The sequence below is a fragment of the Chitinophaga filiformis genome, from assembly GCF_900102545.1.
Lineage (GTDB): Bacteria > Bacteroidota > Bacteroidia > Chitinophagales > Chitinophagaceae > Chitinophaga > Chitinophaga filiformis.
The window spans coordinates 1,294,860-1,352,530 of record NZ_FNBN01000003.1; the positions used below are offsets into that span (position 1 = coordinate 1,294,860).

The 57,671-nt window shown below is 44.4% G+C and carries 46 protein-coding genes (2 of these 46 cut by a window edge); 20 read left to right on the plus strand and 26 right to left on the minus strand.

All coding sequences use genetic code 11. The features are described from left to right. A protein-coding gene (locus BLR32_RS17415) for a TlpA family protein disulfide reductase (protein WP_089834016.1) crosses the window boundary here: on the plus strand, window positions 1-154 show its 3' portion. Its footprint begins 1,262 nt before the window's first position; 154 of the gene's 1,416 nt are visible here — the last part of the coding sequence; its start codon lies off the left edge, out of view; its stop codon occupies window positions 152-154. A gap of 190 nt (window positions 155-344) precedes the next feature. On the opposite strand, the gene BLR32_RS17420 is transcribed toward BLR32_RS17415, so the two are convergent. After that, window positions 345-1,145, minus strand: a complete 801-nt coding sequence (locus BLR32_RS17420) for a CPBP family intramembrane glutamic endopeptidase (protein ID WP_176842321.1) — start codon at window positions 1,143-1,145, stop codon at window positions 345-347. 518 nt (window positions 1,146-1,663) lie between these two features. Further along, window positions 1,664-1,822: a hypothetical protein gene (locus tag BLR32_RS34085; protein ID WP_176842322.1), complete on the minus strand. Its 159-nt coding sequence runs from the start codon at window positions 1,820-1,822 to the stop codon at window positions 1,664-1,666. 199 nt (window positions 1,823-2,021) lie between these two features. Between BLR32_RS34085 and BLR32_RS17425 the strand changes: the two genes are divergently transcribed. Next, window positions 2,022-2,258, plus strand: a complete 237-nt coding sequence (locus tag BLR32_RS17425) for a GlsB/YeaQ/YmgE family stress response membrane protein (protein WP_089834020.1) — start codon at window positions 2,022-2,024, stop codon at window positions 2,256-2,258. 214 nt (window positions 2,259-2,472) lie between these two features. On the opposite strand, the gene BLR32_RS17430 is transcribed toward BLR32_RS17425, so the two are convergent. Both BLR32_RS17430 and BLR32_RS17435 read right to left on the minus strand, forming a co-directional pair. Continuing rightward, complete coding sequence (locus BLR32_RS17430; protein ID WP_089834023.1) at window positions 2,473-2,910, minus strand: SMI1/KNR4 family protein; 438 nt, start codon at window positions 2,908-2,910, stop codon at window positions 2,473-2,475. Between the two features lie 117 nt (window positions 2,911-3,027). Beyond that, on the minus strand, window positions 3,028-5,748 hold the full coding sequence (locus BLR32_RS17435; RefSeq protein ID WP_218124204.1) for an alpha/beta hydrolase family protein: 2,721 nt from the start codon (window positions 5,746-5,748) through the stop codon (window positions 3,028-3,030). A gap of 483 nt (window positions 5,749-6,231) precedes the next feature. Here BLR32_RS17435 and BLR32_RS17440 point away from each other — a divergent pair, with 483 nt between their 5' ends. The 4 genes from BLR32_RS17440 (at window position 6,232) to BLR32_RS17455 (ending at window position 9,701) form a co-directional block, all read left to right on the plus strand. Further along, complete coding sequence (locus BLR32_RS17440) at window positions 6,232-6,912, plus strand: DUF2306 domain-containing protein (protein ID WP_089834027.1); 681 nt, start codon at window positions 6,232-6,234, stop codon at window positions 6,910-6,912. A 137-nt stretch (window positions 6,913-7,049) separates the two neighbouring features. After that, window positions 7,050-7,286, plus strand: coding sequence for a hypothetical protein (locus tag BLR32_RS17445; RefSeq protein ID WP_089834029.1), 237 nt, complete (start codon window positions 7,050-7,052; stop codon window positions 7,284-7,286). A 604-nt stretch (window positions 7,287-7,890) separates the two neighbouring features. Then, window positions 7,891-8,430, plus strand: a complete 540-nt coding sequence (locus BLR32_RS17450) for a hypothetical protein (RefSeq protein WP_089834031.1) — start codon at window positions 7,891-7,893, stop codon at window positions 8,428-8,430. 113 nt (window positions 8,431-8,543) lie between these two features. After that, on the plus strand, window positions 8,544-9,701 hold the full coding sequence (locus BLR32_RS17455) for a hypothetical protein (RefSeq protein ID WP_143011502.1): 1,158 nt from the start codon (window positions 8,544-8,546) through the stop codon (window positions 9,699-9,701). Window positions 9,702-9,787: 86 nt separating this feature from the next. Here BLR32_RS17455 and BLR32_RS17460 read toward each other — a convergent pair whose 3' ends face one another. The 3 genes from BLR32_RS17460 to BLR32_RS17470 form a co-directional block, all read right to left on the minus strand. After that, window positions 9,788-10,615, minus strand: a complete 828-nt coding sequence (locus tag BLR32_RS17460; protein WP_089834035.1) for an SIR2 family NAD-dependent protein deacylase — start codon at window positions 10,613-10,615, stop codon at window positions 9,788-9,790. Window positions 10,616-10,700: 85 nt separating this feature from the next. Beyond that, window positions 10,701-11,129 (minus strand): EthD family reductase, encoded by a 429-nt coding sequence (locus BLR32_RS17465; protein WP_089834038.1) that lies wholly within the window; start codon window positions 11,127-11,129, stop codon window positions 10,701-10,703. Between the two features lie 296 nt (window positions 11,130-11,425). After that, the gene (locus tag BLR32_RS17470) at window positions 11,426-13,252 is read right to left on the minus strand and encodes a T9SS type A sorting domain-containing protein (RefSeq protein WP_176842323.1); all 1,827 of its coding nucleotides are present in this window, start codon (window positions 13,250-13,252) and stop codon (window positions 11,426-11,428) included. Between the two features lie 284 nt (window positions 13,253-13,536). Here BLR32_RS17470 and BLR32_RS17475 point away from each other — a divergent pair, with 284 nt between their 5' ends. Both BLR32_RS17475 and BLR32_RS17480 read left to right on the plus strand, forming a co-directional pair. Then, window positions 13,537-14,004, plus strand: coding sequence for a hypothetical protein (locus BLR32_RS17475; protein ID WP_089834043.1), 468 nt, complete (start codon window positions 13,537-13,539; stop codon window positions 14,002-14,004). A 10-nt stretch (window positions 14,005-14,014) separates the two neighbouring features. Beyond that, complete coding sequence (locus BLR32_RS17480) at window positions 14,015-14,503, plus strand: hypothetical protein (RefSeq protein WP_089834045.1); 489 nt, start codon at window positions 14,015-14,017, stop codon at window positions 14,501-14,503. A gap of 103 nt (window positions 14,504-14,606) precedes the next feature. On the opposite strand, the gene BLR32_RS17485 is transcribed toward BLR32_RS17480, so the two are convergent. The 4 genes from BLR32_RS17485 to BLR32_RS17500 form a co-directional block, all read right to left on the minus strand. Then, window positions 14,607-15,893, minus strand: coding sequence for an MFS transporter (locus BLR32_RS17485; RefSeq protein WP_089834046.1), 1,287 nt, complete (start codon window positions 15,891-15,893; stop codon window positions 14,607-14,609). Between the two features lie 157 nt (window positions 15,894-16,050). After that, window positions 16,051-16,314 (minus strand): DUF6520 family protein, encoded by a 264-nt coding sequence (locus tag BLR32_RS17490; protein ID WP_089834048.1) that lies wholly within the window; start codon window positions 16,312-16,314, stop codon window positions 16,051-16,053. 83 nt (window positions 16,315-16,397) lie between these two features. Then, complete coding sequence (locus tag BLR32_RS17495) at window positions 16,398-17,450, minus strand: hypothetical protein (RefSeq protein ID WP_143011503.1); 1,053 nt, start codon at window positions 17,448-17,450, stop codon at window positions 16,398-16,400. An 11-nt stretch (window positions 17,451-17,461) separates the two neighbouring features. Further along, entirely contained in the window at window positions 17,462-17,908 is a 447-nt protein-coding gene (locus BLR32_RS17500) for a MauE/DoxX family redox-associated membrane protein (protein ID WP_089834052.1), read from the minus strand. Window positions 17,909-18,402: 494 nt separating this feature from the next. On the opposite strand from BLR32_RS17500, the gene BLR32_RS17505 reads away from it, so the two are divergent. Beyond that, the gene (locus tag BLR32_RS17505; RefSeq protein WP_089834054.1) at window positions 18,403-18,804 is read left to right on the plus strand and encodes a response regulator; all 402 of its coding nucleotides are present in this window, start codon (window positions 18,403-18,405) and stop codon (window positions 18,802-18,804) included. Here BLR32_RS17505 and BLR32_RS17510 read toward each other — a convergent pair. The 8 genes from BLR32_RS17510 to BLR32_RS17545 form a co-directional block, all read right to left on the minus strand. Continuing rightward, the gene (locus tag BLR32_RS17510; protein ID WP_089834056.1) at window positions 18,801-21,242 is read right to left on the minus strand and encodes a PAS domain-containing sensor histidine kinase; all 2,442 of its coding nucleotides are present in this window, start codon (window positions 21,240-21,242) and stop codon (window positions 18,801-18,803) included. The two genes, BLR32_RS17505 and BLR32_RS17510, sit on opposite strands and share 4 nt — an antisense overlap. Before the next feature lie 364 nt (window positions 21,243-21,606). Further along, on the minus strand, window positions 21,607-27,054 hold the full coding sequence (locus BLR32_RS17515) for an Ig-like domain-containing protein (RefSeq protein ID WP_089834058.1): 5,448 nt from the start codon (window positions 27,052-27,054) through the stop codon (window positions 21,607-21,609). Window positions 27,055-27,270: 216 nt separating this feature from the next. Next, window positions 27,271-28,872, minus strand: coding sequence for a RagB/SusD family nutrient uptake outer membrane protein (locus tag BLR32_RS17520; RefSeq protein ID WP_089834060.1), 1,602 nt, complete (start codon window positions 28,870-28,872; stop codon window positions 27,271-27,273). A gap of 17 nt (window positions 28,873-28,889) precedes the next feature. Further along, on the minus strand, window positions 28,890-32,045 hold the full coding sequence (locus BLR32_RS17525) for a SusC/RagA family TonB-linked outer membrane protein (protein WP_089834062.1): 3,156 nt from the start codon (window positions 32,043-32,045) through the stop codon (window positions 28,890-28,892). An 86-nt stretch (window positions 32,046-32,131) separates the two neighbouring features. Beyond that, complete coding sequence (locus BLR32_RS17530; RefSeq protein ID WP_089834064.1) at window positions 32,132-33,181, minus strand: FecR family protein; 1,050 nt, start codon at window positions 33,179-33,181, stop codon at window positions 32,132-32,134. Window positions 33,182-33,252: 71 nt separating this feature from the next. Then, window positions 33,253-33,807, minus strand: coding sequence for a sigma-70 family RNA polymerase sigma factor (locus tag BLR32_RS17535; protein ID WP_176842324.1), 555 nt, complete (start codon window positions 33,805-33,807; stop codon window positions 33,253-33,255). 126 nt (window positions 33,808-33,933) lie between these two features. Beyond that, the gene (locus BLR32_RS17540; protein WP_089834068.1) at window positions 33,934-34,443 is read right to left on the minus strand and encodes a VOC family protein; all 510 of its coding nucleotides are present in this window, start codon (window positions 34,441-34,443) and stop codon (window positions 33,934-33,936) included. Window positions 34,444-34,598: 155 nt separating this feature from the next. Further along, window positions 34,599-35,198 (minus strand): hypothetical protein, encoded by a 600-nt coding sequence (locus tag BLR32_RS17545; protein ID WP_089834070.1) that lies wholly within the window; start codon window positions 35,196-35,198, stop codon window positions 34,599-34,601. Between the two features lie 156 nt (window positions 35,199-35,354). On the opposite strand from BLR32_RS17545, the gene BLR32_RS17550 reads away from it, so the two are divergent. Next, window positions 35,355-35,867, plus strand: a complete 513-nt coding sequence (locus BLR32_RS17550; protein WP_089834071.1) for a nuclear transport factor 2 family protein — start codon at window positions 35,355-35,357, stop codon at window positions 35,865-35,867. A gap of 64 nt (window positions 35,868-35,931) precedes the next feature. Here BLR32_RS17550 and BLR32_RS17555 read toward each other — a convergent pair whose 3' ends face one another. Next, window positions 35,932-36,291 carry a winged helix-turn-helix transcriptional regulator gene (locus BLR32_RS17555; RefSeq protein WP_089834072.1) on the minus strand — a complete coding sequence of 120 codons (360 nt, stop codon included), beginning with the start codon at window positions 36,289-36,291 and terminating at the stop codon, window positions 35,932-35,934. 106 nt (window positions 36,292-36,397) lie between these two features. Here BLR32_RS17555 and BLR32_RS17560 point away from each other — a divergent pair, with 106 nt between their 5' ends. Continuing rightward, window positions 36,398-36,997 carry a short chain dehydrogenase gene (locus tag BLR32_RS17560; RefSeq protein WP_089834074.1) on the plus strand — a complete coding sequence of 200 codons (600 nt, stop codon included), beginning with the start codon at window positions 36,398-36,400 and terminating at the stop codon, window positions 36,995-36,997. Between the two features lie 292 nt (window positions 36,998-37,289). On the opposite strand, the gene BLR32_RS17565 is transcribed toward BLR32_RS17560, so the two are convergent. Continuing rightward, window positions 37,290-37,976 (minus strand): hypothetical protein, encoded by a 687-nt coding sequence (locus BLR32_RS17565; protein WP_089834076.1) that lies wholly within the window; start codon window positions 37,974-37,976, stop codon window positions 37,290-37,292. A 250-nt stretch (window positions 37,977-38,226) separates the two neighbouring features. On the opposite strand from BLR32_RS17565, the gene BLR32_RS17570 reads away from it, so the two are divergent. After that, entirely contained in the window at window positions 38,227-38,907 is a 681-nt protein-coding gene (locus BLR32_RS17570; RefSeq protein WP_089834078.1) for a hypothetical protein, read from the plus strand. A gap of 75 nt (window positions 38,908-38,982) precedes the next feature. Further along, entirely contained in the window at window positions 38,983-39,438 is a 456-nt protein-coding gene (locus tag BLR32_RS17575) for a macro domain-containing protein (protein WP_089834079.1), read from the plus strand. A 30-nt stretch (window positions 39,439-39,468) separates the two neighbouring features. On the opposite strand, the gene BLR32_RS17580 is transcribed toward BLR32_RS17575, so the two are convergent. Continuing rightward, entirely contained in the window at window positions 39,469-41,721 is a 2,253-nt protein-coding gene (locus tag BLR32_RS17580; RefSeq protein WP_089834081.1) for an ATP-binding cassette domain-containing protein, read from the minus strand. Window positions 41,722-41,975: 254 nt separating this feature from the next. Here BLR32_RS17580 and BLR32_RS17585 point away from each other — a divergent pair, with 254 nt between their 5' ends. Further along, window positions 41,976-43,760: a PQQ-dependent sugar dehydrogenase gene (locus BLR32_RS17585; RefSeq protein WP_089834083.1), complete on the plus strand. Its 1,785-nt coding sequence runs from the start codon at window positions 41,976-41,978 to the stop codon at window positions 43,758-43,760. Between the two features lie 3 nt (window positions 43,761-43,763). Here the strand turns inward: BLR32_RS17585 and BLR32_RS17590 are convergent, their stop codons facing one another. Further along, window positions 43,764-45,932, minus strand: coding sequence for a xanthine dehydrogenase family protein molybdopterin-binding subunit (locus BLR32_RS17590; protein WP_089834085.1), 2,169 nt, complete (start codon window positions 45,930-45,932; stop codon window positions 43,764-43,766). A 171-nt stretch (window positions 45,933-46,103) separates the two neighbouring features. On the opposite strand from BLR32_RS17590, the gene BLR32_RS17595 reads away from it, so the two are divergent. From BLR32_RS17595 to BLR32_RS17615, 5 genes are all read left to right on the plus strand, one after another. Then, complete coding sequence (locus BLR32_RS17595) at window positions 46,104-46,700, plus strand: RNA polymerase sigma factor (protein WP_089834087.1); 597 nt, start codon at window positions 46,104-46,106, stop codon at window positions 46,698-46,700. A gap of 78 nt (window positions 46,701-46,778) precedes the next feature. After that, a complete protein-coding gene (locus tag BLR32_RS17600; RefSeq protein ID WP_089834090.1) occupies window positions 46,779-47,978 on the plus strand; it encodes a FecR family protein in 1,200 nt (399 codons plus the stop codon). Window positions 47,979-48,279: 301 nt separating this feature from the next. After that, window positions 48,280-51,516, plus strand: coding sequence for a SusC/RagA family TonB-linked outer membrane protein (locus BLR32_RS17605; protein WP_218124205.1), 3,237 nt, complete (start codon window positions 48,280-48,282; stop codon window positions 51,514-51,516). Between the two features lie 11 nt (window positions 51,517-51,527). Continuing rightward, window positions 51,528-52,928: a RagB/SusD family nutrient uptake outer membrane protein gene (locus BLR32_RS17610; protein WP_176842326.1), complete on the plus strand. Its 1,401-nt coding sequence runs from the start codon at window positions 51,528-51,530 to the stop codon at window positions 52,926-52,928. 69 nt (window positions 52,929-52,997) lie between these two features. Continuing rightward, window positions 52,998-54,098 carry a TlpA disulfide reductase family protein gene (locus BLR32_RS17615; protein WP_089834096.1) on the plus strand — a complete coding sequence of 367 codons (1,101 nt, stop codon included), beginning with the start codon at window positions 52,998-53,000 and terminating at the stop codon, window positions 54,096-54,098. 54 nt (window positions 54,099-54,152) lie between these two features. Here the strand turns inward: BLR32_RS17615 and BLR32_RS17620 are convergent, their stop codons facing one another. The 3 genes from BLR32_RS17620 to BLR32_RS17630 form a co-directional block, all read right to left on the minus strand. After that, window positions 54,153-54,875 carry an AAA family ATPase gene (locus BLR32_RS17620; RefSeq protein WP_089834097.1) on the minus strand — a complete coding sequence of 241 codons (723 nt, stop codon included), beginning with the start codon at window positions 54,873-54,875 and terminating at the stop codon, window positions 54,153-54,155. 237 nt (window positions 54,876-55,112) lie between these two features. Continuing rightward, a complete protein-coding gene (locus BLR32_RS17625; protein WP_089834197.1) occupies window positions 55,113-56,135 on the minus strand; it encodes an endo alpha-1,4 polygalactosaminidase in 1,023 nt (340 codons plus the stop codon). A gap of 337 nt (window positions 56,136-56,472) precedes the next feature. Then, entirely contained in the window at window positions 56,473-57,201 is a 729-nt protein-coding gene (locus BLR32_RS17630; protein ID WP_089834099.1) for a DUF1963 domain-containing protein, read from the minus strand. 280 nt (window positions 57,202-57,481) lie between these two features. Between BLR32_RS17630 and BLR32_RS17635 the strand changes: the two genes are divergently transcribed. After that, window positions 57,482-57,671 carry the 5' portion of a DUF2905 domain-containing protein gene (locus BLR32_RS17635; RefSeq protein WP_245705454.1) on the plus strand. 11 nt of this gene lie beyond the right edge of the window, so 190 of the gene's 201 nt are visible here — the first part of the coding sequence; the start codon lies at window positions 57,482-57,484; the stop codon falls past the right edge of the window.

The following is a 57,671-nucleotide window of genomic DNA, read 5'->3' on the forward strand; positions in this document are numbered from 1 at the left end:
CAAGGAGCAGCTGTTGACCAGCTACCAGATCAAGGGTTATCCTCATTACGTGCTCATACGGCCAGACGGGAAGATTGAGCAAAACGCGGCAAGCGGTCCTTCACAGGTTATTGATCACCTTCGGAAAAGCGCATTACTGTCTGCTAAAGACTAAGTGTTATAATTGTTCAATAGATCAGCAAAAAGGAAATTCGTCTGGATGCCTAAACAGGAGAAATGTGTTCTCATTGGAATTTCCGTATTGTCTCTTATTTATATCGTCTTCGCAATTTGCAATTCATAGATAGCGAAAGATCATCAGAGATAAGTTGCAATAGCTAATACTTCATCTGTCAGATCAAATATTATTTTCCTATTGACTCTATATCTTCCTGATATGCTATTTCAGCAACCGGTTTAGGTATTCTTTTCCTGAAATACCACACTAAACCAATGGTTACTATCAGGCATATTAATGCTGTGTACCAGTGCGTAGCTGATGGACGAAGAGGATCTTCCGTTGTCCATCCGAGCTGGCGGGAGTATGATTCCACCAGGTTTACGGACCCGAAAATAAAATCACCCAGAATAGCCAGCTTGAGGTTGCCTGTGAGGTAATAGATTGTTCCCAACTGGATACCAACGAAAATTACGGGCACAAACCACTGCCATTGAACATACGATGCACCGAAAATCACAGAAGTAATAACAATGGCCAGCCAGGGGGCTTTAGGCATCATCTTTATAAACACCTGTTGCAGTACGCCCCTGAAAAAACATTCTCTCGCTATTGCAGGCACCAACCCAAATACTAACAGATTTATGAGAAAAAAAGCAAAATTATCGGCTTTCGTGATGGCTTCTGAAATGGCTGCCGTATCTTCTACTTTTTGTACAGAAGATTGAGCCATCCCCCAGGTGTAATTCCAGTCGTATAAAATGCCCGCAATGGGTTGCCCGAGCACCATTATAAGTATAATGAATAGAGCAGGCCATAGCTGAATGGACTTGTTGAGCTTTAACCATTCCACCGGTTGCGGGGATGTGATACGGACAAACAGTATCGCTGGTATCAGGTACATACTGACAGGGTCCAGAAATGCAAATATTTTCCAGGTAAGGCTTACTGCCGGAAGAGAGAGGTCTGCATTTTGCAGGTCAGTCAAACTGTAACCTGAAAATAAAGGGCACAGAATAAAGGATAGGAGTGCCCCCAGTATTAGAAACCCCACATAAAAGCTTGTTATAAGTACCAACTGCAAGGCAGGGGAGTATTGTTTAGTGGATTTTGACATTCGTATAAGGGTAAGGAATTGTTAGAAGCGTAATATTAAGAAATTTTCCTGGCTTAAGATGATGGTGCAACTGGCTAAGAATTAAAGCTCCAGGGATGCCTGAGATTGGCGGGGTAGGGCTTCACTTTAACTATTTGTGAAACGACAGAGACCCACCCTTGTAGGCTGCCGTCTTGCATTGTGAATTTCTTGTGAGATTAAAACACCCATCGAATATATTCTTGCCCTAGTTTAAGTTCAATAACCTGGAGCGTTTCTATTTCTGTGAATTTGTGATATTGTTTTTGTGTTATTAATAAACTCCGCTCTTATAACTCGATGGGATCGTCATTTTGAACGACGATCCCATCTGCCATTTAGCTAATACCTCGATGTCCACGCAGCTTCGCCTATACGATGACGTTTTCTGTGATCGTCATAGGATCACAAACAGCACAGGTAGGCCCTTCAGTGGGATTTATTACTACCCCTTTACTTAGCTTGGTGTTGTTTAGTTTAGCGATTTTAATTTTGTTCAGGGTCAATTTTTTTCTGTTTTCCTTTTTCATGAGCAATTAGGGTTTAGGTGAAGAAATATGTACTTAGGAAGATAATAAAATCAGTTCATATTTAAAAGATAAACCGAATGATTTATGTCAAAGGGGGCAGCGACTCCGCTTTTGCAATAGGCTACTAATAATCATATAAATTATTTATGTAATACCAGTATTATGCAGTAAATTGAAACTTAAATGTAAACATCACTTTATGATTTGGACTATTATTATCGGCGGCATAGCGGGCTGGCTTGCCGGAAGACTGATGCAAGGTAAAGGGTTTGGAATAATTATAGATATTATTGTGGGGGTGATAGGCGGCTGGTTGGGTGGCTGGCTTTTCGGCAAGCTTGGAATCCATATTGGAAGCGGTCTGTTGGGCTCACTGATCGTGGCACTGGTGGGAGCTATCATACTAATCTGGCTTACACGGTTAGTGAAACGATGAGAAGAGCCTTTTGCTGGGAAAGATAGCCAGTTGAAATGCTGTATTGTAAGAATCGCTGAAATTGGACAAAGCTCGCGCGTAAATGTGAGCTTTGTTTTTTATTTGACGGTGTTTACCGCGGTTGTCGTGTCCCTTTTAGTATCATGATATTAGGCCATCGAAGTTACCTCGCGAGCGAGGGAGTGGTCTTGTTCGTTTAGGTGTTAAGGCGGGATTATTCTTTTTCAAGTTTATTAATGAACTCCTCAAAGGTATCTGCAATTTTTCGCACTGGCGTATCTGCAACTAAGCCGAAAACATCGTAATATACACAGCCCTTATCGCTTTCACCTGTTGAAACATAAAACGGCCTACCACCGGGATCAGTTGCAAATGGTATAAGATCATTTCGGCCGACACCTTCTTCTTCGTCCCTCACTACAGGTAATATCATTTCAATTGAGGCATTCCTGTTTTCCAGCAATGGTAAAAAATTACTCACCGTATATTGGGTAAGATATTTATTTTCCTCAACTCTCGTTCCGCCATATATCAACAGAAACGCTTTCAAATAGTCAGGAAAAATAACATGGTATTTCCTTTCGAACAGCGATATCTCATTTGTAGAAGTATCAACGCCGTCGAATTTAAATTTAATTGTGAGTTTCTTCATCGCTGCTATCACCTTATTTGATGTAGCAAGTTACGATAGATTTTATAAGGAATTATCAGTAAATGGTTTCAATGCAGCCAACAACGGGAGTGGAGGTCTTCCCATTCCATTCCGCCGTTATCGTGTCTTTACATCGATAACAGGAGGGGTAGGAATAGTGTCAAGCTTTAACCCAGCTGGAAGCGACTCACCTGTACTATCATATTCAAATCCGGCATGAATTCCCTGCTCATCCGCCAAAATACCTTTTGTCATCCATTTTGGAGGAGGTCCGGCTTTCAGATAATAGTCAAAAAATTGGGCCATTCTTATATATAGATCTCTTTGATCATCCAGATTATGTATCCCGTGATCTATTGAAGCATTTTGATATCTTAACATCCAGCAAGTTTTCCCTTCTCTGCGCAACGATGTAAACAACTCATAACTCTGCTGAACATTGACATTGTAATCTTCAGTATTAGTTACTATTAACAAAGGAGTAGTGACATCTTTGGCAAAAGCAACAGGTGAGTTTTTCAGATATTTAACGGGATCAGTTGAAAGGCTAACTCCCATTCTTCCCTGTCTGAATTCAAACTGTTCATCTCTGAGACCAGGGTAATTACCATAAACGCTGATAAAATCTGAAATGCCCGAAATAGTGACCAGTGCTTTAAATTTATGGCTGAAGGCTGCTAAACAATTAATCCCATACCCTCCAAAGCTGCCCCCGGCAGCACCATATCGTGAACTATCCACGTAAGAGAATTGTGCCAGGTGATCTGCTGCTCCTTCGAGGGCATCTACGATGCTATGTGCTGTTTCTCCAATTTTGAAATAAATATCCGGTACGCAAATTATGTATCCTTTGCTCAACATCATTGGATAGTTGAAATAATAGTTATCAGTATATGCTGGGAATTTATATGAGTTTAATAGATGTGTCTCTTTCCCATAGAAACTAAATAGTACGGGGTATTTCTTTGTGGAATCAAAATTCTCCGGTTTATATAATATGGCTTGCGTTTTGACACCATCTTTTGTCGTGAAATCTATCAGTTCTGTAGTATACCAGTAATATTTTTTTTCAGGATATACATCACTGATTGGAGAGAACTTTTTGAAATCACTTGTCAAAAAATAGTTAGGAGAGGCTGTAGCGCATGCTCTTTTTAAAAGCCAGCTTTTACCATCCTTCGATTTTATGAACGGCCCTAATCCCATTGCTCCACTGTACATATAGTTCCCCATTGATAAATATGTAAGGTTATTTTTTCCCCTGGAGATATCTAACTCATAAAAGCCACTTTCCTTTGTGAGTTCATTAAAAGCAGTTAGAATTCTCTTCCTGCGCTGGTCGCTCAAGTCCCTTTCTGCAAATCTAAAGACAATTCTATTTTTTCTTCCCACGCCGTTAGTTAGATTGTAAGGTTTATATTTCCCTTTTACATCAATCAACCAGATATCATATCTGTCCCATGTAACTATAAATTTTTCTTCGTCAAACCATTGGTAATCGAAAAAATGTCTACTCTTAGCAAGAATGGGCAATTGTTCATCGTCATCATGTAGTGGAATTGGTAAGTCAATCGTTAAATTCCTGACGCATCCGGAATCTAAATCATATAGATATAAGTCTCCTCCATAATTATCCTGACCGACTACATATTTACCGGAGGGAGACATTCTTCCACCAAGAATATTTTCAATATTAAATCTGGTGCCTTCTCTCCATGACAAAACATAATCGTGACGGCGGCTTTTTTTATTCCAATAAAATTCTTCTCTACTACCCTCAATGTGATTGATATAGATTTTCCTTTCGTCCAGTGAGATGCCTCCATACTTTTCGAACTCGTTCTCAATGCGGGTTAATTTATTATTCTTTATATCGAATATCCCTAAGTAATAAGGCTCTTCTGGTCTTGTACTTAAATTGAACTCACCATCGGCATAGCTGTAGAGCATTACTGGTTTAATGTGCGTTTTCTGTTTGTGAGGAATAGATGGCTTGATTGAGATGAAAAGGAGATTACCACTTTCACTAAAAAATTGTGGTACATCTAAAATAAGGTTCCTGAACTCCGGCCAATTTTGGGGCGTGATCTCGGTGGCTTCAGTCTGCCCTATTCCATTCTCAAAGAATAATATTGATGAATCTACTTTAAAGGCTATTTGACTTCCTTTTTTATACGTAACCAAATTCGACGGAGCGAAATTTCCCGACCAGATTTTTCTTTCTGAGCCAGATGAAAGATCAATTCTTTTAATCTGATAATTACCTGCATCTTCAAAAACAATAAATATGACATCACCACCATCTGGCAAATGGTATTCCTTCACTTTATCATACTGTATAATTGGTTTTGCGTTTAGACTGGTTACTAAAAGCACGTTAGGTCTGCTCTTTTTATTTAATAGTAAGTATTGCTCATTCTTCTTGCTATTAACAATCAACCTATAATTGCCAACGTCTGGTAAAAATAGCGTCGTTTCAGTTCCCAGACGAATTAGATATAAAGTATCAGACTTTTTGTAGATGCCGAATTGGCTATTTGCAGTGAAAGACGGATTCCCTTCCGTATTATCAATTTCGAATTTCCAATTCTTATTGGCAGATTTAAAAATCGTTCTGCATGGTATAAAAAATGGAATATTTGACTTTGCGGTAGCGTAAGCAACAAAAAGCCCATTATCTGTAAAGATGCCATTGTCTTCTATTATGTTTTCCCATGAATACAGGCAGGATGTATCTAATGTCTGTTTAAATTGTATACCATCTTTGTATGTTGGAGAGATGGTTTGTTGCGCGTAAGTATTACAGACTGAAAGTATCTGTAATAGCGTAGAGATCACTAATCCGGTTTTTTTTATGGCTCGACAGTTTCTACAATTATGTATACAGTACTTCATGAGATAAGCTATTTATAAGGGACTAGGGTGTCAATTCTGATATTCGGGTCAGCTTCCAGGGCATTACATTTAATAATGGAGGTTCCATTTTTTTGAGATGTCAACATATGCCTGCATCTGCAATAAAAAGAACGAATAAGTTATCAAACTATTGGTCTAGCGGAATAGATTTTTCTGGGTTCAAGGTATCGCGATGATAGTTCAGCGATTTTGGACAAACAGCATCTTTCCTGATAATAATTCTAAGCTAATAATTATTTACCTGATCTACTAAGCTCAAATCGTGATGAGGTCACTATATTTGTTAGACATGACCTTCGCATTAACTTGCCATCATGCCGGGTGAATTCAGATGCGGCAGTTCGTGAGGATGTGATGAAAGAATGTGATTTCTACTCTTGAAGTTATACCACTTAAAAGTCTATTATGAAAGCTTCACTTAGAGATATAGTGGTTTCTCTGCTCTACGTGCTATTAGCAATAGTAGTTACATTATTTGTAATCGAATTTGTTTTGCCCTATCTGTCATTCAAATCAGATACCGGTTTTCTAAAATTGAAACAACAATATTACCCAAACCTTATTTGGCGTGTTTGTTTTTATATACATGTTTTTTCGGCCTTTTTATTACTCGCGGCAGGGCTGACGCAATTCTCAAATGCTTTGTTAAGCACCTATCCAAAACTGCATCGTATAATAGGGAGATTCTACGCGTGGGAATTATTCTTAATCAATTTTCCAACAGGTATGGTGTTGTCTGTCACAGCAATTGGCCCCTGGATAGCCAAGCTGGGATTCGTCGTATTGGACTGCCTGTGGTTTTGGTATACCTACAAAGGCGTAGTAGCAATAAAGAACAATAATGTACTTCTTCACAAGCACTTTATGATGCGCAGCTATGCGTTAACTCTTTCTGCAATAACGCTGAGAGTCATCAACGTGATTACAATGAATTACCTGCACTACGATCCAATTGTAGTGTATACAATAGTTGCCTGGATGGGATGGTTACCCAATTTGCTATTTGTTGAACTACTAATCAGAAGGCAAGCCAAAAAAGCCCTTGCAGTGGTTCAACGTGACAAAATAGTTGCGTCATACAACTAAGAACAATTTTGTTCGATTGGTAGAAACGTGACTTTAAAGACGCATAGAATAAAACCTGCTGTTCTGTGTATCATCATTTATTGAGCAGAAATATTCACCTGTTAAGTTAGCTTTTAACTAAAAAAGCAAAAAAAATTATGAACAAAGCTAAAGTATTGTTGTCTGCAATCGGACTTCTGGCAGTGATCGGTGGTACGATTGCATTTAAAGCAGAAAAAGGATTCAATGGAAGCTTATTTTGCACTTATACAAGAGGCGCTATTGCCACCACAATTACGCGATGGAGCACTTCACCTTTTGGAGTTGCCAGATATTGCACAACTATTGCGGGAGTGCAGGCAACTGTGACTTATACAGTAACTATAAATCCGTAATAGGAGTAATGCCGATTTCCCAGTTGAATTAGCTAATGCATAATACTGGAGAGTGGCATAAATCAGATGGGTTAATGTATTTATACCCGTTCAGTGGACTTACACCTGGCATTCAGGATGAAGAAAATACAAGGTCGGAGAACTTTTCTCTGACCTTTCTGATTTTCAGCTAATCGAAACTCTTCCAGATATAGGACCTGCGTTATTGATGATTCCAAAACTGTAAGCATATCCTTTAGTCTGAGCTGCGGTCACTCTAACCAGGAAATTTATATCCTGTCCCTCGCATTGTATTCCTTACCCGAATGCTTTGATTCTGAACTAGCAAGCACATCAAAACGATAAACCTATAGGGGGATAGATAACCTCTCCGCAGCGTTCGGATAGCTTACTATCGGCTTACTGTTAGCTTACCATCGGCTTGAACTCGGCTTTCCATTAGGTTAGCAGAATGATATTAATAGGGTATTTAAAGGGTACTTGTATATCAATTGGATATTGAAGTGACCTCTAAATACTATTGTGATGGCCAGTTGTATAACTATTTGTATATTAGTGGCACTAAGACAGCAAGCTTTTGTATTTATAACCTCAAAACCATTTTATGGCCATTGTTAAAGACAATATTCTCATGCAGCTTGTACGGGGTACTCTCGGCAAACATTACATCATCTACGAACGGAATGGGCAGATCATTATGGCGGTGAAGCGCGGCCCTTCCAGGAAAAAGCCTACACAAAAACAGTTGGAAGCAAGGCATAAGATGACCATTGCTTCGGCGCGTGCTCAGGTTATGATGGCCGATCCGGAGATAAAGGCCTACTATCAGTCGATGGCCGGGCCGGGACAGAATGCCTACAATATGGCGGTGAAGGATGCTTACCGCAGTCCGGAGATCCAGAACATCAGGTTAGAAAATGAGGAGGTTGTAGTGACTGCCAAAAATGAGTTCCGGGTAGCAGAAGTGGAAGTTAAGGTAGTAGACGCTGAGGGTGTTCTCATAGAAAGCGGTCAGGCAGTGCTAGGCCGCAACAGAGTAGATTGGTATTACAAAGCAACTGCGTTGCCTGCAGGCGGTAAAGTGATCGTAGTAGCGGAAAACTTACCGGGGTGTCAGACGGTAAAGGAGTTGCTGCTTACATAAAACCGTATTCACTGTTTAGGAATGGCTTCCTGCTGGTTGAGGAGCTTTGTATTAATGAAGCTGAAGTAAAATAATAAGTTCATTTATTACTTTTGCTCCATAAAAGGCAAGTTATGCACTCCCCAAGTATGGCAGATATCCGTAGGATAGCCCTGATTAATAATCCTGTACTACGCAATGTACTGATCACACAATCTTATTACGAGCTCTCGGAGATTATCATGTCCCGTACAGGGGCGGTGGCGAATTGGTGTACCTTCGCTACGTGGGCGTCCAGGCAGGCCGGGCAGAGTATCCGGAAAGAGGATCTTCAACGGACACTCGAGGCACGGGTGGACATTAAGCTGTTGAAGGAATTTCAGGCACTTATTGCAATTGCTTCGGAAATGGGTATTGGCTCCTCCATTAGCGTCAGGCTCCACGCCCTGGTAAAGAATAGTCTGTTCACCAGCGTAGTTGATCGGATAGGCGAAGCGGTTGCAAAGGGAAATAAAAAGGTATTTGAAGAAATAGGTTTTCAATTTGCCCGGTTTATTGCTGAATGTTTCGACAATACAGAACCTGATCTACAACGTTGTGAATTGTTTTGCCGGGAAATGCTTGACGGCGATCCGCCTGACGGGCAGCAATATTTAAAAAGAGCTTTCACAAATTACTATATGGCTTTTTTTGAACGCGATGAACAACTGCGCCTGGAAAGATTGCTGCTGGCTAACCTTCAGATCGGATTCCATGAGCAAACCAGATTACAGCCTGAAATTCTGGAATCCCTTAACGCTGCTTTTACAGGAAAAGACATTTTTCGCAAAGAGGTCATTGACTTCTTATTCCCTCCCGGAAGCTGGCTTTCTCAGGTACGTTTTCTCTATCTGAAAGCTACCGGAAAGACATCCCGCCTGGAAGCTGCTATTGATAGACTGATAATGGAGTTGCAGCACCTGGTAAGGAAGCAGATCACCGCCTATCTGATGACACTAAACCTGCCACATGAGAGCCTGCTATTATCCAAAGATCTGCAGCGTACCTACCCAAAGGTGTTAAGCTGCCTTTCGTATAAAGACCTGGTTGAATTAATGGCAAAAATTGATACAACTCCTGAAAGCTTAAAAGAAAGCGGGGCGGAGGATTGGGCTGACCTCACCGATCGTATGCATTTTATTACGGAACTTTTCCGTTGTTATCAGTTCGATGAACAACTGTATGAGCCAGCTTTCAAACCGGAGCAAGTAGAGGCGATGAAAAGGGGAGAGGTACCAATGGGACGGTTATAAAATTAAGATATCGAGGGATGAGGCAGGACTCATCCCAATATACTATTGGAGAAAATAAAATAGCGACAAAAATAAAAAGCGAAGCTTTAAAGACCTTTAAAAAAATCAACAAATTCAGGAAGTATATCGCTGCTATTTCCCTTTAGCCAGTAGCCGTTCTTTTTCTTCTGAGCAAGTTCAGAAAAATAATTTTCGTTAGGATTTATATCTATGATTATCCCCTGTTTGCTTAGTACACTCTCCACGATCCTCCGTGGTAACGTTGTAGCACCAGATGTTCCTACGATCAATAATAGACCTGTTTCTTTTGCTACCCGTAATGAACTGTCTAATTTATAATGTTTCTCATTATATCTTTCGTCAAACCAAAGCACATGCGGTCTTAAATAATTCCCACATTTCGGACACTTTAATAATTCGGTTTGTTCGGAAGTTAATTCCTGTCCTTTTTCAAGAGGGATTTGTGGATAAGGATAAAGCTCACTGCTGCATTCACTACCACAACGGGCCTTTTCCAGCGTACCATGAATTAGAAATGTTCTTTCTCTTGACGATTGCGCTTTGAAGTGCAATCCATCTACGTTTTGAGTAATTAATCTGAATCTGTCGGTAAAAGTATCCTCAAGTTCTTTGATGGCAAAATGTCCTTTATTAGGAAGGGCTTTTATACAAATGTTGAATCGATATAGGAACCATTTCCAAACTTCCAGCGGTTTGTCGAGAAACATTTCGTAGGTCCCCATTTCTTCGGGCATATAATTTACTGAACCAATTGTCCAGAACCCTTCTTTGCCGCGAAACGTAGGAATTCCACTGTCTGCTGATAAACCGGCGCCGGTGAGTATAGTCAGTCGCCGTGATTTTTGGTAAAACTCAGTAAGCCGCTCTTGCAGTGTGTTATCGAGGTATATCATCAGGATAATTATACGCAACTTTTAGCAGAAAACAAAACGGGAACCGTGGCTAGGCTCCCGGAAACTATTTTTATAAAAGTGCTATTTATTTTACGACTTCACTCACCAGAATGATAGGACTCGCATTAGTATAGTTCACAAAATCTGCACGAATCGCATCTCGATTCGGAGCAATAGATGCCTGATATTCACTTAAGCTTTTTACATAGAATGTACCGATAGCCATATAAGGTAAAGGTTGGTTAGGAATACCACTGGAGAGCCCTTTTTCAATAGTATATTTAACCAGATTTGATCCTAGAAAACCCGCTACCATGGGCATGTGCTTAGTCTCATAGTGTTCCATATTGAAGGTCTTGCCTTCGGCATAAGGATACATGATGGATATCTTAATTAATCCTTTTTCAGTCGCAGTAATGTCCTGTTTTTTAGATTTTCCGGATTGCTTTTCCTGACTAAATGCAATAGCACAATTAGTTAAAAGGAGAAACGCGAGCATTAGTTTAAGCTTCATGATCAGTTAACTTTAGGTGAAAGAAGTGCGTTCATTTGACAGTTGGACTAATTTAATCAACCCTTTAAACTGTCAGTAGTATAGTACTAAAGTTAATCAAAAACAAAGCACGCCCGCTAAAATTGGCAGAAGAAAGACTACTAGGATTTTACAAGATAAAAAAACAGGGCGTATCAAAAGAATGATACACCCTGTTTTCGTTCGTATACCTGATGGGGCCAGATAGTCATTTAGACAACTCTCAACGCCCGATTTTACTTTTGAGTCTTCGTCATTTTACTATGATCAGGTGATCTTTAGTTTTTCAATATCTTAAAGGTTTCGTTTTTGCTATTATCGCCTACCTGTACGAAATACATGCCGGATGGCAAGCCATCGAGTGACAACATTTTTCTGTTGTTGTCAATGATTTCCATCGTTTTCAGCAAGCGCATATCTGCACCAAACACTTTCACCACTACTTTAGAAGTGATAGGTTTGCCGTATTGGATAAAGACATAGTTGCTGGCCGGGTTAGGATAGATACTCACGGTCTCCAGTTTAGTTGATGGCACCATTTTGTCGGTTGTCAGAGTTGGTGCGGCTGTCCGTTGTTCTATTATACCGCTGTTGAGAGCATCGTATGCGTTGATGTTGAACTGACCACAGAGCAGTTTTGGAAATACTTTCTGGTACAGGATATATTTCTCTGCATAAGGTTTGAAAGAGAGTGCTATCGGTGATACAGAGAGTTGTTTAGGACTGAAGTTAATAACGCTTACCGGTGGCTGGTGTAATTTGATACACTGCTGGTTGGTGGTGGTGCGATCGCGGAGAAGTACGTTGGTAAACGTACTGGTGTTGCTGGCGCTACTGATGATGTAATTGGCGTTGGCCAGTATCGCGAACTTTTCTTTGCCGGCAGCTTTTATTTCGAGGCCATACCTTTCCGTGTAGTGGGCCGTTTGCGGGAAGGTGCTGAACTCCACGAGACCCAGGGAACCGGGTTGGTAGCGCAGTTGCAGGTAGAATACCTCTTTACTCACGGCTGTGTAATAGCTGGTGGTAAAGCCTGTGAGATACAGATAGTAGCTTTCGTTGCCGAGGTTGCGGATAACGAGGTCGTTGGATTCTTCTGTGCCGCCATCGCCAATATGGAAAGAGCCTACGATGGCGCCGCTTTCTCTTACATCCATTACCAGTACCTGTCTGTTAGGTGCGCCAGTGGCAGCCGTAACATCGGTGAAGCCGGAGATGAAGAAGGCGTCGTTGCCGGCAATGTTGGTACGTTTCACGATCTTGGTGCCGGCAGATTCAGTGGTGGCGCCAAGGTAAGCGAAGCCTGTAACAGGAATACCGGTAGACTGGAGACGGAGGAAGAGTACCTGACGTGGGCCACTAAAGCCGCTGGTACACAGCTCTACATAACCTGTCAGGATAATGTTGTTGTCGGTGGCTTCTGTCAGAGCCAGGGCATTGGCGTTACAGGTGAAGCTGGTGGAGTATTGGTAGTTCCATACGATGGCGCCGGCACTGGTGAGGCGGGTTGCCAGTACATTGATCTGCTGACCAGCTGGTGCGGGACTGTAGCGCCCTGCAATGATCACGTCACCGTTAACAGCTTCGATAAGATCATTGTATTCAATGAGCGCATTGGCATTGGCAGTGCTGACCGCAGAGAAGTGCAGCTTCTGTACCCAGACAGGGTTCAGTAGCTGATCCAGACGGATGACTACAGGTGTGGAGTACACAGGGATGCCATTGATCAGGTTAAGAGACTGGATCACGTAGCCCAGGAGATAGTAACCTTTACCGCTTTTCATGCGAAGGATTTTCTTGGGCAGCAGGGAAGGTAACAGCTTACCGGGTTGTGGTACCACATGCTCGGAGAGAAAGTTGCCATTGGCATCAAACTGATCGAGTGATAAAGAACTTTTCGTGGAATCCTGATACACATTGGCACTCCATAACAGAAAGGCTTGTGGTGCAGTAGATACAAACGGGGTGTCTACGACGAAACTTGTTGCTTTGTAATGGAATTGCAATGCGAAGGTGTTGTAGTACTGTTGATCCGCATTTTGTGCCTGTGTAGTGCTCAAACCAATAAGCCAGGCAATAATAGCCAGGTATAAATGTTTGTTCATGGGGGATAGTTTAAAGTTAACAAAAGGGTTATTGTAAAAGGGTGACAGATTATCAGTGAAAAGATAAGCAGACAGGCCTGTAACAGACATGCAGTCGGCTGCGAATAGTGATGTTGGGGCAAATTTAGTCCATGTAGACATATTGTAGACGCTATTGAAACGCAGGTAGACGCATTGTAGGGTATGAATGTTTGGCAGAAGTTGAGTTTTAGCTGCAAATTTGTAATTAACCTTGTTTAAAATAATAATCAATTCAAGTATCAGGAAAAACCGTCTTTTTAGCTATGCAATCATTCAAATACTTTACTAAAGAAGGCAATGTGTACATTAAAACACCTCCAAAAGCATTATATTATACCTTAGCGTTGTTAATACTTGCTATTGCCTTACTTTCATTTATTTATGGCGAAAGCCGGAACGTTAAACTTCTTGCCGGTATGATAGGGCTACTGGGGCTTATCATTTTGCTACGCACAACGGCTACGTCCAGATTCGATACTGTAGCCCGCACCATTACTGCACAATCGATGTTCTTTCTCCCGGCACGGGTTTTCAGTTTCGACGATTTTGATCATTTTCTCGTAAATAAACAATCGTACTTAGGCTTGTTAACTATTAATTCAACAGCAAGTATTATTATAAATAAAAACGGAAAAAAGCGAACCCTGATGCTGCATCAAGTCATGTTTGTTACAAAGCCATTGCAAAAGGTGATTGATGAAGCAGCACAAATTATTGGCGTAGAACAATAGTACATTTGTCATGATAAATTATAACCTGCAACAAATAGAAGGTAAGCTGAGCTTCCAGCCCAACAGGCGATACAGGCAAAAGATAATTTGCTGTTTACTAATAGCCGTAATAGCTTTTACACTGCCATTGTTCCTTTCCATCAGTTACGACATCATATGCACTATACAGATCATAGGCGTTATTTGCGCAGCCTATGCCGTGTACGATTTTTTATTCAAAATGAACCTGACCTATATTTTTGATCAAACTAACAGACAGGTATACCAGAAAGTACCGGGCATCTATACGAGAAAGCTGATGTCTCTGGAAGAGGTGTATATTTTGCTGGAAACCGAAAACTGCGAACTACATTATGTGTTGTCGAACAAGAAAGACAGGTATGGCAAAGGATACAGTATCAGCGATTATTTTTTAAGTACGAAAAGAGGCAAAGAAGAACAGGAACGGTACGAAACAGAAGTGTTGGGCGCTATTGAAAAAATGATAGCGCATAAATAAGTATCGAAAACATTGAACATACAATTGGCCGGGTTAAAAAAGCCATTAAACATAGCAATAACTACGTTTAATGGCTTTTCTAATGTGTAATCAATCAGTCTGGTCAGATAGTCTGGGTCTGGGTAGCTGCGATCTCCCTGGATTTTCTGGATCTCATGTAAACTACCAGGCAGGTAAAGGCGACAATGAGGATAACAGGCAGCACTAATGTAACCTGTAACACCTCAGGACCTGCAAGGTTCTTCGCTTCGTTCAACGCGGCAGCTTCAGGGGTGCCCTCAGCTGCGGCCGTATAAGTACCCAGGCGGGCGCCTGCAGGAAGATGTTTGATAATCAAACCATCATAAAATCCTCCCATGAACATTGTGTATATGGATACAGCGAACATTCCGGCACCGCCCAGCAGGTTAAGCCCCAGTGCACCGGACTGCGGGATATTCTCGGCAACAAAACCGATCATGGTTGGCCAGAAGTAACATACACCGATACCGAAGACCAGGGCGGCGAAAAACACGGAGCTTCCTGTAAATGTGCTCAGCATATAAAGTCCTGCTGCAGCGAAAACGGCGGAAAACAGGAGCACCCCTTGTGGTGCCAGCTTTTTAACGATTGGCTTGGCGAAGGCCCGGCCAACAACCATAATACCAGTCGTTAGTGTCAGCAGCAGCAGTGCATTATCTGTCACGTTTTTCAGCAGCAGGCCTATCCACTGACCAGTGAAAAGTTCCGTGATCGCAGTCATTAACATACAAACGAACATGAAGATGAACAGTGGCGAAAGTACAGCCCTGTACATGTCAGCCTCGGAATAACCAGATGAAACCCTTTCAGTAAGCGGAAAATCAAGCCGTGAAAAAAGATAGCCATAGATCAGGGTAGGAATCAACATCGTAGCCACCTGCAATTGCCAGCCCAGGTGTAGCTTGACGAACAAGGTAACTATCAGGGTACCGATCACGATACCTCCCGGAAACCAAAGATGGAAATAATTCAGCCTGGTCGTTTTTTCCTTAGGGTAAAGTGTGGCCACCAGCGGATTACAGGCTGCTTCTACAGTACCATTGGCAATACCGATCAGCAGTGTGGAGAAAAACAGCGTCCAGTAGCCCTGCGCGAAAATGGTGAGTGCAATGCCGGTCAGGTGAAAAAGAAAAGCGGCGACCAGCAGGCGTTTCATGCCGATGATGTCGACTACAACACCGCCGATGACCATGGCCAGTGGAAAACCCCAGAAAGCGGTAGCCGTAATGCTGGCCAGCTGAGTGGCGCTAAGGTGGAAATCTGTTCCTAACTGGTTCATCATTCCGGCGCGGATACCGAAGGATAGTGATGTTACTAACAATGCGAGGCAGCTTGCCCAGAATAACTTATTCGTTTGAATGTGTTGCATGTATATGATTTTGGTCGTAAAAAATTTAAGGTTTGGCATTCGGTTCTTTTATTGTCCACGTTTGTCCCTGCCCCATAAGGTTTGATGTATGCAGTAACCGGAAAAGGCCCGGAAAGATTACCTTTCCCGGGCCGGCAACTTCACAATATCATTTCTGTCAGGGCTGAGAAAGTACAAAGCTGCTGCATGTTCCGTTAGACTCCAGGTTTAAAAGCTGTACTGGCTGCCCTCCGATCAGTACATAGCAGGTGGTGAATCCACCCGCACAGTAACCCCGGTACACACATGGTGAACCCTGGCTGGGCACCTGTTGCAGATTCGTGTACCCGCTTCCTGGTGACCTGCCGCCATTGGTAGCGAATGCACCTGCAATGGCAAGCGCAAATACAGTTACTGATAATCCGATTTTTTTAAAATTCATACAGTAAAACTTTGAATTCAGATACATGCCTACTATTTTCTACAGGTGTTCGGCTCCGCCTGTCTATTGCAATAGAAATAATGTTATTGTCCTGCGATAGTGTATGCATTCAATGTATGATCACACAAAGCCAGCAGCTGATCTCCTTTTACAATGAAGTCAGTAATACGTTCTTTCCCCTGAAGCGGAATGTGGAGTGTATAGATGTATGCACCATTATCCAGCGAATACACGTCGATGATCTCGGTATCCCGTCTGGCCTGCCACGGCTCATTGTCCGCCACCAGGGTAGAAAGTATATAGATCCTGTTGTCTGCCACCTTTGCCCGGCTGTTTACATAAGCAGGCGGCGCGGAGAACTTACTGCCGCCGGAAGATAGCCTCGCCACCTGTATTTTAGCCATGGTATTGGTGTCCAGGGTATGACCTGTATAGAGTGTGTGCAGGTTGGTATCCAGTGCGACAAACTCATTCCGGTAGTGGTATACATAGACCAGCTTACCCGTCTGTTTATCATAGTCCAATGTGCCGTCTGTACAGAAGATACCATCCACCTGCTTTTTGATGATATCCTTTCCCAGGGTTACATAAGGAGAATCTGTTTTTATCTTTGTCAGTATGTTGCGGCTGTTGCCCAGGGAATCCTGATGAATACTGCGTGATATGAAGGAAGTTGCAGAGACATTTTGCAGCATGTTAAAGAAGCAGCTTTGCTGCAGGAACCGGCTCATACGCAGATCATCCAGTCTTCCCCTGTAGAGCGTAGGCGTGCTTCCCTCTGCCATATATATCGCGGGAGAATCTACCATTATCCTTGCCAGCTTCCAGGCATAACGTTCACCTGGTGTGAGTTTCAACGTTAAAGACTGTGTATCCTTTAAGTGCTGATCTGCTACAAACAAATGCTGCGAAGCAGAATAGTTGCCCAGGTAAATATGTTCATCGGTATGCCCCGCAATATAATAGGCGGGATACTTTAACTCCAGCGAACCTGTCAATGTTGCCGCCGGCAGTACCTTACGGCTAAAGCCGTTCTTCCTGTCATTAGGCTTATCTGCAAACGCATACAGGATCAGCACGAGAGCAATACAAACCACCACACAGAGTGCGGCAAATCGAAAGGGTTGTTGCATCATTGTTGGTTCAGTTAAACGTGGATCAGTTCAGACGAAGACGGATGCTCATCCGGTTGCTTTGTATAAAGCCACATGCCCAGCAGTGCAAGGAGCATAAAAACAATATTAAAATAGAGATGCTGTGTCCAGCTCATTTGGGAGATAACGCCTCCGCAGGAGCAGGGAATTTTTTCAGATAAAGTGAGCAGCACTACAATGTAGACGGTAAAAAGTGTCATGATGGCGAAAGATGCATAGAGCCCGGCACGCCGGTAACGAGGCATAACAAGCAGCAAAGCGATCACTATTTCGGCTATGGGAACCACGACTGCCAGTACTGGCGCGAAGCGTGTAATAAGAGGAGATTGACCTATAACGGCCCGGAAATTTTCATAGTCAATGAATTTACTCGCAGCTGTATACACGAATAATAGAATGAATGAGAGGCGTATCGTCTCCATAACGACTTTTCTTAACATGGAATACTAATTTACAAATGGAGTGACGGAACAAATTTCAGGATAGTCTTCGGGTTCACACTGGCATTCATTGGCTATTTGTCCATTCTAATCTAAGAAAATATTCTGAATATTGCATGCCCTCCGGGGATTTTTTTTGTCAGTTTGACACATTTGATATTGCCACAGCATTAGGGTTTTAAATACCATCAGCATTTCACAGGATTACTCAAACAAAAGACAGACATCACATCCAATGAGTACAGGCATTTGAATTAGATGAAATCGGATAGAAAGTTTTATTCATAATTAAATAACTTTTAATATTTTGACAATGTGCCCTGCCCAAGCCGTTTTCAAACTAAACTAAAATGGATTAATTGGTCGGGCATCAGTGTAGCTCCCTGACTGGCACAAGCCCCGGCAGATTGTTGTATCATTGTCTCCGTTAAAAAGATATCTTTGTGTAGCTTAAAGTTGCCAGTCACAATTAACCTAAAGAATAATATTGGAGCATGGGCTATAAAATCCTGATTGCGGATGATGATCTCGAAGACCTGGAACTAATTGAGGAAGCTATTATTGCGGTGGAACCGGAAGCCGAGCTGCACAAATTCACCAACGGATTTGCGGCTATGGAATATTTAAATTCCCGCCGGGACAATGAGCTTCCCTGCCTTATCATTCTGGATTATAATATGCCGGAATTGAACGGCTCGCAGTGGCTCTCTTCAGTAAAGAATCAGACCCGGTATGATCAGATTCCCAAGATTATACTTAGCACTTCCGATGCACCGGTTCATGTAAAGGAATGTATTGATAGCGGTGCTGCGGAATATATTGTAAAACCAGATACCTTAATGGGCCTTCAAAGCGTCGCAAAGAGGCTGGTAGGTATGTGCAGAAAGCCTACCTAATCTTTGGGCAGATATATTGTAAAACAGGCACCTTCATCAGGCGTCCCCGTTGCATAGATGTATCCTTTATGATTCTGAACAATTTTTTTACATATAGCCAGTCCAACGCCAGAGCCTTTTGCATCAGGAAGGTTATTCAGGCGTTGAAAAATTTCAAAGATCCTTTGTGAATAGGCAGGGTTAAAGCCTATGCCGTTGTCCTGCACTGTTATCCTATAATATTTTTTGAAGGTCTCTATCGCGTGAAAATCGGTTATTTCATACCCGTGTAGCAGTACGTGGGTTATTTTAATGATAGGTATTCTTTCAGGATGCCTGTATTTGATGGAATTATTGATCAGATTAAAGAAAAGTTGTCTGATCTGAAAGGGAACGGCCCTGACAACAGGCAGAGTGTCTGTTTCTATATGTGCACCTTTTTGTTCAAATTCTTCTTTATGCTGCATTACTATCTCAGCAAACAACTTGTTCAGATCTACTTCTTCATAGCCGTCACTGCCAGATGTGGTCCTGGAATAAGTCAACAGATCGTCGATCAGCTGTTTCATCCTTTTTGCCGCCAGAACTGAACGATTGAGGTAATCTTTTGATCTTTCATCCAGCTCGTTATTAGCATTATTAAATATGAAATCATTATAGAAATTGATCTTACGCAAAGGTTCCTTCATATCATGCGACGCGGCGTAGCTAAACTGCTCAAGTTCTTTATTCTGGAATTCCAGCTGAGACAAATATTCCCTCATTTTATCTTCCGCCAGTTTTTTTTCTGTAAGATCCCGCGTTACTTTTGAAAACCCTATAATATTATTTTCTTTATCATGTAAAGCGGTCAGCACAACGCTGGCCCAAAAAAGGTTGCCGTTTTTCCGGCGCCTCCAGCCTTCGTGAAGCTTTTTCCCCTTTACAGCGGCTTCTCTAAGCAGTATACCTGGAAGGCCCCGGTCCCGATCATGGTCCAGGTAGAAAATGTCGAAGTTCTGGCCTATGATTTCCTGCTCCGTATATCCCTTTATTTTTTCCGCTCCCTTATTCCAGTTCTGTACAATACCATTCCTGTCAAGTAAAATGATGGCGTAGTCTTCCACTTCCTCCACCATTTTATGATAACGCTCTTCACTCTTTCTGAGCTCCTCTGTTTTCTGCTGCAGATCCATTGTTTTTGCGGCGACCATTTCTTCAAGAGAAGCATTCAGCGTACGGTATCTCGCCTCGCTTTCCCGCAGCGCATTTTCTGTTCTTTTTATCTCTGTGATATCAAGTAAAAGATTAATGGCTCCGGTTATTTCCCCCGAATTATCAAAGATGGGTTGAGGATGCGGCGCTACATGACGCATAGCTCCGTCAGGCCTGATTACCAGTATCTGTTCTCCATATACGGGACGTTGTTCCTTTAAACATACAGCCATTGGGCAACTATCGAGCGGAAGCGGAGAACCATCAGTTTTCAGGATTTTATAAGATCCACACCAGAGCGTTTTACCTACCTCCGGTTCCTGTCCCCATAGCTTTGAAGCAGCCTCGTTGTACAACTGAATCCGTCCGTCAGCATCTGTAGTATATAATGGAGCCTGTAAGCGCTGTACTAATTCCCGGTAACGCATCTCGCTTTTTTCCAACGCCGTATAAAGCTGCTTTTGAGCTGTAATGTCCACTGTAAAACAACGGGTGTGTATGAACTTACCATCCTCCCGATAAACACTGGAATTAATATACACCGTTTTGATACTCCCATCCTTACAAATCAACTCGGATTCATATTGACATAGCGTTTCATTACAGCTTAGCCGGTTGAGAATATCCTCGATCTTTTCCTGGTACAGGTGAAACTTTGAAATATGCTGACCTATATATTCTTCCGCAGTGTAACCGAGCATCTCCAGCTCTGCTTTATTCGCCCACTTTATGATCCCGTTGGCATCAACCCAATGCAGTCCAATGACGGCATTGTCCACGTAATCCTGCAGCTCTATTGTTTTTCTGTTTAATGCTTTTTCTGTTTCCTTTTGCTCCGTAATATTATAAAAACAATTGATCGTACCGGTCTGAATACCACTTTCGTTCATGATCGGGACAATATTCGCTCTCACATAGATCCTTGACTGGTCCGGACGTTCTATGATCAACTCCTGGTCCTTTCTCGGAAGACCATCTTTCAGGCATGCTGCGACCGGAGTCTGATCATGGAGCAGCGGGCTGCCATCAGCGAGGTATAACTTGTAAGATCCACAGAAACGTTCATTTTTATCACCTGGAACGGGCCGCCTTCCCCACAATTCAGCAGCCTGTTCATTATACTTCCTGATAACACCCGACATATCGCATACATAAACTGCTGCCGGTAAAAGGTTGAGGATCTGGGCTTCTTCCGGCATCTGGCTGGGCAATGTTTCCCGCATTGACGGCATTAAATTACTGGGTTCTTCCGGTTGCTGCTGCATATATCAAACACAATTATGATGTAAAGGTAAATAAATTAGGGCTGTCAGCAGACTTATTTAAATAGCACGGACCCTGCTACCGTTGTTCCTATTGCAGCGGCCCGGGGTTTCAGGCCCTCATGAAAGATACTATCAGATAACGATCTATCACCGGAATCATCCAGGATAGGAGGGACTCCCGATCTCCAAGGAGCATAGTCTGGCTATTGGAAAACTTCGATTCGGTAGCTGCTTTGATCAAATTAAAACTAAACGGCTTGAGTCCAGTTAAATACCGAACTCAAGCCGCTTAATATTCTTAATCTTGTCTAAGATTTGGGTGCACTCCAGAAATGAGGCTGCCCTTCTTTTCCAGTTTCAACTTTTAGCGTTTCACAACTTTCATTGTCTTGCTTTGATCACCTTGTCTGATATTGATATAATAAATACCAGGTTTCAGATTTTGGCCAAGCTGATAGTATGTACCGGCAATTATTCTTGTAGAATAAATGATGTTGCCGGCGTTATTAACAATGATAAGCAATGCTGGTGCTTTCGAAGAAGAAGTCATTTTTACATTAAACACGTTACCGGAAGGATTAGGATATACATCCGTTGTAAAGTCCAGGTTAACGTGAGTGTCCGGTTTGTTGTTGACCGCTGCGATGATATTTTGATTTGCAGCCGCATTTTGCAGTGTGTCACCGGGCTGTAATGTCCGTACTTCAATAGCTGCTATCGAGCCGCTATAAGGATCATACAATCCCTTTTTAGGATAGAAAAATACCTGTATCAGACCGGCGTTATCTGCTTTTGCCCTGATGGTTTTTATAACAGCGGTGTTCAACTTGTTACCTGCTGCCTGATAGACGTTGAAGTCAATAAGGCTGTCGAGGCCATTGCTAGCCCTTATGCTGAATATCCTCTTATTTTTCTCTGTATCCTGTGGCTCAACAAAGTGCAGGCGGATAGCATAAACGGTATTAGGCGTAAGCCCACGCAGGTAGTAACGCATCTGGGTGATATTGTCTTTGAATATGCGCATATACTCATATACCTGCGGAGGAGCGGGATCAATTACATGAGATACATCTACAGGGGAATTGACCTTTTGTACCCAGGTGTAACCTGCATGCCACAGTTTATCTGTGCCGGTAGGGCCTTCAGGAACATATTGTGCGAAGGTTGTATTGGCATATGGACCAGGAGGCGTTTGCGTTGTACCTGCGTTGATGCCATACAGGGCTGATTGATTTGTCTTTAACACTTCTATACAATAATCATCCACCCATAGGGTGCCGAATCCTACTTTAGACACCCAGTAAGTAAGCCCTGTTGCACTGTCGGGTACGTTGATGGTATCTCTTATCTGAGCCCAGTTGTCCCGGTATGCGATCACAGTATCTACCTGTTTTGAATAGGATGCATTGCCCGTAGACGCGCCAAGGCTGTCTATGAAACCAACGCCATAACCTGCCCACCAGGGATAACCGGTGGCGTCTTTATCTACTTTAACCCATTGGGTAAACACGATAAGGCTACCGCCCCTTACTGGTATGGAACCTTGTATGTTTAAAGAGGTATGCGCCGTAGTGAAACCTAAAGTAGCAGCTTTATCGCCGGAGTGGCCTTTTCCGCTAACGGTGTACACTGCGCCTACAGTGGGGATGGTGTCTTTATAAGCTACCCAGTTAATAAGGCCGCTTTCAAAACCATAATTTGGTATTCCTCCACATGAGTCAAACGGCGCGACCGTTACCTGTAGGGTTGCTGAAACGCCGGAGCCGTCCTGCGTATTGGCGGTGACAGTCAGGCTACCTTGTTTAATGGCAGTGATAAGTCCTGTACTGTCAATCGTCGCTAATGTTGTATTGGAACTGCTCCAGGTTACTCTTTTAATAGAAGTGTTAGCGGGCAGGAAGTTGACTGCTACCCGCAGCGTATCTCTTTCTCCGACAACGGCAGTAGATGGCTGGAACGCAAGGCCGGTGGCCAGTACATTGGCTACGTGGATATTGGCCTGTGCCGCAATAGCCGGATTGTCTGCCGAGGTGGCTGTTATTATTACATCCCCTTGTTTGATGCCGCTGATAGTGCCATTGCTGCTTACTTTAGCTACGGTTGTATCTGAAGATGTCCATACCACCCCTTTATTGCTGGCTTTCACAGGGCTGATGGTAGCGTTGAGCTGAAGCGCGGAGCCTACAAATACATTGGCTGAAGTGCTGTCCAGCGTTATGGCAGTAGCAGGTATATAGATAACCGTATAGGTTTTGGTAGCGGTAAAATTGCTTTCTACAGAGGTGGCGGTGATGGTGACCGTGCCCGCTGCTTTTCCTGTTACCACTCCGTTCAGGTCTACAGTAGCGATCGCATTGTCGGAGGACTTGTATACCAGGTTCCGGTTGGTGGCATTTGCAGGTGTAGTGCTCAGTTTCAGCGTGTCTTTATAGCTTACATAGAGGTTACTGCTATCAGAATAGATACTGATCCCCTGGAGCGGAATGATATTCGCTTCGAGGGCGGCTATAGAAGCGCTGTAGGGACCATTGGTAACCCCTTTGGGAATGAAGTTTACCGTTATTACGCCTGTGACGTCAGCTTTTGCTTCAAGGGTGCGTGTAATCACCGTATTCAGCTTATTACCCGCTGCCTGGTACACGTTGAAGTTGATAAGGCTGTCGCCACTGGTTTTCACATTAAATACCCGGTTTGCTTTGTCGGCATCGCTGGGTTCAATAAAGTGCAGGCGCAGCGAGTAGTTGGCATTGGGGATCAAATTCCGGAAATAATAACGCATCTGGGTCACGTTATACCTCGACACACGCATATACTCATATATCTGGCGGGGTGCAGGTGATGTTACCTGGCTGAGGTCCACAGTTGCCGTGATACGTGTGCTTCCGGTATAACCTGCGTGCCATAGTTTGTCGGTTCCACTGGGGCCTTCTGGTACGTATTGACCGATCACCGTATTCTGATAAGGTGTTGCCGGGTTAGCCGTTGTACCTGCGTTGATAGCAATCACCGTAGTGTTCACGATCAGCTGCACAGTTTTGGTGAATCCCCCATCTGCTGCGGAAATGGTGAGTGTAGTAGTGCCCAGTTTAAAACCAGTAGCTATACCATTGGCATCTACAGTAGCGATGGTAGTATCTGCCACCGACCAGTGAAGCGTTTTATTGGTTGTATTAGCGGGTATAATGGCCGCGGATATCTGCCTGGGTGCATTCATAGTAGCGTATACTATGCTGTCTATGGCAATACCAGTAGATATAGTGGGTGGAATGACGGTGATCTGTCTGGAACTTGTTTTCCCCCCATCGACCGACGTGACGGTAATGGTGGCGATGCCGGCGTTCATGCCGCTTACATTGCCATACTGATCGACTTTGGCGATGGCGGTGTCTGAGGAGCTCCAGGTGACCGAAGGATTGGTAGGATATGTGGGGCTTAGCTTCACGTTCAGCTTCACAGCGTACCCTTTTACAATGGTATCTGATGCGGAGTTGATTATTTCTACCGACTGAACAGGCCCCGCTACAGGGGTGCCGAAAAAGATGCCATTTCCGTGAGCGGAGATAAACATTCTTCCTTTGTTATCGGCTGCGATATTGGGCGCTACACCAGGCAAGCGGTCTAATATAGTAGTCCAGGTGCGACCGGTATCGTCGGAACGGAAGGCGCCGTCATAAACACCATTGATGGGAAGGGCCTGACTGGTCACGTACAACACCAGGTGCGCATTCGGAGTGGTATCAGACATAGCGACGGCTATCCATTTGGGCTTTACATTGTCACCACCTACTTTAGTGAATGTTTTACCCGTATCTGTGGTATGGTAAAGGGCGCTGAATTCAGGATAAGCTTCATTGTGATATGCGATCCATACATCCCCTGTTTTTCCTGGTGTTGTTTCGATGTTGGAGGAGGTGGCATAAGACGATCCATTGGGATTGCTGCCTGCGTTTGCAGTAAGACCAGTTGCAGCTGTTTTCACGAACGACTTTCCACCATCGGTGCTTACAAAAAACGAACCGCGGTCCCAGACATAGAAATAATCACTATTCACTTTATCTGCTACCAGATGGTTTTGCCCGGGGTATAGCATCCATTGTGCGCCTGCAGGTAAGATACCCGAAGCCAGGCCTGTGGATTTTGTCCAGGAGGAGCCAAGGTCTTCTGACCAGTAGACATTACCAGGACTATTGCCATCCATTTGTGTGAGCCAGAGAATGTTCCTGCGATTAGCCGATACGGCTACACGTCCGCGTATACCGGGCAACTTTGGAAAAAGGGTATAATGATCGCCGCCATCTGTAGAGTAACCCGCACGGCATGCGCTGGGATCATTGTTCTCTGCACCGTCGCTGCCTACACGCACTATAAAATTGGGATCGGTGTACTGGAAAGCCGCTCCCTGCATTTCAAACGCAGAGAATACATTGTTGTGCAGGTCGGTGTAAGAAACAGCCCCCTCGTACAATGGCTCTGTAAGGGAACGGTGGTGACCACCACCAACATCTGCAGTACTCGTAAGCAGGAGATTCTTTCCGCTGGGAGGCGCCACTAATGGGCCTGTTACCATGATCTCTTCCAAACCCACTACACGGATCTTCCAGTCAGAAACGGAAGCGAAGATGTTGTCTGTACAAAGTATATCTGTCAGGTCGTTGATCCACACCCTGTCGGGGTAAAATGGATCCCAGGTAAACGCGTAAGCATTATGCCCGGGATCGTTATAAGGTTCGCCATCATTTGCCGAGTGAGGCGCTTCTGAATTATCGCGTTTGATCTGTCCCTGTCTGTAATAACCGGGAGCGCCCCCTTTTCTTGAGATAAAATAAGGATCTTTTTGCCAGGAGCCACGGACGCTGACCACGATATCATCTGAATTGGCCGGGTTTACGGCCACTTTAGCAAAGTATCTGTCGCTTTTAACCGGATCTGGTACTAAAGTTAAAGGAGAGATGTCCTGCCAGTTGCCGTCCTTATATTTGAAGACACCTTTGGGTAGATTCTCAGCCCCGGCAGATATATACAAGGTCCCATCTGCATGAAGCGTGGCCCGGTTAGGGTACATCGGACTGTTGTTCATCTGGTTGAAAGATCCACCACCATCTTCTGACACAAATACGCCGTTGGAGCGGCCAATGTAAATCCGCCTGGTAACATTCACACCATTTAAGTTAATGGTCCCCGAGCTTTTGTCAAAAAGAAGAAACGAGCAGTTGCCAGCTGTAGTGACTGCGTCTACCTGCGCCCATGTAGTACCGGCATCTTCTGATTTCCAGGCGCCATTCTGATCTGTGACCACCCATACCCGGTTACTGTTAGCCGGATCCACCTGTATCCTCTCCCCGTAAGTCTGGGTAGTATTGGGATGTACTACAATAGGAACATGCAGGTCAGTCCAGGAGTCACCTCTGTCAGTACTCTTCAGGATAGTACCTACTGTACTTGAACCTTTACCTGGCCCGGGGCCGGCGCTGTGCTCCACGGTGGCATAGAGAATGTTGCCGGTAGTATCATTTGGGTCTACGCCGATGCTGCCACAGCGCTGGCTGAATTCCCAGCCCCAATAGTTGATCGGTATCTTTTTGAATAACATTAGATGTTCCCATTTCTGCAGGTTCTTGTTCCACCGGTAAGGAGTGCCAACATCGGTGGTGACGAAATAAAGATCGGGTACCTTAGGATGTGCTACAAATGAGGGTAGGGCACCGGACCCGCCTATCCGTACCTGATTCCATGTATACGTTTGCGCATTTACCTCCCGCAAAGCGGTCAGATAAAGCATTGTCAGCAATAGGGTGTAGAAGACTTTTTTCATGTTCGTAGTGGAATTTTTTAAGGTTTTTAGATGATCATGGTCTATGCTATCGTCGCTATGGCCGTTGGGGAGAATTTCAAAGAAAAAGAACACTGGTGGGATCACTAAGAGCAATCCGTTTATTTATGGCATCAATTGTCGCAATTTTTCAGGTGTTTTGTAGCTTCTGAAATCTTTGATCCTGTGAAATGTAAGGTAGTTGGCGTTATGCAGCTTTTAATTCCAGCCATTTCGAATGTCTTTGGCAACGTTCGGATTGTAATTCTTCTCTACGTCGGGGATAGGGAACAACAGGTGTTTATCCTGGAAGGGTTTTGTGCCGACGCCCGGTTCTGCCGCTTTTTCCGCATTGATGGTTTGCTTGATAATGCCCCATCTCAGCAGGTCAAAATACCGGCATTGCTCTCCGCACAATTCCAGCTGGCGTTCGCGCATCAATATTTTCATGGCATTATCTTTATCGCCCAATGTAGTATACAAAAAGGCATGAGAGCGGGAGCGTACACTGTCGATCAGCGCCAGTGGCGCATCGCCCGTATTGCCTTGCTGGATATGGGATTCGGCCAGCATCAGCATTACATCAGCCAGGCGGATCACCTGGCCATTGATAGGGCTTTTAGGATCGCCATATTTTTCCACGAGATTATAATACTCATATTTCTTCCAGCGATAGTCGCCCTGTGGATCTGTAGCATCAAAAGGAAAGGGTTTGGCACCTGTGGCACACTGCTGGCAGTACATGGTTTCTCCTCCTGAAGCTTCAGTGCCATAGAAGGTGGATTTGGCACGGGGATCGGTATACAACTCGCCGGTTGCGGGATTGGGATAGGTGAATGCTTTCACAGCAGCATTGCTGATGTATACATTCTTCCAGTCATTCCAGCCATACTCCATCGCACGGCCGGTATGCGTTTGTTTGCCTACCTGTTCCGCGCCATTGCCAAACATATAATAAGGGGAGCCAACACCCCAGTCGGTCCACTGTTGATCCATGATCTGGAAGATGTTCTCCGGTGTGTTCTGATTGGTAGTGCTGAACACATTATCAAATGAGGGGTCGAGTTTATAGGTATAAGGAGCACCCATCAGCTTTTCGAAGGAAGCCTGTGCAAGCGCCCATTTTTTCTGGTACAGGTAAGCCTTTCCGAGCAGGGCTATTACGGCGCCTTTGGTTACCCTGCCTAATTCTGCAGCAGGATATACTGTGGGTAACTCTGTGGTTGCTTCTGCTTCTGTCAGGTCTTTTTCTATCTGCTTCCATACGTCAGCAGCAGGGCTGCGGGATAAATAGTTGTTATGCAATGTGGTTTGATAGTCGATATATAGTGGTACATCTCCCCATAAGGTTACTAAATGGAAATACGCATATGCCCGGAGGAACTTTACCTCTGCAAGGTATTGATTCAGTTTTGCGCGATCTGCGGTGGCCGTGGGATTCCAGGCTGCTGCTCGGTCTATCACCAGGTTGGTCCGGAAGATCATCCGGTAAAGGGAACTCCATAATGCACTCTGATCTGCATTGTTGGTGCCGAAACTGTAATCGCCCAGTTCCTGTTCCGCCCCCAACAGGAAGCTGGCGCGTTTGGCTTCATTTCCCATCAAATCAAAAATATAGTAATACTCCCTGGCCCACAATCCGGGATGCAATAGCGTAGCGTAACTGGCAATAGTGGCCTGGTTCAGCGCCCCGATGTTAGTGAAATAAGTATCGTATGCGTAGGCACTCTGATCCACAAGGTCGAGACGTGACTTGCTACATCCGTTGAATATCGTCGTCAGCCCCGCTATCAGTAATAATTGATGTATATACTTCTTCATAAAATCATGTTTAGAAATTAAAACCCTAATTGAATACCTGCCAGGAAAGTCCTAGGTTGTGGTACCTGTCCCTGATCAATACCACGTGCAAAGAGGTAGTCGCCTGCTACTTCCGGATCATAGCCGGTGTAGCTGGTGAGGGTAACTAAGTTTTGCGCTGCTATGTAAATGCGGAGTGATTGAACGGTGCCTTTGGTGACATTGTTTAACATCGACATCGGAGCGTTGTAGCCAATAGTAATATTCCGTAGACGCAGGTAGCTGCCATCTTCCAGCCACCAGTCGGATGGGCGGAGGTTACCGTTACCTGTTACATTCTGGCCTATACGGGGCAGTTCAGCAACATCACCGGGTTTGCGCCACCTGTTAAGGATGTCGGTGCTGGCGTTGTGCCCTGTAGACATGAAGCTGGTATTTAGTTTTAAGCCATTCAGGAGTTTCAGTCCGCTGATACCTGACAATACAAGGTTCAGGTCAAAGTTTTTATATGTAATACCGGCATTGATCCCATAAACATATTTGGGGATGGCATTGCCTAATATTTCCTGGTCTTTTGCTGTAACCACGCCATCGCCGTTGATGTCTTTATAAATGAAATCGCCGGGTAATAAACCATCCTGGTATTTCGTCTCTGGTTTGCCGGATTTTCTGGCCGCTTCCTCGTTAAGGGTATTTATTTCGTCAGCATCCCTGGCCACATGATCCAGGCGGTAACCATAGAAGGAGCCGATGGCATTACCTGCAGCGGTGTAAGTGGTGGCAGGTACCGGTGTAAAGGCGCCGGCCTGGATAGGAGCAGAAAACTGGTCGCCTAATGACAGCACTTCGTTATGGTTAAGAGATCCGTTGACGCTCACATTGAAGCTAAGGTTGTTGTTGATCTTATCCCTGTACCCGATGGTCAATTCAAACCCTCTATTCCGGGCGTCGGCAGCATTGACTGTTTTACGAGGTTGCGCGCCGGTAGGACTTACGCCAATACTGGCAGGCAGCAAGGTGGTTACCAGCAAACCGGTACTTTTACGGTCATACCAATCGGCTTCGACGGTGAGGCGATGCTTTAAGAAGGCGAGGTCGACGCCTATATCGGTCTGTTTGGTTTGTTCCCATTTTAAATCGGGGTTGCTCAGGGTGGTCAGCGTAGTACCGGATATAAATGTTTCCGTGCTGCCCAGCGAGTATACCAGTGCGCCGCCGGGTGTGCCCTGGTACGTTTTTGCGGTATTGAGGAAGTTAGGGATATTGTTATTGCCGGTTTGTCCCCAGTTGGCACTCAGCTTACCCTCAGATAGTACTGGGAATGCGTCTTTTATAAATGTTTCTTCTGAAAAGCGCCAGGATAAACCGGCTGCAGCGAAATTACCGTAACGGTTGTTTGGTCCGAAGTTGGAAGCACCATCCCTGCGATAACTGGTGGTGAGTATATACTTGTCGTCATAAGTATAGTTCAACCGTCCGTAATAGGAGATCACAGAAGGGCGTGCATAGTTGGAATAAGTATTGGTAACGGATTGGGAAGGAGCCACTACCACATCGGTGATATTATCATTGGGTTGGCCTGTACCTCTGATGGTGGAGCTATTCGTAATTCCCGGATCAATATAGCTTTGTCCCGCGATCAGAGAGAACTGGTGCCTGTCCAATAGTTTTTCGTACGACAGATAGTTCTCCAGCATGTAGTAGGAGTTTTCTGTAAAACCGAGCGTCGACTGGCGTGCCTGGTTCAGGAAATTAGATGCCTGGTACTGTTGCTGGTAGCTGTTAGTCCGGGTGGAGTTCACTTCTGCCGCGAACTGTGAGCGGAATTTTAACCCGTCGATGATGCGTACTTCACCCGATAGTTGCGGGAAGAAGGCGAGTGATTTGGTCGTCTGACTTCTCATGGCAATCTCCTGTAATGGATTAACGGCATTGCTGAAGTCATCGATGTTGGAGAGGATAGAATATCCACCCTGTATAGAAGGGTCCAGGGTGGGTTTATAAGGTGCATATTGTATGGCATTGATGATATTGGCATAGTTGCCTTTACCTACATATTGCCGGACGATGATGTTTTGCGTAAAACGGAACCGGCCCAGTGTTTCTTCGAGGCCTATGCGTGCCTGGAATCGCTTGTTGGTCGCGTTGGTTAAGATCGCCTGTTGATTGATATAAGTGGCGGACACACTATAATTTACTTTTTCACCACCACCACTGATGTTCAGATCATTTTCAGAGACGAGCGCATTACGGAAGATGGCATCCTGCCAGTCGGTACTGTCCTGTAAAACTGCCGATGTGTTGAACTTTGCCGGCAGCACGGTATTCTTCGTAGTGGCGAGATCTTTCAGCGCGTCCACATATTGTGCGGCATTGAGCAGGTGCAGTTGTTTCCAGGCGCTGGCAATGCCCCATTGAGAAGTAAAACTAATACGGGGTGGGCCGGGCTTTCCTTTTTTGGTGGTGATGATCACCACGCCATTGGCAGCTGCGGAACCGTAGATAGCTGTGGAAGATGCATCTTTCAGGATAGTGATACTTTCTATATCCTGGGGATTGAGTGTATTGAAAAGATTTTTAGTGCCCTGGATACCATCCACTACATACAGCGGATTGATATCAGTGAAGCTACCGGTACCCCTGATGATAATCTGGGCATCTGCACCGGCGCTGCCACTGCTTTGGAGTACCTGTACACCGGCGGCTTTACCGATAAGTAGTTGTGAAGGATTCGTGGCATTTACAGCACCGGCTTCTTTCACCGTAACTACGCTGAAGGCGCCTACCACATCTTTCTTTCTGGCAGTGCCATAGCCGATAACGACGATGTCGTTCAGCGCTGCCACGGTCCTGACGAGGCGTACAGAAAAAGTGAGCGTAGCGCCTGATTTCAGGGTTACGTCGTTCAGCCGCTGGGTTTCAAAACCCATGTAAGAAATGGCGAAGGAGTATTTTCCTTCAGGGGGTAATCCGGAGAAACGGAATACACCATTGCTGTCGGTAACCACGCCGGCGGTATACTTTGTTTTTTCATTGAGTGCCACTACTGAGGCATTGGGGAGAAGGTCCCCCTGATCTGTACGCACGGTGCCGGTCACCTGCATACGACTTTGTGCCAGAGAGGTCATTGCAACGCCTGATATTAACATGACTAGCAGAAACAGACGCCATTTTGGTCGATAGAACATCTTCATAACTGGAACGTGTTTTTAATGTGCAGGGCATAGCAAGCCCTGGAGCGCTAAGGCGCTCATTGGTGGAATTGAACTATGTCGGTGAATTATTTTTTCCTGATTATAAATCCGCTATCATTCCGGGTCAGCTTCAGATTATTGGGAAGCGTTAAATCAGTCAGGATCTTCTCCAGCGAGTCTGTTTTTTCAAATTTACCATCGAAATAAATGTCCATCACATCTGAAGGGTAATAATAGATGGCTATTCCATAGTAATTACTTAGCTGGTCCAATACCTGCGGCATCGGTTGATTATTAAATTTATACCAGTCAGGTTTTGTATAACCTGTATCGTTGCTACCGGCTCTTACTAATATGTCCATGCCCCTGGTATTAAAGTCGGATACAATTGCTTTTCCTGTTTTGCGATAGTAGTTAAGTTCTTTGCCGGGCGTAAGTACTACATCGTTGATGACTTTCTTTTTATTGACAGATCCTTGTACCATCACCTTTCCGCTGTTCAGTCTTATGCTGATCATATCTTCGCCAGGGATGGCTTTCACATGAAAAAAGGTGCCCAGTGCGGTCGTGTATAGTTCCCCGCTATACACGACAAAGGGATGTAATTTATCGGCGGCTACAGTAAAATCGGCTTCCCCTGTCAGGTAAATGTTCCTGTTTTCCCTGAATTGTTTGTTATATACGATGGTGGCTGCCGGCAATAGGCTTACTACTGAACCATCCGGCAATACGATGGCCATGGCTTTATGGCTGGTGTTGGTGGTTTGTTGCTGTTGTTCAGACGGAATTATTACGGTCATTTCCCCGTTAGCAGCGGGTTTATTTTGATGGTCGCGGCGAAGCAGTAATAGGGTTCCCCCAACCAGTACGCCGGCTGTTATGGCAGCGATAGACAGTCGTTTAATCCATTTCTTCCGGTTATTAGACAATACCGTTTGTTGATGAATATTTTTCAGCCACTGTCGGGAAACGGCTTCCGGGAAGTGGCTTTCTTCCTGTAATTGCAGGAATTCCTCTTCCGGCAGGTATTTCTCCAGCATATCAGGATGCTCCTGCAGGTAATTGGCCACCATGCGGGCTTCTTCCGGAGTGCATTGATGGCTGAAGAACCGTTTTAGTAATTCATCATTTATCATATTATATACGGCTGGCAGATAAGTAATACGTTTGAAACGCGCGAACTACGTAGTCTGATTCAGAAATATTTTTAAAACCGGCTAAGCCAGGCCAGAAGGGATATCAGGAGCCCGAGATAATGTTTTATCTGTTTGATGGCCTGGAAAATATGTGTTTCGACAGTTCTGGACGACAAGGAAAGTTCGTGTGCAATCTGTTGGTAGTTCATGCCTTTAAAACGACTCATTTCGAATATCTTACGACGCATCGGAGGCATTTCTTTCAGTGCATTCGCCAGCTTTACCTGTAGTTCTTTTTCCGCCAGTTTCCCCCAGAAGTCATCTACCGGTAAGGTATATTTGTCTATCACGTGAATGATCTTTTCCTTGTAAACCGTTTCCTTGCGGAGAAAATCGATCAGGGTGGTGCGGGCAATGCGGAACAGCTGTAACTGTATGTTGAGGTCATCAGCGAGATTTTCCCGGTAGTTCCAGCATTTGATGAATGTGAGCTGCGTCACCTCTTCAGCAATGAAGGATGACCTGGTTTTTTGGAGAATAAAATAGTAGATCCTTTTGTGCCAGGAATAGTAGACTTCATTGAACACCAAAAGGTTACCTTGTTTCAAAGCAGCTATAGTATTCAAAACATGGCAATTTACCACAGCAATTTAAATAAATAAATGTGGAAATTCTTTTCATCTTAGAAAGCAGGATCTGGAGAAAAGAAATTCTGGTAACTGCTGGTGCGTGTTGCAGGATATGTGATCACCTCACCGGCCCCGCTGCATTTGTGCAATAGCTATCCATCCTTCCGGAGTGATACCCATAATCTCAGTAGCAAGGCCCAGCGTTTGGTAGGTGTCGAAGAAAGCCATTCGTGCAATTGGATGGTCCACTTCACTGATGATTGCATAACCTTGTTCACGAAGATCGTTGGTGATCCTATCGAAATCGCTTACGGGCAAACGGAAGGCAAGGTGCTGTGTTCCCCCTGCTGGATATTTGGCGAGGTAGTCATGGAACATACTTTGGCCGGAAAGAGGCTGGACGAGTTCAATGAAGGTACCTCCGTTATAAGTCTGAGTGGTCAGCCAGTCGCCGGCTACAACCTCGCCATAATAGGTCATATCGAGGTCCTGCGCGTGCATATGTTCTGGTGGAGGAAAGCCAGCGATGCCCAGCGTGCTGGCAAGGAATTTTGCAGCGGCGTGAATGTCGGGGACTACCCAGCCGATTTGTGCGAGTTCAAGTCCGGCGATGGTGTTGTTGATATTGTTCATGTTTGATTTTAGCACTGGTGGCTGAACAAAATTAAAACAGAGGGGATTCACATGCAGGGGGTATTTGCGACAATAAGAAGGCCGTTTACGACAACATTAACAGCAACGCCTGCTACAAGACAATGCAGCAGGCGTTATCTATTGCTATTGATGACTTAATTCTGGATGATGGGTTGTTGGTTAGCCACTACTTTCAATGATAACCTGGTAATAGAATCGTTGAGCGTTACATACTTTTCCTTCAGGAATTCCCTTCTTTTATGATCCACATTTGACATAGTCAGTGAGTCGGCGATAGTGGAAAGTGAATTCTTGTAATGGTTAAACCTGTCGCGCTGAGTTGGATTGTGCTGGCTTTCGATGTACTTCTGTAATGTGTCGAGATAGCTGCTTTGCCTGGAATGTACTCCGGCGATAGTCTGACTATCTGCCGCTTTTGATACACTGTCAGCAAGCAGTTTGTTTTTCTGAGAGGTAGTCAGGATGTTCAATGCGGTATCCTTGCTTTTGATCACAGCTTCCTGGTTGGAGATCAGATCATTTTTGTAAGAGGTAGACATAAACGTAAATACGCCTACAGTTACGGTCATAATAAAACAAACCAGCATATAGCGGTTGATCATTTTAAGGATGGCAGGGTTAACTTTTGGTAGTGTAACCAGGCTGGCAATGAGTTTATACGCGAGGTACATCAGCAGGAAACCAAATCCGGCGATCCCTGTACCTAAAATCTTCACGATGTCTAAAGAGTCCATAGGAGTTTGAAATAAGATTCAAATATAGATTATTTGGAATATATAATCTTAAATATGATTGATTAACAGGTGATTTTTGAGTAGCGCTATGCTATTCACTACATGTAGATTGTGCTTTATTGAATAATATTTATTTTAGGGAATTAAATTTTCACTATGAAAATCAGGCTAATAATAATCTCGATGATCCTTGTCCCATTTGCAATGGCCCATGCGCAAAATAATAAAGGCGGCAAAATTCCATCAGATGAGGGAGCAAAACAAATTGAACTCTACAAGGAAATTTTTAAGCAGGACAGCATTTTCTTTAGCGCCTTTAATCGCTGTGATACACTTACCTATCGTCAATATCTGACTAATGACTTTGAGTTTTACCATGATTTAGGTGGGCTGCATTATCTGGAGGAAGAAATGCAATCTATACGAGAGATGTGCCAAAGGAATTCACATATCCGGCGTCAGCTTCTGGAAAATACGTTGGAAGTTCATCCGCTAGGCGTCGATGGCGCTTTGGAGATAGGGGTACATCGTTTTTATCATACAAACTCCGGACAAAGTGAGCATGTGAGCGGAACTTATAAGTTTATACATGTGTGGCAGAAGAAAGGCAATGTTTGGAGGATATCGAGGGTTATTAGTTACGACCATGGAAAGATGGACAATAATTAGGATGGATAAAGGCAAGGCCTGCTTACATAAAGCTGCCTTATCTGCAGTTCCCTACTGTTCTTTCTCAGGAATAAGCTGCTTCGCTTTGGTTCATAATGTTTTTACGACTCCAATCCGATAATAAGAACAATACTTCCCGCAGGGATTCTCCCTTTTCACTCAATGAATATTCCACTCTCGGGGGGATTTCAGGATAGGCTTTACGGATGATAATGCCATCTGCCTCCAGCTCTTTTAAGCACTTTGATAGTACTTTAAGTGCCATGTTGGGCATTGTTTTGCTGAATTCGCCAAAACGCATCGGACCTTTTAGTAAAAGCCAGATAATAGGTGGTTTCCACTTGCCGCCAATTACAACAATAGTTGCTGTTATGGGGCAATCTTCCGCGCTATGATAATTTTCCTGATTTTTTTTTATTTCCATAATTCAATCCTGTTGATAATTACAACCTTTTGGTAATTACTTGACAAAATGGTAACTACTTGACAAAAGTACAGTATTAGGATAATTTCGACGCAAAATTTGTATCATGAAGATTATCATTATTGGCGCTACTGGTACTATTGGCAAACATGTAGCGAAGGCCTTGCAAAAAGATCATGAGATTATTACAGCAGGATCCCGGAGCGGAGATCTACAGGTTAATATTAGTGATCCTGATTCCATAAAAGCCATGTATGAACAGGCCGGTCCATTCGATGCATTGATTTGTGTAGCAGGTGATGGTCATTTCGGGCCGCTGGAAAAAATGACCGATGCAGATTTTAGGGTAAGTGTAAACAGCAAACTAATGGGGCAGGTGAACCTTGTATTAATAGGGCAACATTATATTAATCCCAATGGTTCCTTTACACTGACTTCAGGAAGTATGGGAGAAGACCCTGTTTTATTGGGAGCGTCATTAAGCGCTGTTAATGGAGCCATAGATGGATTTATATGCGGAGCTGCTATTGAGCTTAAAAATGGCATTCGCATCAATGCTGTAGGTCCGGATGTAGTGGAGGAGTCGCCGGTTTATTTTCCCTTCATGCCAGGCCACGAACCTGTTTCTATGCATCGGGTAACATTGGCATATATTAAAAGCGTACTCGGCGCACAAACAGGAAAAGCATATAAGGTTTTTGCGTAGTGTCGGGTAAACCCGGTGTTCGTATTGAGAACCGGTTGAGAAAATCTGTTGGCTATTTCATGCGGAATAGCTGACAGATTTTCCATTTATAGCTGTCATTATAGCCTGTCTTATGCAATGGTACAGCCTGTCTTTACGTTTAAGTAATCCCGTTAACGAGACGATAACAACCAGATATCTTTAAGTATGGTAAGTTTGCCTCCCCGGAAAGATATTCGCCCGTAATGGATTGTTGGGCGTAGACAGGAAAAAGGAGGCCATCATTGCCTCCTTTTATTTTCGTACCCAGGATTTATACAAACTTTGGCATAAAATCTCCTTGTGTACATCCGGGGATTGGTATCAGCTGATCTCCCGTCTGATCTGTATGCGGATGTTTGGCCAGTTCCTGGTACCAGTTCTTTTTAAACGGTTCTTCTACTGTTGAAGGGTCGACCAGTACATGGTAGCCGCCCCTGGTTTCAATGAACCTTACGTTGGCCGTATTGCCGACTCTTTCAAATACCCATGGCTTCAGGAATTGCCCATAGCCGGCTTCTTTATAGTCAATATCGAAATCGACAAAACAGCTTCTGCTTTTCGACCGCTGAATTTCATTCATTACTTCCTGGTGAGGATTGTGCGTTCTCTTCTGATGCTGTATACATTTGGCAAGTGTGGTAAGACCGCTGAACGTAGCATCATACATACTACGTGGATTAGGCGTAATGTAAATGGCAAGGGATTCCTGCGGAACGGCATTGCCTTTATTCGTATAAGCTCCAACGGGACATTCCAGCTGCCAGATCTTATAGAACAGATCTTCTTTCCTGCTGGTGAATCTTTTAAGTTGCTGTTTGTCTGACTTAATAATATTTCCCTCTGTATATTTACTTCTTGCCAGTAAACCTACATAATAGGTTTCCCCCTCTTCAAGGTTTGGTAACCATTCAATAAATTCCTGGAGGATATTTCTGTCTTTTATAATCTGATAGTTCATAGGTATTGGCGATTCAGGGATATTTTATTATCAACGCAACTAAAATAGTGAATTATAAAGATATCGTAGTTCGGCTATCAGCTTTTGTACAATTGTCTAATGTCATGTAATTGTAATTTCGGGTAGTTGATGTTACTTTCAAGGCGAACTCTCCGTTCTACTGAAACAATAACCTAAAGCCCGCTGTGAAACGCTGACAGGATATTGTCTGCATAATATTTCTTTCCCCAGTTAAACCAATAGCAACGTTATGAAAAATGTACTCTGGACAGCCATCATTTGTATCCTGGCCTTAAATGCCTGTTCTAAACACCACAACGACAACAACGATATCATACTACCTGAAGATCACGGCTGTATTGAGAGAATCTATATACCTGTTACCGCGCATTCAGTCAGCAGCGCTGATGTGATCACCATTAATACCCTTTTTAAGGATAATCAAATTGCGAATAGTAATCTGAGGTACTATAGATATTTCTATGATTCATTGCAAACCTACTATCCACCATATGCAAAACGCTATGAGCAAATAGTAAAAGTCAGTCAATACGTAAACGGACTGGGGATATTTATGCGCGATCTTTCATACAATTTTTTGGATCATAAACTTGGTGCCAGAGCAGGTAAACTGACCAAAGGAACTTCATTAGATACATTGCATCAACTGACTTTACCTCAGCTCAGAGGCTTATTTCTTGCCAGTCTTGAACAGTTTGACAAAGCAGCAGACAAATTTAAAGACAGTTGCTTTAAAGCGGAATTCGGCTATTACAACCTTGGAAAAGGTGATGATCCGGAGATGTTGGTTAAAGCATGGCGGGTTACGCCCCTCAACAGTGTTTTCCCGTCTGAATATCCTGAGGCTTATTATGAGGATAACGGGAGATTAATTACATATACTAATGGGATACAAACATTCAATAAATAATCAGCTTGTGGGATAGTGCAATTTGTAATCCTCTCTACTAACAGTACCTTTACGTCCCAACATTAAAAACTTCGAATGGTAAGGTATATCGAATTTGGCAACATTTTTAAGATAGAGGGCGTTCACAACTACGCACATGGATGTAATTGTGCCGGAGCCATGGGAAAAGGTATTGCGGTTGAATTCAAGGCAAGATATCCTAAAATGTATAACGAGTATAAAACGCTTTGTAGCACTGGTAAATTCGCCCTTGGTAGTGTTTTTGAATACAACTATGGAGATGGGTATGTTTTTAACCTCGGTACCCAGGTTAGCTGGACAACAAGAGCTGTGCTGGAGGCTGTTGATGAGGCAATTGACAAAATGTTATCCATTGCATCAACGCTTAAAGTAGATAAGATTGCATTGCCTAAAATAGGTGCTGGATTGGGTGGTTTGAATTGGGATGATGTCAAGATGGTAATTAATAAGGCAGCCGCGAACTATCCTAACGTAGATCTTTTCGTTGTCGAGAACTTTAGAGATGAGTAAGACCTGGTCTGAATAGTTCGCGGCGCAACCTCAACCTAAGGCGCGTTTCAGGTAATACCCCGTATGCGAACCGGCCTGTTTGCACAGCTCCTTCGGCGTACCCTCAAATATCACCTGTCCGCCTTTATGACCACCTTCTGGGCCCATATCTATTATCCAGTCAGCATTTTTGATAACATCCAGGTTATGCTCGATTACAATGACAGTATTACCACCATCTACCAAACGATCCATTAAAGAGATCAGGCGGCCGGTGTCAGACATATGTAGTCCGGTAGTCGGTTCATCCATCACATAGATGCTCCCTTTTTTATGTAGCTCACTGGCCAGCTTGATACGTTGACATTCACCACCGGAGAGCGTACTCAATGGTTGTCCCAGGGTCAGGTATTCCAATCCTACTTCCATCAATGTTTGCAGCTTCTTCGAAAGCTCCCTGATGGAGAAAAACTCATTAGCTTCTTTAACCGTCATCTCCAATATCTCAGAAATGTTCTTTCCATTGAATGTAAATGCAAGCACTTTTTCTTTGTATCTTTTCCCCTGACATACCTCACACGGTGTTTTCACTCCTTCTAAAAAAGCCAGATCTGTGTAGATAACGCCTGTACCCTGACAATTCTCACAAGCTCCTTTTGAGTTGAAAGAGAAAAGCGATGCATCTACATTGTTGGCACTGGCAAAAGCTTTTCTGATCAGATCCATCACTCCGGTATAGGTAGCCGGATTAGATCTTGTGGATGTGCCTACAGCTGATTGATCTACAACAACGGCCTCCGGGTGTTTCGACAGGAAGGCATGATGTATCAGCGAACTTTTGCCTGAGCCGGCAACGCCTGTCACTACTGTCAATACTCCTGCAGGAATATTAACGGATACATGCTGTAGGTTGTTGACGCTGGCATGATTGATTGAGTAGTGCCCCGTAGCTTTGCGGTATTGTTCTTTTATGGCAAAGGTATGGTTCATATATTTCCCGGTAAGGGTATCAGATTTCAGTAAACCTGCGAGATTACCTGCATACATGATATTCCCTCCTTTGGCTCCTGCCATCGGACCAACATCTACTATATGGTCAGCAATGCGGATCACATCAGGATCATGCTCTACCACTATCACCGTATTTCCCTTATCTCTTAATTTGGTAAGCAGGGAATTGAGCCTGTAAACATCCCTGGGATGCAAACCCACACTGGGTTCATCAAAAATATACAAGACATCGATCAGGCTGCTGCCAAGATGTTTTACCATTTTCACCCTTTGGGATTCTCCTCCTGATAATGTATCTGTTGCCCTGTCAAGGCTCAGATATCCCAGGCCCATGTCAACCAGGTGTTGTAAACGCTCCTTCAGCGTTGCTATCATTGGCAGCGCTATGGGATCGTTTATCTTCTGCAGAAGAGGGATCAGCTCTTCCACTTCCATCGCCGACAATGTTGCAATGTTATGTCCGTCTATTTTACAATTTAATACCTCCTGTTTTAAGCGGGCGCCCTTGCATAAGGGGCATGGTCCATAGTGCAGGTAAGCAGACACCATCTTCTGCGTGCGTTCCGATAATGTTTTGAGGTCACGTTTGATATAAGCGCGATTGAATTTCTCTATGATACCCATGTAGGTGGCATTCATGGTGCCATTCCCTATCTGTAGCTTAAACTTTGTGGGAGGGCTGTATAGCAGCAGATTCATTTCCTCTTCTGTATAATCGCGCAACTTCTTGTTCACGTCAAAATAACCGGTGTTGGCATACATCTCTTTTTCCCAACCTGCAAATCCTGGTACCTGTAATGCGCCTTCCTTTAAGGACTTGTCCGGATCATAAAATTTCGTTCCGTCAAATCCCAGCTTCTGTCCCAATCCATTACATTCCGGACACATGCCTTGTGGATCATTGAAGGAGAATACATTTGAATAACCGACGAAAGGTTTCCCTACCCTGGAGAAAAGCAAGCGCAGTACCGGTGATATGTCAGTCACAGTGCCCATCGTAGAGTGAGAGCCACCTCCTAACCGCTTCTGATCAACAATAATGGCCATGCTTAGTTTTTCTATCGCATCAGCATTGGGCTGCGGATAGCGGGGAAGCAGGTTGCGGATAAACATACTGAAGTTCTCATACAATTGCCTTTGTGCTTCATTGGCGATAGTGTCAAATACAATAGATGATTTTCCGGAACCGGACACACCGGTGAAGATGTTGATTTTTCGCTTAGGTAAACGAACATCCACATTTTTTAGGTTATTCTCTCTTGCGCCACGTATTTCGATGTATTCCTGGGTCATAGCGTTGATTTGGGTTTATAATAAAGTGGAGTACAGGAACTCCGGACAAGGCGGCAAAATTATTATTAAAAATCTGATGAAATGAAGTTAATGTGCCCGATCTTTTCATGTAAACCTGATAAAAAATAGTCTTTCTCCCAGCATCCTTGCCAATCACTAATTAATTAGATATTCATAACAGAACCACCATATTCCGTATATTAGTATAAGCTGGAAAACCCCCGATTTTTATTTTATACCAAAACGAGAATGTCATGTATAAATCCCCCTTTGGAATATTCCGTCATCATCTTATTAAATGGAGTTTGCTGTGTTGCATCGCTGTCATTGTATTCCAATGTAAGAATAAACCGAGGATAGGACTGCCTTCCGGCGATCCTGACAATGGAGGCTTGATACTACCCGGTGATTTCGAAGCAGTGGTAGTTGCAGACAGCCTTGGCAGAGCCAGACATATAGCAGTAAATGACAACGGCGATATCTATGTAAAACTTGTTTATAACGATATCATGAAAGGGAGAGGAGGTACCGTGGCGCTCCGGGACGCTGACAATGACGGAAAAGCCGATATTATTGCCTATTTCGGCGATTATAAGGACGAGGGAGGGCTGCCGGTGGGGATGGTGATCTATAACGGCTATTTGTATACTTCCACGCTCCGGCAGGTACTCAGAAACAAGCTGAAAGCCGGGCAACTTATTCCAGATAGCAGAACGGAGATTATCCTTACGGATGAAGATGAATATATCGAACGGCATTGGCATACGGCCAAACCGATGGCATTTGACAAGCACGGGCATATGTATGTGCCTTTTGGCGCTCCTACAGATGCCGCCCAGGATGTGCAAAAGGCTGGTCCGGGGGGAATGCCAGGCGGCAAGGGACTTGATCCTGCTCCCGATCTTCAGTGGCATGGAGGTATCTGGCGCTTTGATGCCGACAAGGAAGGGCAGACGCAGAAAGACGGTTATAAATATTCCACCGGTATCCGCAGTGTATTGGGCGTGGCCTGGAACCCCAATGACGACTGCCTGTATGCAGTAATGAATGGGATAGATAATTTTCATACCCGGTATCCGGACCTGTTCACCTCCTGGCAGGCCGCAGTATTGCCCTCTGAGCCGCTCCTGAAGGTCACCGAAGGGTCGGATTTCGGATGGCCTTATGCTTACTTCGATCACATGCTGGGTAAGAATATGCTGCAACCGGGATATGGTGGCGATGGCAAGATCGTTGGCAGAGCGGCTAAGTTTGATATACCCGTGATGGGTTTTCCGGGCCATTGGGCGCCGATGGAGCTGTTGTTCTATCAGGGTAACCAATTTCCTGAACGGTATAAGAAAGGCGTTTTCATTGCATTTCACGGCTCAACAGACCGGGCGCCTTATCCGCAGGCGGGATACATCGTTTGTTTTGCTCCATTTGAAAACGGGAAACCCACTGGTAAATGGGAAGTGTTTGCAGACGGGTTTACCGGCATTGATACTGTGGTGAATACAAGCGACGCCTTATACCGTCCTATGGGACTTGCCGAAGGACCAGATGGCTCGCTATATATTTCAGAATCCAATAAAGGTAAGATATGGCGGGTGATGTATAAAGGAAACAAAGCGCAGTTCGGCGAAGCGCAGCTGGTCGCTATGGAAGCCCGTAAATCGCGTTCTTACATAAAGACGCCCGACGAAGTGAAAGATAACCTGGGAAAGGGAGGAGAGATGCATGGCAACATGCTGTATAATGTTTATTGCACGAGTTGTCATCAGCGTGATGGCAGAGGAGATAATAACCGCTATCCGCCGCTGTTGGGGTCCGAATGGGTAAGCGGCAACCGGGAAAGGCTAATTAAAATAGTGTTACACGGCCTGCAGGGAGAGATCCAGGTGAACGGCAAGACTTACAACGGTGTCATGCCTGCACATGGCGATTTCCTGGATGACTATGCAGTGGCTTCTATACTTACATTTATCAACAAGCGCTTTAATCAGAAGGACAGCGCCTTTACTTACGAAGAGATCCAAAAGGTACGTGGTACAAAATAATATTTAGCGTAACAGTTTTTCTGGCAGTATGGGCAGATCACGCACACGTACGCCGGTAGCATAGTAAACAGCGTTGGCAATGGCTGCTCCTGCAGGTCCCTGTACTGCTTCACCAGCGCCCAGCGGTTCCTCATTGGGATGGTCAATCAGTGCTACTTCCACTACAGGTACCTGCCCGAAAGGCAGCACCGGGTAACTGATCCAGTCTTTGCTGCGAATCTTTTCATCAAACTTTACCTGCTCCCGTAATGTCCAGCTGGCGGCCTGCACCAGGCCACCTTCCGTCTGGTTTTTGATGCCATCCGGATTGATGATCTCCCCGGCATCTATCACAGCCCACATCTGTTCTATCTTTACCATTCCGTCTTTCACCTGTACCTGCGCAGCGACAGCTGCATAGGCGGCTGTGTTCTTATAACGGGCAAAGGCAATACCTATTCCACTACCATTACCCTGAGGCCCGGAGGGCACTATCGCTTTCAGTTTTTCTACTACCGCAATGGCCCGTTTGTCTTCCAGGTGCATCAGCCGGAATTCATATGGGTCTTTTTTTGCCGCTACAGCTATTTCTTCCATGAAAGACTCGATTGCGAAAATGTTACCAAATGCTCCTAAACTACGAAGTGCCGATACCCGTAAAGGCCCTTTGAAAGAGTGCGACTTTACATTGACGTTTGGAAAGTTATAATACGGTTCTGAGTTCCGGTAAGCGCCACCGCTGTACCCGTCGCCAGGCCGGGGAAAAGGCTTTTCAATGTACCATGCTGGCAGGAGATTCGATGCCTTGCCACCTGGTCGGGTGCTATGGGTATCTGACCACAAGGCGTATTGCCAGTGACTGATCCTGCCGTTGTTGTCCAGCAATGCCGCTGCTTCCATCAGCATAGCGCTGCCGTATGGTTCCCAGCCATGCTCTTCCTGTCTTGACCACTGCAGACGTATATGTTTTCCGGGTATCTGCATGGCCAACAATGCAGCTTCTGCAGCTACATCGTCAGCGCCGTTATGTCCGAAACAACCGGCACCTGGCACACCCTTGATATGGATACGGTCTACCGGTAACTGCAAGAGCTCTTTCAGCGATTCCCTCAATGGATACACACCCTGGCTGTGCGTCCAGATATGCAGCTGGTCTTTTTCATATAGTGCAACCGCACAGGAAGGGCCTATAGCCCCATGCATGATATATGGTTTGAAATAGCTTGCGCGAACAGTAGCTGTGCCGGTGAGCTGTGTTCCTTTTTGTTCCACGTTCTGGGATTGCACAGGTAGTTGCTTCAGATAAGCAGCAAGATCTTTGCCTCCCTCCAATGATTTTACCTGCGACCATTTTGTATTTTCTGACAGTATCTTTTGTGCCTGCATGGCGGGGTATTCACCTGTTGCAATAACGGCGAGGAAACTACCATTAACCACTACTTTTTGCAGTCCTGGTACTTTTGATCTTACATATTGTTCATTGAAACTCTCCAGTTTAGCATCATAAGCAGGAGGACGTACAACGCGGGCATGTAACATACCGGGAAAGCGCAGGTCATGAACAAACAAGGGACCGCCACTGAGCATTGCAGCAAGGTCTTTGCGGTGAACCGGTTTGCCGGAAATGCGATAGTCCTCCTTTGCTTTCAGTGGTAGTGGGAGTCTGATGTCGCCACTCAGCTTCTTACCACCCAGTACTTCGGCAAATGTAAGCACCTGATTTCTGTTCTTTGTATATACCGTACCGTTAGACATTTCCAGTTCTTCTGCCGGAATGTCTAGAAGGGGAGCAGCCAGCTGTAGTAGCTGTTGTCTTGCTGCTGCAGCGGCATAACGTACAGACATAGCGCTTGTTTCAATAGAAGCGCTGCCGGCGGTATAAGATTCATTAGGTGTTACGCCTGTTTCTGCGATTGAGACAATCACTTTGTCAATGTCCAGGTCCAGTTCTTCTGCCGCTACCTGTGCTATAGCGATACCAAGACCCTGGCCCAGTTCTATTTTACCGGTAAATACACGCACACTGCCATCGGCTAATACATTCAGCCAGGCATCTATATTGGGATATCTTTTAAGAGAACCGGGTAACTCCTGCAATGGTAAAATAGCATCTGTTACGTAAGGAGCGCCGAAGGAAAATCCTATTGTCAGGCAGCCGGCTGTTTTCAGGAAATCTCGTCTGGACTGATCCATAGTGAACGGGTTTGATAGCTATTCTCAATATAATATTTTTCTCTTTCAACACATAAGCTGTTATCCGCCATTTGAATAAAGCAATTTTTTGTGTTTATTTGTACTCTTACCACCGTTATTTCTTCTTTTGTCCAGTGAACAAATGATACCCACTCGTAAACTGCTGTCTATTTGTCGACTGATTCTCAACATATTAATGAGAAGGCACTATTTCTTCGCATTGCCGAAGGTGAGGAGTCTGCGTTCCGGGAACTTTACCGGTTGTATGGCAGGCTGCTGTTCCCTTTCTTAATAAAGCTTACAGCATCTCAGGATACTGCTGACGAGATCATACAGGAAGTTTTCCTCCGGGTATGGCTTTACCGTCATACACTCCCGACAATCGACCATCCCCGCGCCTGGATCTTTAAGATTGCTTCCAACCAGGCATATACCTGGCTTCAAAAGAATATGAGGGCCACACAGGCCATCCGTCTTCACCAGGATGAACAGCCGACTGCAGATAACCCCGTTGAAGTAAACCTGACCGTCAATGACATCAGGGCCCTTGTTCAGCAGGCCATAGCAGAGCTGCCTCCCCAACGCAGAAGGATTTATCTCCTGCAACGCGAGCATGGTCTGAAGCCAGCTGAAATAGCCAGCGAACTGGGTATTTCCGTAAGCACAGTAAAAAACACCTTGTTGGTTGCCACTAAAGCCATTCGGGAGAAAGTAGAGAAAGGGGGGTATTTGCCATATTGGCTTATTCTTCTTTTATTGAAGATGTAAAAAAAATTTGGAGGCCAATAGGCCTTTTTATTTTTCTATTAGTCTCATTAGATACAGGGCACTTTTCCACATAATGATATGACAAACGAAAAACGCGTCTATTACTTATTACAGCAGTATCTGGATAAGCATATTTCTCCCGAAGAAATGGAGGAATTAGCAGATCTGCTGCAGGATGGACAGCAGGCTCCGCTTGTTCAGGATACCATACAACAACTCATAGAAGAACAGCCGGTGGATAACCGGGGAGATATTACAAGATGGGACGCCAGAATCGCAGCTATAGTAGGCATAGATAAAGAGCATATGCCAGCCTTGCCGGCAGGCAGGGTGCGACGCATCCGCCCGTGGGGATGGGTGGCTGCTTCGGTAGTATTGCTGCTCGGCATTAGCTCTTATCTGTGGCTTACGAACCACCGAAGTAAAGATCAGGCGACCATCAGCGCGGGCAGTCTTGCGCAAAATGAAATACGTCCGGGTAGTAATAAGGCTATCCTTACGCTTGCAGGCGGACAGCAGATCATCCTGGATAGTACCGTCAATGGACTGGTGGCGCAGCAGGGTGGTGCAACGATCACTAAGCTTAGTAACGGACAACTGGCATACCAGATCAACAAAGGTAATGTTACGGGGAGAGTATATAATACGATGAGCACTCCCCGTGGCGGTCAGTATAGTCTCCTCCTGCCGGATGGCACAGGCGTCTGGCTCAATGCCGCATCTTCCATTACCTATCCGACCGTATTTACCGGCAATAACAGGGAAGTGGTCATCTCCGGAGAAGTCTATTTTGAAGTGGCGAAAGAAAGCGCCAGGCCTTTCCGGGTGAAAGTAAATGATATGGTAGTAGAAGTGCTGGGAACTCATTTTAATATTAATTCCTATACCGATGAATCTACGATCAAGACCACTTTGCTGGAGGGCATTATAAAAGTGGTTCAGCGCAAAATGGGAGGAGAAACGCTGGCCGTGGTATTAAAGCCCGGCCAGCAAGCGCTGGCGGCAGAGCAGATCAAAGTAGTGGATCATGCAGATGTTGACCAGGCCATGGCATGGAAAAACGGACTTTTCAATTTCAATAAACTAACCATTCAGGAAGTATTGCGCCAGTTGTCTCGCTGGTATGATGTGGATGTGGTGTATCAGGGCATTGTTACGCCACGGAAATTCGGCGGTGAGATAGGGCGCGACCTGAACTTATCAGAGGTACTGGACGGCCTGGAAGCCGCTGGTGTCCATTTTAAAGTAGAGGGTAAAAAGCTGATAGTTATTCCGTAAGGGAGAATAATCCACCGATGTGGTGTCAAAATAAAGCTACCTGAAATAGAAGCCAGAAATGCAGGAACATTTCTGGCTGGCGTTCGGGTAGTCCGGAACAAAGCAAGGTCCTGCAAGACAGCTTATTCTTTCACCCAAACTACGCGAATGTATGCAATTTAAGGCTTTTTGTAAGCAGCCGGCCTGGCTGAGGCGCCGCTGTGCGGTTCCGCCTGTGTCAGGGATGAGATCAACCAAAGAAAGATCCTGCGGGATCATCGAAAAGACATTGATTCGAACGATGAAATTAACTTCCATTCTGATGCTTGCCGTCTGCCTCCAGATAAGCGCAAATGGCTTTTCACAGACGGTTACTTTTTCGGGAAGAGACGTTCCCCTGGGAAAGGTCTTTTCCGCTATTAAAGAACAGACCGGGTATGTCCTTTTCTACGACTACTCCGTGCTGGATGGCAGTAGGCCGGTGACCCTCTCGGTTAAAAACGATCCGATAGATCATTTCCTGACCAGGATATTAAAAGGGCAGCTACTGGACTATAAGATCATCCGGAAGACCATCTTTATTAAAAAGACCGATCCTCCGGCTGGTCCAAAGGAGCTGCAACCCGAAGAAGCTGATATTCCTGTTGCCAATCCTCCTATAACGGGCAGGATCACCAATGAAAATGGTGAGCCACTTGTGGGCGCCACTATGAAAGTAAAAGGAGGGAAGGCCGTTGCAGTTACTGATGCAAATGGTAAGTTCTCTATTGATGCCAATGTTGGCGATCTGCTGGTGATCAGCTATGTTGGATTTGCGTCCAGGGAGATCATGATCAATACCGCCGAAATCGGAAGGGTATCTTTGTCTCCGTCTGATTCCCGCTTAGATGAGATCCAGATCATTGCTTACGGTGTATCCACCAAAAGATTTGTGACAGGTAGTGCCACCACTATTAAAAGTGCGGACATCGAAAAACAGCCTGTAACGAATGTTTTAACTGCCCTGCAGGGCCGCATGCCGGGTGTGTTTATTACCAGTGCCAATGGTATCCCGGGATCTGCTGTTACCATGCAGATACGGGGAAACAACTCTATCTCCGCGTTGTCCAATCCTCTTTATATAGTAGATGGCATCCCTATTCCTGCCACTTCTATCAGCAATGTGTCCAACACAGCCAGTGGTTCGGTAAGTCCTTTTAACAGCATCAATCCAATGGATATAGAAAGTATCACCGTTTTGAAAGATGCTGAAGCTACTGCTATCTATGGTTCCCGTGGTTCTAACGGGGTCGTGCTGATCACCACTAAAAAAGGGAAGGCAGGTAAAACAAAACTGGATGTGAATGCCTATTCAGGAGCAAGCGTAGCTACCAGGATACCGGAGTTTATGAATACGCAGCAATACCTCACTATCCGGAAAAAGGCTTTTGCGGCTGATAATATCACGCCAACCATCAGTAATGCCCAGGACCTGTTATTATGGGACCAGAACGCATATACCAATTTCCCTAAATTGATATTAGGGAATACTTCGCCACTGACGAATGTACAGGCAACCGTATCTGGTGGTGATGAGAACACCCGTTTTCTGCTGGGAGGAGGATATCATCATGAAGGGTCTATTATTTTTGGAGATAATCATGACAACAGGGTAAGCGGTCATCTTAACCTGGATCACAACTCAACGGACAAGCGACTGAACATAAATACATCTGTCACTTATTCCAATGATAATATTAAAACGCTGGCAGCAGATCCTTATTTATCCATTTTCGCACCGCCTAACTTCCCGCATTATGATACTACGGGAAACCTTTACTGGATAAAGGGCAATACTACGCCACCGCTGACAAATCCTTATTCCTATCTCTTAAAGGTGGGCAGGACCTCGACTGATAACTTTATTGCTAATACATCCATCAGGTATGCAGTTTTACCAGGATTGAATGCCAAAGTAAATGTAGGTTATACCAAGATGTCTATGGCGCAGCAGTCAACAGCTCCGACTACGGCTTTTAATCCAACCTCTACTTCCTCTACCAAAAGTTCTGCAACTTTCGGTAACAGCAGCACGCAGTCTTATATTATAGAGCCTCAGCTGGATTATACAAAGAAGATCTCAAAAGGTGTACTCAATGTTTTAGCAGGTAGCACCATGCAGTCAAGTAGCTCGAAAACCAATTCCATCACGGGTATTAACTTTACCAGTGATGATCTGATAGAGAGTATTTCTGCCGCTACTGCTATTACCAATAAGACACTTACGAATACGCAGTACAAGTATATATCAGGATTTGGCAGGGCGAACTTCCGCTGGAAGGATAGGTATATCTTAAACGCTACCTTCAGAAGAGATGGTTCCTCCCGGTTTGGTCCTGGCAGGCAATTTGGGGACTTCTGGTCAGTAAGTGGCGGATGGATATTCTCCGAAGAAAATATTGTTAAACGCACACTTCCTGTTTTAAGCTTCGGAAAGTTAAGAAGCAGCTATGGTGTGACGGGTAATGATCAGATACTGGATTACAGGTATCTTGAAACCTATACCAGCAATTCGCTTCCTTACAATGGTAACCTGGGGCTTTACTCCAACAATATCGCTAATCCGGATTACGGCTGGGAAACGAATAAAAAGCTGGAAGTAGCAATGGACTTAGGATTTCTGAAAGACAGGATATTGCTTACATCAGCCTTTTATCGCAGCCGTTCCAACAATCAGCTGGTGCAGACTTCATTGCCTACGCAAAGCGGCTTTAGTTATTATCAGGCCAATTTACCAGCGTTGGTGCAAAACACCAGTTGGGAATTTGAGTTAAGTACTACAAATATCAATAGTAAGCGCTTTCATTGGCAAACGAACTTCAATATTACTTTCCCAAAGAATACTTTATTAGCATTTCCGGGTCTGGCCTCTTCTCCCTATGCCTTGTATTATGTAGTAGGACAGCCTTTGGACCTGTTCAGGGGATATCATTATACAGGTATATCTGCAACAACGGGTGTTGCCCAGTTTGAGGATGTGAATAAAGATGGCAGTATCACTTCTTCGGGTGATTATATCAATATTGGTTCACGATACCCGAAGTATTATGGAGGCTTGAGCAATACGATCAGTTATAAAAACTTCAGCCTGGATATCTTTTTGCAGTTCAGCAAACAGAATGGTTATAATGCTATAAAGGCCTATTATTATCCTGTGGGTTATAAGGTTAATTTACCGGCCTATCTTGCACAGGATTACTGGGAGCCCGGTCATACCAATGCCAGCAGGAGTGCATTGACCACTACTACTTCTTCGGATGCGGGTTATGCGTACATCTACCAGTTGCCTATGTCGTCGGCAGCGTATTCAGATGCTTCTTATATCCGGGTAAAGAATCTTTCTTTCTCTTATTCACTACCTAAGAAGATCATTGAAAAAATGAGGGCACAGAGTCTGCGTGTGTATGTACAGGGACAGAACCTGTTCACATTCACACACTATAAAGGGCTTGATCCGGAAGTACAGAATGCAACACCGGTTTTAAAGACGCTGACAGGCGGTATCCAGTTAACATTGTAAAGCATATGAACATGAAAACGACAAATCAGTATAAACGCCTCGTCTTCACAATTGGGATGGTATGTTTGTTATGCGCCTTACCCTCGTGCAAAAAATATCTTGCTATCGATCCGCCAAAGGACCAGATAACATCTGAGGCTGTTTTCAGCAGCGCATCCAATACGCTTGCTGCAGTGAATGGCTTGTATACTTTTGCTTTTACTCCGGCGAATTTCCTCAACTATCAGGGCGATTTCCTGCTGGGCATCACAGCCGATGAATTTGAGTACGGGCAGAATTATTATGATGAGTTCATGAACAACAGTATATCTCCGGCCAATTATGACCTGGGCGGCATATGGAGTTTATTTTACCAGATCATCTATCAGGCGAATGGCATCATAACGAAAGTACCGGGGAGCCCTGTTGCAGACAATTTAAAGGCGCAATACATCGCAGAAGCAAAAGTATTCAGGGCCTTCTGTCATCTTTATTTAATGAGCTATTTTGGAGACGTTCCGCTGATCATGACCACAGATGTAACGGTGACCGCTAAGGCCCCGCGGACACCTAAGGCCGATGTACTGAATGCGATCATTGCTGATCTTAAGGATGCAGAGGCTGCACTACCTACAAATACTGTGAGAAATGGCCGTTGTAATAAATGGGTGGCTACTGCGCTGCTGGCAAGGGCTTATCTTTATCAGAAGAGTTGGGCTGATGCAGAGGCGAAAGCCAGTGTATTGATTGCAGATTCAGCCGAGTTCAGACTAGTGAAGGATCTCAACGGTGTTTTTTTAAGAGGCAGTATGGAGGCTATCTGGCAGATAAATACGACAGGCGTTACGAATAACAACTATACTTATGCTGCGGGAGTATATGTTCCCACGGATAATACTTCTTTGTCGTACGTTACAAAAATGCGCCCGGAACTAGTCAACGCATTTGAATCAGGCGATGGCAGGAAAGCTGCCTGGGTGGGAGAAGCAAACGTTTCCGGTACTTCCTTTAATTATAATAATAAGTATAAGGCTGTTACTACACCCGCAGATGCATCGGCTATTGAAGACTATATGCTGTTAAGGCTGGCCGAGCAGTACCTGATCCGTGCTGAGGCAAGGGCGCAACAGCAAAACCTGCAAGGTGCTATCAGCGATATTAACGCGATACGCGCAAGAGCAGGTCTTGCCGGTATAAGCGATAATACGGCTCAAAAAGATGTGCTGCTGGCTATTGAACAGGAGAGAAGGGTAGAGCTGTTTGGCGAAGGCTATGGGCATCGCTGGATCGATCTGGTACGTACAGGACGAGTGGATGAAGTAATGATGGCAGAGAAACCGGGTACTTGGAAGGCGACTTCCTCATTATTTCCTATTCCTGCCACAGAATTGGCTAATAACCCGGCGCTTACGCCCAATCCTTCCAATTTCTAAAGATGAAAGAGTTAAGTAGTGTTTCAGTTGGATTGAACACGACCATGTGTTTTTAAAAATGCAGAGCAGATGAAAAAAATAATAGTATCGATCATGATGTCGTTGCCGGTAATAGCGGCAGGGCAGTCGAACAGATTCACGATCCTGGGTAAAATAGGTAAATTAGATCGTCCTGCGAAGGCCTATCTATCGTATAATTCAGGAGATCATTTCATTCTTGATTCAATACCGTTGAAACGAGGCGTTTTCCATTTCGAAGGGACTATCGGGCATCCGTCGAGGGGTACGGTTATTATTGATGAATGGGGCGTAGGTGTACGCAATGTGGCTCCTGAAGGTCATTTCAACTGCTATATTGAACCGGGTGTAATAAAGGTAGAAAGCCCGGATTCCGCTAGTCATATAAAGATCAGCGGAACAAAACTGAATACAGACCTGGCACGATTGAGGCGTGCAATACAGCCAATATCAGATAAGCTGTCCATACTGCATGCGAATGATACCAATGACGTGCATACCCGGAAGGCTTTGTTGCAGCAGCGGAAAGACATAATGAAACAGTTTATTAAAGACAATCCTGCCAGCCTGGTTAGTTTCGATGCGTTAAAAGAATACGGAGGACTGTTGCCAGATCCTTTCCAGGTGGAACCGGTGTATGCCTTGTTATCTGATTCATTGAAGGCAGATAAAGATGTACAAGCTTATTATGACCTGTTGCAGGACCTCAAGAAGACGGCTATCGGAGAAGTGGCGCCTGATTTTACGCAGACAGATACAGCGGGTAACAATGTATCGCTGCATAATTTTAGGGACAAGTATGTACTGCTGGATTTCTGGGCAAGCTGGTGCGGTCCTTGCAGGCATGAGAACCCTGCGGTGGTACGTGCTTTTAATAAATATAAAGACAAGGGATTTACTATTGTAAGCGTCTCACTTGATGCGCCGGGGGCTAAAGCGAAATGGATGAAGGCTATTCATGATGATGGTCTTACAGGCTGGACACACTTGTCTGATCTGAATTTCTGGCAGAATGAAGCAGCTAAGTTATACAGCATACGAAGTATACCTCAGAATTTCCTCCTGGATAAAGAAGGACGGATCATTGCAAAGAATCTCCGGGGAGAAGACCTGGACACGAAGCTACATGAAGTATTAGACAGTGGACATTGAACAACCGGCCGCATAGCAATATGCGGCCTTTTTGTATACATCTGTCTGCCGCAGCTAAGATATACGAACCTCCTGCCTCGCCTCCAGTTCTGCAATCAATTTGCTTTTGACGACAGTAAAGGTGTAATCTCTTGCTTCGGCAAATGAGATATTATATTTCCGTTCTATGTGCTGCATGTGCTTCGGAAACCGGGATAATAATTTATCGTAATACTCATCCAACATCTCCTGTGTGGGCATCTGAAAATCGACTCTTAACTGAAATCGTCTTAACAATGCGGTATCAATAATTTCAGCATGATTGGTAGCGCATAGTAATAAGGCGTTCTCAGGATAATAATCGATCAGCTGTATGAGTGTGTTTACCAGCCTTCGCATTTCGCCTACATCCTGATCGTCGTTATCTCTCGCTTTTCCTATCTGGTCAAATTCGTCCAGGAAGAGAACCGCTTTTTCCCGGCCTGCTTTGTCAAATACCTGTTTTATGTTCTGTGAGGTTTCGCCGATACGTGCGCAGATGATATTACTGAGGTTCAGTATCAGGATATTTTTACCAAGGGCCTGTGCAATAGCTTTGGCGGTCATGGTTTTACCACAGCCGGAGCTGCCGTGAAGTAATATTTTGTTATTTACAGGCAACCCGTATTGGTGCAGTTCCTCTATATAGGTGTGCTCTTTGATGAGCTGTACAATCTTTTCCCTATTGGATGCTTCAAGGAATATATCGTTGAATGACACCTGTTCTTTATCGTTAATCAGAAGATCAAATACGTTCATTAGTATAGCCAAATAACCGATTACAGGTAGTCGTTTTATTTTTGCTGCTATGGGACTACCTTCACCAAAAGCCACGCAAAGATACAGATATATGGATTGTCAGGATAGGGCAGTTTTAAGAAAGACAGGTAGTCCAGTCTGAAAGAGCATATTTGGGGGATTTAGAAAAGAGAAGATGCAGTATCGCTAAGCGTACTGCATCTTCTCTATATCGTGCCAGTAAAAAAATAAGATGTCTTAGTTACCTTCAAAATATTCGAATCCGTCGATAATATCGAGATAAGCACCATCAAAGTGACTGTTCAACAGTTTCTTTGTATAGGAATTATCATTACCGTAGATGACACTTTTCCAGTTGGCGTTCCAGTACTGTACTTTGTAGTTGCCTTCCCAGTCAGGGTTTTCTGCTACGATAAATGGCGGGTTGCCCACTTTCCAGGTGCTCTGCCAGTAATAGCGGTAGTCTTCAGCTTCGCCGATGGACATGTAAGCAATCACCAGGCGTTTACCACCGTTGGCCTTTGTTTTAAGCTGATCAATCTCTGCTGCCGTAAAGGCAGTATTGTTCAGGAAGAGATCCATGAGGATCACGTCATAATTCTTCGTTTTTACGGAGTCGATGAACTGTTTCTTAGAAGAGAATTTCTCCGGGTTGATCAGGTACAGGAAATTCTTTGCCTGTGAAAGGCTGGTAATGTTGGTGCTGTTCACGTTGTAAGGCTGGGCCGGGTAAGAGGGGATATTATACAGTTCCCGTTTATCCGCGGCAAAAGAGATGTAGCCGTTCGTGTTGTTGGAACTGTAAGACTTATCCATGTTGGTCTTACTGGAGCAATAATCTGTTACCATTACTTTTTTGCTGGTCTTGATCCTGTTAAGGAATTCACGCAGGTACAGGTTATCCTCGGAAGGAGTCGGCTTATTGTCGTCTTCATAGCCGAAGAAGAGGTCTTCCTGACCAACGCCGTCAATAGCGTTCAGGTAGGCTTGTACCAGGGTACCGTCAGATTCTCCATTGGAAGAGATCAGTTCTATCCCGTTTTGCGGAATAATGGCGAATTGCGAATTCTGTGCCTTGGCATACTGGCTGATGCCAATTACAAAGTTTCGCATTTCCTGCCGGTAGTCAGTAGCAGCAACCTTTTGCAGTTGATTTTGTTGTTCACTGGATGTTGAGGGACCGGTGTTTTCTGTTTTTGAGCAGGATAGGATGCTCAATAGCATGGGCAATGCAAACAGTACTTTGTTTCTGGTTTTCATGGCGTATAATATGGTATAATCAGGATAACGAAACATCCATCCAGTTGGTTTTTGAAAGAGGATGCATCGCATTTTCATTGCGAAGGTATTCGTTTGAGGGATATAAAATGTCGATGAAACATTTTAAAATACGGGCAAGTGTAGGTGCCAGTCGATAAGATATTGAATTATAGTCAGGGTTGTTCTAAAAATACTGATAGTAATACGTCTGCCAGATACGGGTTTCCATGATGGAATATTGCGTTTAGATGCAATTGCATATCCTTACCTTTATCTTCGGTTGGGATATGCAATTGCATGAGGAAACCTGTATTTATTTTGACAGGAAAGTGAGTGCTTAAGACTGTCCCCAGGCAAATTCACAGTTATCAAAGATCCTGTTTCCCAAATCGCTTTTCGATATCAGCACGCTGAATACGCCTACATCATTGAAGTCATTTTCACCAACCTGTAACAGCACCACCTTATCTGAAAAAGAGATCTCTTCTATCTCCTCCTGTCCAAGCTGGCAATGTGTGTAGATGCCAAATATTTTTGATTTGTCGCTACCGGCAAAATAATCCCAGAGCATTCCGTCTTCATTGGCGTCCTCCATTTCTTCTTCGTCTTCTGCCTCGTAGAATCTTTCGGAAAGGGTTTCAGTGCCGGCAAAAACCTCGTCTACCAACATACCGGAGAAGAAATTATCCTCATGCTCTTTTATATGCCGGACCAGGTCTTTGTTATCTATGTCAGCGTAAATCACTTTGCCGGTATCTGTCAGGATGTCTGCAAAGAATATCAGTTGACCGGACTTAGGCAGCAGGCCTGTCTTGTCGAAGGGTGAGAACTTTGAGAGGTCCAGTTGTGCGGCAAAACGCAGCCCCTGAGGATATGTTATACCAGGAGGAAGATCAACGACAGGACCGCCATATCTTGAGTGACCCAGGGGAATCTCTACTTCAGTATGCTTTTTGTAGTTCCCCTGGCTGAGCAGGATATCTGGCATGTTAATGGACGCTCCATAATAAAGGGTTTTGTCGCCGGTGAACTGTATAATATCGAATACTTTTTCGTTATTGTCCATATATTGATATTTAAAGGTTTTTAACAAAGGATCGGCTTGAAGTTAATCACATTGTACTCTTTCTCCTGCAAACTGTGCCCGGCTATTATTGCCGGCCGGTACTATCAAGGCGAAGATAATATCAAATAAATATGAAGCCAAGCAAGCAAAGAAAAAAAAATTGATAACAGAAATGCAATGTGTTGTCATTGATTTTCCCGGTACATAGATGTGGGAGGGCATAGGCTAAGAAAGGGAAAAAGCATAATTTCGGATGATGGAACGTATTGGCAAAACGATAATGCTTATTGGGGCGTTGCTAATTATAGCAGGACTGCTTGTGTGGCTCCTGGGTGATAAGCTGCGCTTTCTCGGGCGTTTGCCCGGAGATATCAGGATTGAGCGGGAAAACTACCGGATATATATTCCTATTACAACAATGATTTTGGTTAGTGTGGTACTTACGTTGATCTCATGGGTAATACAGCGTT

Bases quoted from the DNA above. Each gene is read 5' to 3' on its own strand.
- BLR32_RS34085 (WP_176842322.1), bottom strand. From the start codon at position 1,822: ATGAAAAAGGAAAACAGAAAAAAATTGACCCTGAACAAAATTAAAATC.
- BLR32_RS17425 (WP_089834020.1), top strand. From the start codon at position 2,022: ATGATTTGGACTATTATTATCGGCGGCATAGCGGGCTGGCTTGCCGGA.
- BLR32_RS17430 (WP_089834023.1), bottom strand. From the start codon at position 2,910: ATGAAGAAACTCACAATTAAATTTAAATTCGACGGCGTTGATACTTCT.
- BLR32_RS17440 (WP_089834027.1), top strand. From the start codon at position 6,232: ATGAAAGCTTCACTTAGAGATATAGTGGTTTCTCTGCTCTACGTGCTA.
- BLR32_RS17445 (WP_089834029.1), top strand. From the start codon at position 7,050: ATGAACAAAGCTAAAGTATTGTTGTCTGCAATCGGACTTCTGGCAGTG.
- BLR32_RS17450 (WP_089834031.1), top strand. From the start codon at position 7,891: ATGGCCATTGTTAAAGACAATATTCTCATGCAGCTTGTACGGGGTACT.
- BLR32_RS17455 (WP_143011502.1), top strand. From the start codon at position 8,544: ATGCACTCCCCAAGTATGGCAGATATCCGTAGGATAGCCCTGATTAAT.
- BLR32_RS17460 (WP_089834035.1), bottom strand. From the start codon at position 10,615: ATGATATACCTCGATAACACACTGCAAGAGCGGCTTACTGAGTTTTAC.
- BLR32_RS17465 (WP_089834038.1), bottom strand. From the start codon at position 11,129: ATGAAGCTTAAACTAATGCTCGCGTTTCTCCTTTTAACTAATTGTGCT.
- BLR32_RS17470 (WP_176842323.1), bottom strand. From the start codon at position 13,252: ATGAACAAACATTTATACCTGGCTATTATTGCCTGGCTTATTGGTTTG.
- BLR32_RS17475 (WP_089834043.1), top strand. From the start codon at position 13,537: ATGCAATCATTCAAATACTTTACTAAAGAAGGCAATGTGTACATTAAA.
- BLR32_RS17480 (WP_089834045.1), top strand. From the start codon at position 14,015: ATGATAAATTATAACCTGCAACAAATAGAAGGTAAGCTGAGCTTCCAG.
- BLR32_RS17485 (WP_089834046.1), bottom strand. From the start codon at position 15,893: ATGCAACACATTCAAACGAATAAGTTATTCTGGGCAAGCTGCCTCGCA.
- BLR32_RS17490 (WP_089834048.1), bottom strand. From the start codon at position 16,314: ATGAATTTTAAAAAAATCGGATTATCAGTAACTGTATTTGCGCTTGCC.
- BLR32_RS17495 (WP_143011503.1), bottom strand. From the start codon at position 17,450: ATGATGCAACAACCCTTTCGATTTGCCGCACTCTGTGTGGTGGTTTGT.
- BLR32_RS17500 (WP_089834052.1), bottom strand. From the start codon at position 17,908: ATGTTAAGAAAAGTCGTTATGGAGACGATACGCCTCTCATTCATTCTA.
- BLR32_RS17505 (WP_089834054.1), top strand. From the start codon at position 18,403: ATGGGCTATAAAATCCTGATTGCGGATGATGATCTCGAAGACCTGGAA.
- BLR32_RS17510 (WP_089834056.1), bottom strand. From the start codon at position 21,242: ATGCAGCAGCAACCGGAAGAACCCAGTAATTTAATGCCGTCAATGCGG.
- BLR32_RS17515 (WP_089834058.1), bottom strand. From the start codon at position 27,054: ATGAAAAAAGTCTTCTACACCCTATTGCTGACAATGCTTTATCTGACC.
- BLR32_RS17520 (WP_089834060.1), bottom strand. From the start codon at position 28,872: ATGAAGAAGTATATACATCAATTATTACTGATAGCGGGGCTGACGACG.
- BLR32_RS17525 (WP_089834062.1), bottom strand. From the start codon at position 32,045: ATGAAGATGTTCTATCGACCAAAATGGCGTCTGTTTCTGCTAGTCATG.
- BLR32_RS17530 (WP_089834064.1), bottom strand. From the start codon at position 33,181: ATGATAAATGATGAATTACTAAAACGGTTCTTCAGCCATCAATGCACT.
- BLR32_RS17540 (WP_089834068.1), bottom strand. From the start codon at position 34,443: ATGAACAATATCAACAACACCATCGCCGGACTTGAACTCGCACAAATC.
- BLR32_RS17545 (WP_089834070.1), bottom strand. From the start codon at position 35,198: ATGGACTCTTTAGACATCGTGAAGATTTTAGGTACAGGGATCGCCGGA.
- BLR32_RS17550 (WP_089834071.1), top strand. From the start codon at position 35,355: ATGAAAATCAGGCTAATAATAATCTCGATGATCCTTGTCCCATTTGCA.
- BLR32_RS17555 (WP_089834072.1), bottom strand. From the start codon at position 36,291: ATGGAAATAAAAAAAAATCAGGAAAATTATCATAGCGCGGAAGATTGC.
- BLR32_RS17560 (WP_089834074.1), top strand. From the start codon at position 36,398: ATGAAGATTATCATTATTGGCGCTACTGGTACTATTGGCAAACATGTA.
- BLR32_RS17565 (WP_089834076.1), bottom strand. From the start codon at position 37,976: ATGAACTATCAGATTATAAAAGACAGAAATATCCTCCAGGAATTTATT.
- BLR32_RS17570 (WP_089834078.1), top strand. From the start codon at position 38,227: ATGAAAAATGTACTCTGGACAGCCATCATTTGTATCCTGGCCTTAAAT.
- BLR32_RS17575 (WP_089834079.1), top strand. From the start codon at position 38,983: ATGGTAAGGTATATCGAATTTGGCAACATTTTTAAGATAGAGGGCGTT.
- BLR32_RS17580 (WP_089834081.1), bottom strand. From the start codon at position 41,721: ATGACCCAGGAATACATCGAAATACGTGGCGCAAGAGAGAATAACCTA.
- BLR32_RS17585 (WP_089834083.1), top strand. From the start codon at position 41,976: ATGTATAAATCCCCCTTTGGAATATTCCGTCATCATCTTATTAAATGG.
- BLR32_RS17590 (WP_089834085.1), bottom strand. From the start codon at position 45,932: ATGGATCAGTCCAGACGAGATTTCCTGAAAACAGCCGGCTGCCTGACA.
- BLR32_RS17600 (WP_089834090.1), top strand. From the start codon at position 46,779: ATGACAAACGAAAAACGCGTCTATTACTTATTACAGCAGTATCTGGAT.
- BLR32_RS17605 (WP_218124205.1), top strand. From the start codon at position 48,280: ATGCTTGCCGTCTGCCTCCAGATAAGCGCAAATGGCTTTTCACAGACG.
- BLR32_RS17610 (WP_176842326.1), top strand. From the start codon at position 51,528: ATGAAAACGACAAATCAGTATAAACGCCTCGTCTTCACAATTGGGATG.
- BLR32_RS17615 (WP_089834096.1), top strand. From the start codon at position 52,998: ATGAAAAAAATAATAGTATCGATCATGATGTCGTTGCCGGTAATAGCG.
- BLR32_RS17620 (WP_089834097.1), bottom strand. From the start codon at position 54,875: ATGAACGTATTTGATCTTCTGATTAACGATAAAGAACAGGTGTCATTC.
- BLR32_RS17625 (WP_089834197.1), bottom strand. From the start codon at position 56,135: ATGAAAACCAGAAACAAAGTACTGTTTGCATTGCCCATGCTATTGAGC.
- BLR32_RS17630 (WP_089834099.1), bottom strand. From the start codon at position 57,201: ATGGACAATAACGAAAAAGTATTCGATATTATACAGTTCACCGGCGAC.